This is a genomic window from Paenibacillus wulumuqiensis (assembly GCF_000971965.1).
Classification (GTDB): domain Bacteria; phylum Bacillota; class Bacilli; order Paenibacillales; family Paenibacillaceae; genus Saccharibacillus; species Saccharibacillus wulumuqiensis.
In genome coordinates this window covers 519,045-576,715 of sequence record NZ_KQ040792.1, presented here as the reverse complement: position 1 = coordinate 576,715, position 57,671 = coordinate 519,045, and the positions used below count along the sequence as shown (strand labels likewise).

Annotated in this window: 51 protein-coding genes (1 of these 51 only partly in view); 22 read left to right on the top strand and 29 right to left on the bottom strand. The window is 49.7% G+C overall.

Translation table 11 applies throughout. From position 1 onward, the window contains the following. The 8 genes from WH45_RS02500 to WH45_RS02465 form a co-directional block, all read right to left on the bottom strand. Window positions 1–303: the 5' portion of a methyl-accepting chemotaxis protein gene (locus WH45_RS02500; protein ID WP_046212787.1), read on the bottom strand. The gene continues 1,677 nt to the left of window position 1, outside the view; 303 of the gene's 1,980 nt are visible here — the first part of the coding sequence; it begins with the start codon at window positions 301–303; its stop codon lies off the left edge, out of view. 310 nt (window positions 304–613) lie between these two features. Further along, window positions 614–1,039 (bottom strand): DoxX family protein, encoded by a 426-nt coding sequence (locus tag WH45_RS02495; protein ID WP_052723585.1) that lies wholly within the window; start codon window positions 1,037–1,039, stop codon window positions 614–616. 105 nt (window positions 1,040–1,144) lie between these two features. Continuing rightward, window positions 1,145–2,029, bottom strand: a complete 885-nt coding sequence (locus tag WH45_RS02490) for a M56 family metallopeptidase (RefSeq protein WP_046212786.1) — start codon at window positions 2,027–2,029, stop codon at window positions 1,145–1,147. After that, window positions 2,011–2,427, bottom strand: coding sequence for a BlaI/MecI/CopY family transcriptional regulator (locus tag WH45_RS02485; protein ID WP_046212785.1), 417 nt, complete (start codon window positions 2,425–2,427; stop codon window positions 2,011–2,013). The genes WH45_RS02490 and WH45_RS02485 overlap by 19 nt, the downstream gene beginning before the upstream one ends. A gap of 372 nt (window positions 2,428–2,799) precedes the next feature. After that, window positions 2,800–3,237, bottom strand: a complete 438-nt coding sequence (locus tag WH45_RS02480; protein WP_046212784.1) for a hypothetical protein — start codon at window positions 3,235–3,237, stop codon at window positions 2,800–2,802. 465 nt (window positions 3,238–3,702) lie between these two features. Then, window positions 3,703–5,163 carry a catalase gene (locus WH45_RS02475; RefSeq protein ID WP_046212783.1) on the bottom strand — a complete coding sequence of 487 codons (1,461 nt, stop codon included), beginning with the start codon at window positions 5,161–5,163 and terminating at the stop codon, window positions 3,703–3,705. Between the two features lie 318 nt (window positions 5,164–5,481). Then, window positions 5,482–6,297 carry a winged helix-turn-helix transcriptional regulator gene (locus WH45_RS02470; protein ID WP_046212782.1) on the bottom strand — a complete coding sequence of 272 codons (816 nt, stop codon included), beginning with the start codon at window positions 6,295–6,297 and terminating at the stop codon, window positions 5,482–5,484. Continuing rightward, window positions 6,273–6,668, bottom strand: coding sequence for a Fur family transcriptional regulator (locus WH45_RS02465; RefSeq protein ID WP_046212781.1), 396 nt, complete (start codon window positions 6,666–6,668; stop codon window positions 6,273–6,275). The genes WH45_RS02470 and WH45_RS02465 overlap by 25 nt, the downstream gene beginning before the upstream one ends. 528 nt (window positions 6,669–7,196) lie before the next feature. Here WH45_RS02465 and WH45_RS02460 point away from each other — a divergent pair. Then, the gene (locus tag WH45_RS02460; protein WP_046212780.1) at window positions 7,197–8,564 is read left to right on the top strand and encodes a hypothetical protein; all 1,368 of its coding nucleotides are present in this window, start codon (window positions 7,197–7,199) and stop codon (window positions 8,562–8,564) included. A 393-nt stretch (window positions 8,565–8,957) separates the two neighbouring features. Here the strand turns inward: WH45_RS02460 and WH45_RS02455 are convergent, their stop codons facing one another. Both WH45_RS02455 and WH45_RS02450 read right to left on the bottom strand, forming a co-directional pair. Further along, the gene (locus WH45_RS02455) at window positions 8,958–9,248 is read right to left on the bottom strand and encodes a hypothetical protein (protein ID WP_046212779.1); all 291 of its coding nucleotides are present in this window, start codon (window positions 9,246–9,248) and stop codon (window positions 8,958–8,960) included. A gap of 254 nt (window positions 9,249–9,502) precedes the next feature. After that, complete coding sequence (locus WH45_RS02450; RefSeq protein WP_046212940.1) at window positions 9,503–10,441, bottom strand: aldo/keto reductase family protein; 939 nt, start codon at window positions 10,439–10,441, stop codon at window positions 9,503–9,505. A gap of 345 nt (window positions 10,442–10,786) precedes the next feature. Here WH45_RS02450 and WH45_RS02445 point away from each other — a divergent pair, with 345 nt between their 5' ends. From WH45_RS02445 to WH45_RS22700, 9 genes are all read left to right on the top strand, one after another. After that, window positions 10,787–11,881, top strand: a complete 1,095-nt coding sequence (locus WH45_RS02445; protein WP_046212778.1) for an AI-2E family transporter — start codon at window positions 10,787–10,789, stop codon at window positions 11,879–11,881. Window positions 11,882–12,290: 409 nt separating this feature from the next. Next, a complete protein-coding gene (locus WH45_RS02440; protein WP_046212777.1) occupies window positions 12,291–13,145 on the top strand; it encodes a manganese catalase in 855 nt (284 codons plus the stop codon). 246 nt (window positions 13,146–13,391) lie between these two features. Next, complete coding sequence (locus WH45_RS02435; RefSeq protein ID WP_046212776.1) at window positions 13,392–13,733, top strand: YtxH domain-containing protein; 342 nt, start codon at window positions 13,392–13,394, stop codon at window positions 13,731–13,733. A gap of 343 nt (window positions 13,734–14,076) precedes the next feature. Next, window positions 14,077–15,015 (top strand): phosphate ABC transporter substrate-binding protein, encoded by a 939-nt coding sequence (locus WH45_RS02430; protein WP_046212775.1) that lies wholly within the window; start codon window positions 14,077–14,079, stop codon window positions 15,013–15,015. 186 nt (window positions 15,016–15,201) lie between these two features. Next, the gene (gene pstC / locus WH45_RS02425; RefSeq protein ID WP_046212774.1) at window positions 15,202–16,128 is read left to right on the top strand and encodes a phosphate ABC transporter permease subunit PstC; all 927 of its coding nucleotides are present in this window, start codon (window positions 15,202–15,204) and stop codon (window positions 16,126–16,128) included. Continuing rightward, window positions 16,125–17,054, top strand: a complete 930-nt coding sequence (gene pstA / locus WH45_RS02420) for a phosphate ABC transporter permease PstA (RefSeq protein ID WP_046212773.1) — start codon at window positions 16,125–16,127, stop codon at window positions 17,052–17,054. Before pstC ends, pstA begins: the two co-directional genes overlap by 4 nt. A gap of 73 nt (window positions 17,055–17,127) precedes the next feature. Continuing rightward, window positions 17,128–17,883, top strand: a complete 756-nt coding sequence (gene pstB / locus WH45_RS02415) for a phosphate ABC transporter ATP-binding protein PstB (RefSeq protein WP_046212772.1) — start codon at window positions 17,128–17,130, stop codon at window positions 17,881–17,883. 202 nt (window positions 17,884–18,085) lie between these two features. Further along, entirely contained in the window at window positions 18,086–19,048 is a 963-nt protein-coding gene (locus WH45_RS02410; RefSeq protein WP_046212771.1) for a DUF418 domain-containing protein, read from the top strand. Window positions 19,049–19,208: 160 nt separating this feature from the next. Next, entirely contained in the window at window positions 19,209–19,472 is a 264-nt protein-coding gene (locus tag WH45_RS22700) for a hypothetical protein (RefSeq protein ID WP_052723584.1), read from the top strand. A 73-nt stretch (window positions 19,473–19,545) separates the two neighbouring features. Here WH45_RS22700 and WH45_RS02400 read toward each other — a convergent pair whose 3' ends face one another. The 13 genes from WH45_RS02400 to WH45_RS02340 form a co-directional block, all read right to left on the bottom strand. Continuing rightward, window positions 19,546–22,458, bottom strand: coding sequence for a glycoside hydrolase family 3 C-terminal domain-containing protein (locus WH45_RS02400; protein WP_046212770.1), 2,913 nt, complete (start codon window positions 22,456–22,458; stop codon window positions 19,546–19,548). 366 nt (window positions 22,459–22,824) lie between these two features. Next, window positions 22,825–23,952 carry a toxic anion resistance protein gene (locus WH45_RS02395; protein ID WP_046212769.1) on the bottom strand — a complete coding sequence of 376 codons (1,128 nt, stop codon included), beginning with the start codon at window positions 23,950–23,952 and terminating at the stop codon, window positions 22,825–22,827. Between the two features lie 76 nt (window positions 23,953–24,028). Next, a complete protein-coding gene (locus WH45_RS02390; protein WP_046212768.1) occupies window positions 24,029–24,754 on the bottom strand; it encodes a hypothetical protein in 726 nt (241 codons plus the stop codon). A gap of 31 nt (window positions 24,755–24,785) precedes the next feature. Beyond that, window positions 24,786–25,826 carry an ATP-grasp domain-containing protein gene (locus WH45_RS02385; RefSeq protein ID WP_046212767.1) on the bottom strand — a complete coding sequence of 347 codons (1,041 nt, stop codon included), beginning with the start codon at window positions 25,824–25,826 and terminating at the stop codon, window positions 24,786–24,788. Further along, window positions 25,807–26,649, bottom strand: a complete 843-nt coding sequence (locus WH45_RS02380; RefSeq protein ID WP_052723583.1) for an HAD family hydrolase — start codon at window positions 26,647–26,649, stop codon at window positions 25,807–25,809. Before WH45_RS02380 ends, WH45_RS02385 begins: the two co-directional genes overlap by 20 nt. After that, window positions 26,649–27,797, bottom strand: a complete 1,149-nt coding sequence (locus WH45_RS02375) for a cysteine protease StiP family protein (RefSeq protein WP_046212766.1) — start codon at window positions 27,795–27,797, stop codon at window positions 26,649–26,651. Before WH45_RS02375 ends, WH45_RS02380 begins: the two co-directional genes overlap by 1 nt. 1 nt (window position 27,798) lies before the next feature. Further along, complete coding sequence (locus WH45_RS02370) at window positions 27,799–29,220, bottom strand: phosphoribosyltransferase family protein (RefSeq protein ID WP_235338222.1); 1,422 nt, start codon at window positions 29,218–29,220, stop codon at window positions 27,799–27,801. After that, on the bottom strand, window positions 29,162–30,370 hold the full coding sequence (locus WH45_RS02365) for an HpcH/HpaI aldolase/citrate lyase family protein (RefSeq protein ID WP_046212765.1): 1,209 nt from the start codon (window positions 30,368–30,370) through the stop codon (window positions 29,162–29,164). The genes WH45_RS02370 and WH45_RS02365 overlap by 59 nt, the downstream gene beginning before the upstream one ends. A 159-nt stretch (window positions 30,371–30,529) precedes the next feature. Next, window positions 30,530–31,822, bottom strand: a complete 1,293-nt coding sequence (locus tag WH45_RS02360) for a TerD family protein (RefSeq protein ID WP_046212764.1) — start codon at window positions 31,820–31,822, stop codon at window positions 30,530–30,532. A gap of 139 nt (window positions 31,823–31,961) precedes the next feature. Beyond that, complete coding sequence (locus WH45_RS02355; protein ID WP_046212763.1) at window positions 31,962–32,540, bottom strand: TerD family protein; 579 nt, start codon at window positions 32,538–32,540, stop codon at window positions 31,962–31,964. 54 nt (window positions 32,541–32,594) lie between these two features. After that, window positions 32,595–33,173 (bottom strand): TerD family protein, encoded by a 579-nt coding sequence (locus WH45_RS02350; protein ID WP_046212762.1) that lies wholly within the window; start codon window positions 33,171–33,173, stop codon window positions 32,595–32,597. Between the two features lie 86 nt (window positions 33,174–33,259). Then, on the bottom strand, window positions 33,260–33,859 hold the full coding sequence (locus WH45_RS02345) for a TerD family protein (protein WP_046212761.1): 600 nt from the start codon (window positions 33,857–33,859) through the stop codon (window positions 33,260–33,262). Window positions 33,860–34,115: 256 nt separating this feature from the next. After that, window positions 34,116–35,000, bottom strand: coding sequence for a LysR family transcriptional regulator (locus WH45_RS02340; RefSeq protein WP_046212760.1), 885 nt, complete (start codon window positions 34,998–35,000; stop codon window positions 34,116–34,118). Window positions 35,001–35,186: 186 nt separating this feature from the next. On the opposite strand from WH45_RS02340, the gene WH45_RS02335 reads away from it, so the two are divergent. From WH45_RS02335 to WH45_RS02325, 3 genes are all read left to right on the top strand, one after another. After that, on the top strand, window positions 35,187–35,786 hold the full coding sequence (locus WH45_RS02335) for a non-oxidative hydroxyarylic acid decarboxylases subunit B (protein WP_407667995.1): 600 nt from the start codon (window positions 35,187–35,189) through the stop codon (window positions 35,784–35,786). 86 nt (window positions 35,787–35,872) lie between these two features. Then, a complete protein-coding gene (locus WH45_RS02330; protein WP_046212758.1) occupies window positions 35,873–37,309 on the top strand; it encodes a non-oxidative hydroxyarylic acid decarboxylases subunit C in 1,437 nt (478 codons plus the stop codon). A 42-nt stretch (window positions 37,310–37,351) separates the two neighbouring features. Further along, entirely contained in the window at window positions 37,352–37,579 is a 228-nt protein-coding gene (locus tag WH45_RS02325; protein ID WP_046212757.1) for a non-oxidative hydroxyarylic acid decarboxylases subunit D, read from the top strand. A gap of 237 nt (window positions 37,580–37,816) precedes the next feature. On the opposite strand, the gene WH45_RS02320 is transcribed toward WH45_RS02325, so the two are convergent. Then, on the bottom strand, window positions 37,817–38,041 hold the full coding sequence (locus WH45_RS02320) for a hypothetical protein (protein ID WP_046212756.1): 225 nt from the start codon (window positions 38,039–38,041) through the stop codon (window positions 37,817–37,819). 1,531 nt (window positions 38,042–39,572) lie between these two features. Here WH45_RS02320 and WH45_RS02315 point away from each other — a divergent pair. The 5 genes from WH45_RS02315 (at window position 39,573) to WH45_RS02295 (ending at window position 46,854) form a co-directional block, all read left to right on the top strand. Beyond that, a complete protein-coding gene (locus WH45_RS02315) occupies window positions 39,573–40,919 on the top strand; it encodes a hypothetical protein (RefSeq protein WP_046212755.1) in 1,347 nt (448 codons plus the stop codon). A 47-nt stretch (window positions 40,920–40,966) separates the two neighbouring features. Beyond that, on the top strand, window positions 40,967–42,319 hold the full coding sequence (locus WH45_RS02310) for a hypothetical protein (protein ID WP_052723582.1): 1,353 nt from the start codon (window positions 40,967–40,969) through the stop codon (window positions 42,317–42,319). A gap of 164 nt (window positions 42,320–42,483) precedes the next feature. Continuing rightward, window positions 42,484–43,857 carry a hypothetical protein gene (locus WH45_RS02305; RefSeq protein WP_052723581.1) on the top strand — a complete coding sequence of 458 codons (1,374 nt, stop codon included), beginning with the start codon at window positions 42,484–42,486 and terminating at the stop codon, window positions 43,855–43,857. Window positions 43,858–43,898: 41 nt separating this feature from the next. Further along, window positions 43,899–45,248, top strand: a complete 1,350-nt coding sequence (locus WH45_RS02300; RefSeq protein WP_052723580.1) for a hypothetical protein — start codon at window positions 43,899–43,901, stop codon at window positions 45,246–45,248. Window positions 45,249–45,441: 193 nt separating this feature from the next. Then, entirely contained in the window at window positions 45,442–46,854 is a 1,413-nt protein-coding gene (locus WH45_RS02295; RefSeq protein ID WP_046212754.1) for a helix-turn-helix transcriptional regulator, read from the top strand. 126 nt (window positions 46,855–46,980) lie between these two features. On the opposite strand, the gene abc-f is transcribed toward WH45_RS02295, so the two are convergent. From abc-f to WH45_RS02285, 3 genes are all read right to left on the bottom strand, one after another. Beyond that, a complete protein-coding gene (gene abc-f / locus WH45_RS02290; RefSeq protein WP_046212753.1) occupies window positions 46,981–48,603 on the bottom strand; it encodes a ribosomal protection-like ABC-F family protein in 1,623 nt (540 codons plus the stop codon). Window positions 48,604–48,995: 392 nt separating this feature from the next. Further along, window positions 48,996–49,160 carry a hypothetical protein gene (locus WH45_RS23525; RefSeq protein ID WP_156075144.1) on the bottom strand — a complete coding sequence of 55 codons (165 nt, stop codon included), beginning with the start codon at window positions 49,158–49,160 and terminating at the stop codon, window positions 48,996–48,998. Between the two features lie 84 nt (window positions 49,161–49,244). Continuing rightward, entirely contained in the window at window positions 49,245–49,832 is a 588-nt protein-coding gene (locus tag WH45_RS02285) for a VanZ family protein (RefSeq protein WP_046212752.1), read from the bottom strand. A 184-nt stretch (window positions 49,833–50,016) separates the two neighbouring features. On the opposite strand from WH45_RS02285, the gene WH45_RS02280 reads away from it, so the two are divergent. Together WH45_RS02280 and WH45_RS02275 are read left to right on the top strand one after the other, a co-directional pair. Then, window positions 50,017–50,478 (top strand): pyridoxamine 5'-phosphate oxidase family protein, encoded by a 462-nt coding sequence (locus tag WH45_RS02280; protein ID WP_046212751.1) that lies wholly within the window; start codon window positions 50,017–50,019, stop codon window positions 50,476–50,478. 100 nt (window positions 50,479–50,578) lie between these two features. Next, window positions 50,579–52,147 carry an FAD-dependent oxidoreductase gene (locus tag WH45_RS02275; protein WP_046212750.1) on the top strand — a complete coding sequence of 523 codons (1,569 nt, stop codon included), beginning with the start codon at window positions 50,579–50,581 and terminating at the stop codon, window positions 52,145–52,147. Window positions 52,148–52,460: 313 nt separating this feature from the next. Here WH45_RS02275 and WH45_RS02270 read toward each other — a convergent pair whose 3' ends face one another. Beyond that, window positions 52,461–52,796: a YrhK family protein gene (locus WH45_RS02270; protein WP_052723579.1), complete on the bottom strand. Its 336-nt coding sequence runs from the start codon at window positions 52,794–52,796 to the stop codon at window positions 52,461–52,463. A gap of 199 nt (window positions 52,797–52,995) precedes the next feature. Here WH45_RS02270 and WH45_RS02265 point away from each other — a divergent pair, with 199 nt between their 5' ends. Beyond that, on the top strand, window positions 52,996–55,275 hold the full coding sequence (locus tag WH45_RS02265) for a hypothetical protein (RefSeq protein ID WP_046212749.1): 2,280 nt from the start codon (window positions 52,996–52,998) through the stop codon (window positions 55,273–55,275). Between the two features lie 224 nt (window positions 55,276–55,499). Further along, entirely contained in the window at window positions 55,500–56,792 is a 1,293-nt protein-coding gene (locus WH45_RS02260) for a homocysteine synthase (RefSeq protein ID WP_046212748.1), read from the top strand. A 259-nt stretch (window positions 56,793–57,051) separates the two neighbouring features. On the opposite strand, the gene WH45_RS02255 is transcribed toward WH45_RS02260, so the two are convergent. Continuing rightward, the gene (locus tag WH45_RS02255; protein ID WP_046212932.1) at window positions 57,052–57,513 is read right to left on the bottom strand and encodes an NUDIX hydrolase; all 462 of its coding nucleotides are present in this window, start codon (window positions 57,511–57,513) and stop codon (window positions 57,052–57,054) included. Window positions 57,514–57,671: the final 158 nt, after the last annotated feature.

Here is a 57,671-nt window from a genome sequence, read left to right as displayed (position 1 = left end):
CTGCGTTAGCCGGGGAAGGATCTGCGGGCTCAGCCGTCCTTCGATCATGGACTCGTTAAATAAACCCGACAGCACTTCCGCATCATGGAACTTGGCATCCAGCGCGCTGCTCACAAAATTATTCGCCGTCTTCACCGTCTCATTCGCACTGGTAATCAGCTGGCTGGCTACCTGTGTTTTGGCATTGTTGTACATGGTGATACTGATCACAAGACTCGGGGCGAGCAGCACAATTGCAAATGCCACAATCAGCTGGTTGCGGATTGACCAGCGCAGCTTACGTCCATTTAATTTCTTCCCCATTTATTTCACACTCTTTCCCTTAATTAATTTCCATTGCTCTTCCATAAATAGAGCTGACAATACCCATAATATTGTATATATCGCCCAATCGATGTTAATTATTTAGATAATCATCGAAACGAACCGAAATTTGCTGAATGTTCGACACATGCATGACACTTACGTACCCGTATGGATTGCATCATGTTCCTGTTGCGTTGCCAGATGAGTTTAGGCATGCCAAAAAGGACACGGCTAGCCGTGTCCTCCAGATAGGGAATGATGCCTTCCCCGGATTATTCTTGCCGGAATCAACCGGCCGCCATAGTTCTCAGTTCTCCGCCAATCGGCGGTTCTGACTGCGTTCCCTGCCCCAGAACATACCGTCCAGAGACAGCAGTGCGCTGCCGCTGATCGCCATCTGTAGACTGGTAATCAGCAGCAGATAATTGAACTCGGTACCCATCAGGAACGGGTCCCCTTTGTGAGCGGTAACCAGCGTACCTACAATGATACAGGCAGTTACGACTCCGGCGATCCGGGTGAACAGCCCCAAGATAAGTGCAATTCCTCCGGCAATTTCCAGTACGGCTACAACCGGCGCCAGCCAGCCCGGCAATCCCATTCCCTGAAAGAACCCCATCGCGCCCCCAATCCCGCCCTGGAACTTGGACAGGCCATGCAGCAGGAAGATCAATCCTGTCAGCACTCTCGTAATCAGTATCCCCAATTCTACATTCCTTCTTGCCATATTCATTTGAACGCCTCCTTGATGGTTTACACTACACGTTGTAGTGTTATGATTTAAAAATAAAGCCGCTGTGCCGGACATGCTGTAAATTCGGCATATCCGGCCTGCATCTTACTCAATCAGCGACCATAATAACAAAATGCTCAACAGCACCAATATCGGCAGAGATACGAGAATCGACCACCATGGTAATCGGGGCGATATTCCGCTCTGCGGATCGATAATCCGTTGTATCCGGTAGTTCAGTGATGTGTCCGCAAAGGACGAATAAATCATTCGTGCCGACACTTCCATCCGGGAACCGGAACGCTTGACCAGCTTCAGCAGCGCACCTCCGATACCGATTGGTGTACCCAGCCGCTCAATCGCATAATTGTCTGCCAGAATCTCGCGTGAGATTTTGTAATGCTGGGCCAATGTACGGACAATCGGCAAAAACCACAGCGCACATGCCGCCTGTCTCAATAAGAACGTCGTCAGCGGATCACGCTTATGATAATGAAACAGCTCATGATGAAGCACCGCCTGCTGTTCGTCCTCATTTAACAGAGCTAGCAGTCCTTCGGACAGGACGATACGTCGGTTCACAATACCTATTGTCAGCGCCAGCGGCTGCTCGCAGGAGACAATCAGGAATATTTCCCGCCCATTCGGACTGTACCGCTCATTGTAAAGAGCGGACAGCCTGTGGTTCTCCAGCTGAAGGAAGCGCCGCATCGCACGAAATGACCCGTACCACTGATCCAGCCCATAACCGATATACAGTACAAAGGTACAAAGAACCAGCATCTCCAGCAGATGACTGACCGACAGCCAGCCATGTGCCTTCATCCACTGATTACAGATGCGCAGTAAGTCAAACGGAATATTCCAACCGAAAAATACATGCAGCGCATACATCACCATCAGACCCATCGTAAACAAAGTGATGAACAGCCCTGTCTTCAGCAGTCTTTCGGAACGACGTTGCCACCATTCTACGCGTTGTTTTTCCATTGTCTGATCTTTTCCTCCAAGGCTTGAATAAGTTGAGGATCCACCTCTTCAAGTACATCCACCATGTGGTTTACAGCGAGTGATCCAAACTCTTCCATTAATTCATGAGTTAATTCCCTGGATTGATGGTTCAAAAAATCTGCGCGACTCTCCGACGGGATGTAATGAAAGCTTCTGCCTTCGCTTTGTTTGAGCAGGGCGCCCTTGTCGACGAGACGGTTCATGACAGTCATCACCGTATTGAAGCTAAGCGGCTTGGCCGGCTTGAGTGATGTCTGCACTTCCTTGATCGTCATCGGATGATCCATGTCCCACAGCACATTCATAACCTGTGCTTCCAATGGGCCAAAAAAACGATCCATCCCTGTAGCCCCTACTTTGAAATTTTGTATTTTCATTTTGATCTACGCCACCTCACACTACATATTGTAGTGTAGTCATTCAAAACAAGTCAAATTTCAGTACTTAATTGTATATTATCATATTATGTGTATCAGTCCATCCTTTTTTAACAGTTATTTGTCGGCATGTTGTATAAAAATAACGAATATTCTTCCTCCCAACATTCCATTATTCATTGTTAGACGCAGAAAATGCTTTAAAACCAATTTATATTTTTTACCATATCATCCATATGACCATAAGTATTTATTTATAAAAAACGCGAAGACCCCAATATTCGGTCTTCGCGTCCGTATCGTCTCCAGTCCTGCACACGGTATCCAATTCACTGTACACCGGTCTGACATTACATCGTACTATTCTTCCATTCAGCGCTCATCGGTCCAGACAACGGTCAGTTCCACCTGTCCATCTGCGGATGCCGCAGGCACGGCGGTTAGAATCCAGTTCTGCCGGGCCGCTTCATTGGTTCCCTGAATGACCATCTTGCGTTCGCTTATCGTCTCAATCGCATCCTGCATATCATGCTCGCGGAAGTACTCGCTGTAGGTCTTGGCCAGTGTCTCCATACTGAGCCGGGTCTGGAACGTGAACAGAACAAACTTCTCTTCATCAGTACTATTCTGCACCGCTGTAACGGTCTGCGCATCATCGGGAACAGGGAAGCTGGCAGGCAAATTAAGAGGCCGCTGCTGAATGGGCTTCACAGTCGAATCCGCCGCTGCATAACCTGCCGTACTCCATAAACCGATCATCATGAACACTACAACCATACCGCATATCTTCAGGCTCCATGATTTCCTCATGATATACCTCTCCTTTGCTGTTGCAATCATAATCTCGGGCTTACAGCATTCCGGCAAAGTATGGCTTTTACCACAGTGTCCTTACCTACAATGTATCTCTCTGGATGGAATAGATCCCGGCAGGCAGCAGGGATGATAAAAGGAGAAGAAGACAGAAGGAAGCCCACACTATATCCTGCTCATAGTATTGCTTCCTTCTGCTGTATATATGATGGCCAGATCGGCCTTGTCCGCTGCGGCTTACGGGTTCAGGCAGCATGTACGGGGTTCGTCATCCTGCATTATTTCCCGGCTGAGTACGCCGCAGACAGTGAAAAGTATGAGCTTGTTGAACAGCTCCGTATCCTCTGCTTCCGGGAGAGCGATTCAACAGGCTGTATATAAAAGCATCCTGCCTTTCGGGTGATGATAACACCATACCCCTTCTTATGATCAAAGCAGGCTGCTGGATAACGTTACTACAAATCAAGAACGCATCTGGGACATGAATTCACTGATATCCACATTCAGTCCCTGAGCGAGACGCATGCCGTATTCACGGTCCGCACGGATAAAGTTACAGATCGCGCGCAGCTGGATATCCTTTTTCACTCCCTGTAAATCATTAACCAAATTTTGAAGTAAATTATCTCTTTGTTCGGCTGTATAGGAACGATATTGTTCACCGGCCTGGGTGAAATCATCGGTTTTCTCAATTTTCTGACGGGTTACCTTGCCTTCGATCTCTACTTCGCTGTCACGATAGGCTGGATCTTCAACAGGTCCATCCGTATAGCTGTTTGGTTCATAGTTGAAACGGGAATTATCCTGGTTCACATTCATCAGTCCATCACGCTGGTGATTGCGCACCGGTGCGTACGGGCAGTTGATCGGAATCTGCAGATAATTCGGTCCCAGGCGGTGGCGCTGTGTATCCGGATAGGAGAACAGACGACCCTGCAGCAGCTTGTCTTCCGACGGCTCAATACCGGGTACGAGCGCGCTTGGAGAGAATGCGGACTGCTCCACTTCGGCAAAGAAGTTGTCCGGGTTCTGGTTCAGTGTCATCGTGCCGACCAGATGGAACGGGAACTGCTCTTCCGGCCATACTTTGGTAGGGTCCAGCGGATCAAAGGAATAGCTGTCGATATCCTCCGGCTTGATGAACTGTACTTTCAGTTCCCACTCCGGGAACTTGCCCTGTTCAATATGGTCAAACAGATCGCGGGTCGCATGGTTAAAGTCTCTGCCCTGCTGCTCACGCACTTCATCAGCGGAGAAAGTACGTACGCCCTGCTTGGATTCCCATTTGTATTTGATATAAGTCACTTTGCCCTCGGCATTGATCCACTTGAAGGCATGAACGCTGAATCCGTCCATCTCGCGGTAATTGGCCGGGGTGCCGTGATCCGAGAACAGCCAGGTCATCATATGTGTCGATTCCGGCGTCAGAGTCATAAAGTCCCAGTAGCGGCCCGGATTCTGAATATTGGTCTGTGGGTCCGGCTTGAGAGAATGTACCATATCCGGGAATTTGATCGCATCGCGGATAAAGAATACCGGCAGATGGTTGCCTACGATATCATAGTTGCCTTCCTGGGTGTAGAACTTAACGGCAAAACCGCGCGGATCGCGTGCCGTCTCCGGAGAACCGACTCCGTGGATAACGGTGGAAAAACGTACAAACACCGGTGTCTCCAGTCCTGCTTCCTGCAGAAAAGCGGCCCGGGTGTATTCCTTCATGCTGTTGGCCACGCGGAATACGCCATGGGCTCCGGCACCGCGGGCATGTACGACACGCTCGGGAATACGTTCACGGTCAAAATGGGCAATCTTCTCGATAAGGTGGTAATCCTCCAGCAGTGCAGGTCCTCTGCGGCCGGCTGTTCTGGAATTCTGGTTATCTCCTACAGGAGCACCCTGGTTGGTGGTTAGACGGTTATCCATCGTTAGAATCATCCTTTCAAATCGGACAGAATCAAGTCTGCTGTCTTACCGGTCTATTCCTGATCTATTGTCCATCAATGAATTAGACTTGCAATTAGACTTAATTCAAAATCCGTAAGTTTAGAATCATTCTAACATCGCCAACCGTGCGATTCATGAGGTACACATGAGCCTTGGGTGAGCCTTAAATGAAGAAGTGGTGAATATTCTTTCATCCGTCTCATTATCCTGTTATTTCTCAATAAATCCATTCACCTGTTAAAAGCGGAATTTCAACCACAAAACTTCCGGCTAACATATATAGCAAGCTTAATCCCATTAATCTGCGAGACGGTAACCGACACCGCGCACAGTAGCAATATACTGAGGTGCGGACGCGTTGTCGCCGATTTTCTTGCGCAGACTCTTCACATGCACATCGACCACATTGCTGCCGCCAAAAAACTGGGTGCCCCAGATTTCGCTCATCAGCTGTTCACGGGACAATACACTGCCTTCCCCTTCGATCAGCATGAGCAGCAGATCATACTCCGTCTTGGTCAGCTCGACACGCTGCTGTCCGCGGTGTACCGTCATTTTCTTGCGATCGATCCACAGATCCTTGAATACCGTACGATGCTGGGTATCATCCGCAGCAGGCGCAGCGGGACGGCTTGCATTGGAGCGAATGACACGTTCCACATGATACAGTCCTTCCTGCGGACGCATCGGCCAGACAAGCAGTTCTTCCTCGGTCCATTCCTTCATACCCAGGGCCAGCATCTCCTCACGAACGAGGAAAATGGATGGTACATGAGAATTATTATCATTTACGCGCAGCTTGGCGAGCTCAATGTCGCTGCTTCCTGCAGAAGTAATCATATCAAAAATGTACAGATCCGCACCGATTGCACCAGCGCCGTTATTTTCCCAGCGGTGGAATACCATCACATCAAAGCAGCTGTCGGACAGCATGCGTGTCAGTTCATGAATACGGCTCGGAGCCGGACTGATAATAACGACGCGGCGTGTTACCGGGCAAGCCTGAATCCCTATCTCCATGTCTCCGTAGCTGTTGTCCGGAGCCCAGTTGACGCTGGATCTTGAATCAGAAAGATAATCATTCTCAATTACTTTTTCGATTTGTTTTTGCATTCGGTACACACTCCTTTAAATACAACATGTGCATGATGGACATCGTACCCGGTTTCCTCCGCTACATCAGCGTACCATTGCAGCGGTGCATCGGTCATGACTTCATCCACACGTCCGCAGGTTTCACATACAATATGCTGGTGATCGTCCATTTTGCCATCATAGCGGCTGGCCGTCTCACCAAGCTTAAGTTCACGGATCAAGCCGTTATCTGTCAGGTATCTAAGCGAGTTATATACAGTACCATAAGCGAAATTATGACCACGCTCTACCAACCGGTTCATTACGTCAGCGGCAGTCGGGTGATCCTCGGCGTTGCAGACGATTTCGTAGACAGCTTTGCGCTGCGTCGTCAGATTGATAGTTTTCACATGGATCATTCCCTTAATTTGATTTTAGAATAAGTATAAATCCATTTCAAATGTCGGTCAATAGGTTTGCGAATAATACGAGAATCATTCTCATAGATTTTAATTATTTACTATATAATATTCATTAAACGGTTCTTTTGTCCGTGAATAGTTATTCCGCAGTGTCGTATAATGTAGAATAAGCGACATATAGATCAAGTCCCTTCAGGCAATTCCTGCGCTGTATGCGATATGCGTAATGACTCGCAGACCCGCATAACCAGTACGTTAAAAAAGCTTACCTCATAACAATTATCTTGCATGCATAATGTCAGCATTCGTAGTTTCCCCTTACAGTTATTTGTAAAATGGATTGCTCACTGCGCTTTCATCCGCTATATTTTATTTAAAAACCTTATAACCTTTTGAGCTTTTGAAACATCATTCTCATGAACCTTACACGAAACGATTCGACTATATTTTCAAATCCAGCTATACCTTTACTTACTAGTTGCCTAATCAAGTAATTACACAAAGGAGGTGTGCCCTTTGGATAATCTGCTGCTAATCCGGGACAGACTGGAAAAACGTATTCAGCAAGAAGAGATTTCCATGAGCCGTTTTGCCAAGAAACATAGTATCAATGTGGGAATCATCAGCTCCATCCTTAATGGCAACCGTGTACTCAGCATCGAGCAGCTCGACAAGATCACCGAGATTCTGGAGTTGGAGAAGGGCGCGCTGTATGACCAGTACATTAATGAATATCTGAACGATGCCACACCGGATTGGCGGCGGATCAAGCCGTTTTTGTACCGGTGTGTCGAGCTGGACAAGCTGGATTGTATCCAGAAGATTGTCAGTATGCTCGCAGGCAAGTCACAGTATCCGGGATTCCTGTTCGAGACAGCCGAGGACTTTTTCCGGGAAGACAAAAAGGAAGCTGCCAGCATGCTGTATGAAAGCGTAGCCGAGAGCGAAAACAAGCAGCATTCCGAGCGGCTGGCGATCTGCCATTATCGTCTGTTCATGGCGAGACAGGGAGATGACCAGGAGGAGAACTATCAGCTGGCGATCCGGTTCGAGCCATTTGTGGAACGATTGAATGAAGTGGAACAGCTGGATGCGTATACCGATCTCGCCAATACGTACCGCTCCCTGCGCAACTGGAAAAAGGTCGAGAAGATCGCCGAGATTCTGCTGGACAAAGCTAAAGTGCTCTACGATCGTAAACAGGCCGGCGAGCTGCCCACTGACCGCCAGCCGCAAAAGCCGTGGTTCTTTTACATATCGTATGCGTATCTGCTGCGCGCTCATGCGAATGAGGAATACAAGGATTACGAACAGGTCGCCCATTATCTCAAGCTGACCACCGAGCTGGACTGGGTGCAGGAAGAGGACGAAGAGACTTTATTATGGAAAAACCGGTTTGAAGAATGGGCACGGGCCAACAGCTATGCAGCACGGTTGTATGCCGGTGAGCCGGATGTGCTGGAAGAGTATGTGCAGTATGTGGAGCAGCGACCGGAAGAACTGCTCGTGTTCCTGCTGAATGTAGTGACTGCGGCCAATCGCCATCGGCTGGACCTGAGTACGGTACTGCCGAAGTTCAAGCATGAGATCGACGATCTGGAAGCGCAGACACTGGATGATGAGCTGTATACGCTGCAGCTCAACCTGGAACGTTATGCCCGGCTGCTGTACGAGCTGGCGACGTATTATCTGGAGCATGGGCAGTACGGGCAGGGATTTGGGTATTTGCTGGAGTGTATGCAGCAGTCCCAGCAGTGGAATTACAGCCTGCTGCTGCTCAAGTGTACGAATCTGTTCGAGCGGTTCCGAGGCAATGCGATGGAGGATGTAGTGGCAAGGTATGAGGAGCTGTATATGTATACGCAGCGGCTGCTGCATCTTTGAGGTTAGTGTGACGGGTTGAGATTGTAGCAAGTTTCTTTTTTGAATTTATCCATAGCTAAAAGACCTTGAGGAATATCCTCAAAGTCTTTTTTTATTGGAAAACAATATGACACAAAAATGCTTTTTGACTATCCATGGCGGAAAGCAAGTAATATGTACAATAATTCTTTTCATCTTCTCTTACATAGAATGTCGACGAGTATTCTATAAATCGTACCAATGAAGTGAATAGACTCCTGGCTTTATTTATATTGAATACGTTCAGTTTAATCATGATATTATATTGGCCGTCTTCATAATGAATAGAAGAATCCGAAATACTTTTCTGTCTTTCCAAACTCCCAGCAGGATTGATTTTTTTGGAAGTCTCTATGTACCATCAACTTTCTTTATTCACAACTTCTTGTTTACCATTCGTACTATTTTTTTAAAATACCATGGGCTATATATTTCACTACTAGGTATACCAGGCCATTCTCCGCTGCCGGTATCCCACTTTCTCAGCAACTCGGCATACTTTGGATCTTTTACTAAGGTTTTAGTCTGTATCGTATATGCATAATATATATTACAAGAGAAACATTTAAGCTTATCCGATATACTTCCGAAACCAACAACATACAATTCTTGATTACACTCCGTACAAACTACCTTATGTTTTCTTAAATAATCGGATAATGACATGAAGCTTCCTCCCTTCTATTAGTAAAAGAAACTCAGGTATGATTTCACACATTATGCTCTGGCAATTCTTCCTGGCGGTTCCCGAACGTGATCTTTAAATTGAGCCTTGTACACACCAATCTGCTTATATTTCTCTCGGGCATCGTTTATTCTCCTTTTATTCATTTACGCTCCATCTGCATTCCAACTAAACCCATAAATCCCTTCTGTACCGCTATACTACAGAAGGGATTTTTAGTTAGGGCTTTATTTCTTTACTTTAACACTTCTTCAATCGCAGTCACTACATCCTCGCTCAGCTTCACACCTGCAGCTCCCGCATTCTGCTGAATCTGCTCCGGACGGCTCGCTCCAACCAGGGCGCTGGAGACGTTATCCTGGCGCAGAATCCAGGCCAGTGCCAGATGGGTCAAAGACAATCCGGCTTCGTCGGCGATACGCTGCAGCTGCTGTACCTGACTCAGGCGCTGCTCATCCAGCTTTTTCTCGTCCCATCCGAGCTTGGCGGCACGGCTGTCGGACGGGATTTGGCCGCCGGAGGTGTATTTGCCGGTCAGCAGTCCCTGAGCCAGTGGCGAGTAAACAACCTGGCCGATGCCGTATTTCTTGCCGAGCGGGATCACTTCTTCTTCTATATAACGTTCAAACATATTATAGATTGGCTGATTCACGACGATCCGGTCGAGCAGATATCGGTCGGCTACCCCGACAGCCGCCTGCATCTGTGCAGCGGTCCACTGGCTCACGCCGACGTACAGAATCTTGCCCTGGCGCACCAGATCGTCGAGCGCACGCAGCGTCTCTTCGATCGGCGTCTCCGGGGAGAAGCGGTGGCAGTAGTACAGGTCGATATAATCATGGCCGAGACGCTTCAGGCTGGCATGGCACTGCTCCATAATATGCTTGCGTGACAGGCCTTTATCATTCGGACCGTCTCCCATATTGCCAAACACCTTGGTCGCCAGTACATAGGATTCACGTGGATACGACTTCAGCGTCTCGCCGACTACCTTTTCCGCTTCTCCGCGTTCATACACGTTGGCGGTATCGAAGAAATTAATGCCCAGATCATACGCGGCACGGATCGAATTGACCGCATTCTCCCGTTCCACATATCCTCCATACGTCAGCCAGCTTCCCAGACTAATCTCACTAACCTTGAGCCCACTTCCGCCCAGTCTGCGGTAATTCATCGTCATCGGTTACAGCCTCCTCGTTAATATGTATCATGCGTCTGTTCCCTCCAGCGGATATACCGGAATTGTACAGCCATCCCTATCGGAATAGGCGCATCTGTGTTCTATTATATCGCCAGAAGAATCCGCTTCCAAATGTTTATCCCGAAAATGATCCGACATCCTCCTCCCCTGACGCCTGTCGGGAATCCGTATGAAAAATCCGGCATCGCGATTGAGCAGACTATAATAGCGTTTATATACAGTTATCAGCTCTTTTAAATAGCGAAGTTACTTGGGCTACCATACATATAAGCAACTAAGCCGCATAGAGTTGGACTATTTTCCGGGAGGAACCTGTCTATGATACAAAACCGCTTTTTTCGTATTGGCGCGGGCATTGCGCTGATACTGCTGATCATCTATCTCGGGACGCTGGTTGATTTTATCTTTGTGCCGATCCGCTCGCTGATCAGTCTTACGATTGTACCTCTACTCATTACCGCATTTATCTACTATCCGCTGCGTCCTCTGGTAAATTGGCTGGAGCGCAAGCGCAAAGTCAAGCGTTCCATGTCCATACTTATGATCTATGTGGTGATCATTCTGGCTCTGGTCATTTTCTCCATGATCGGCTGGCCGACACTGCGTGATCAGGTGACCAGCTTCGTACAGAATACGCCTGAGTTCACCAACAGCATTATTCGACAGGTCGAAGCGCTGCAGCATAACTCGTTTATCCAGCAGTATTTGCCGGATCGGGGAGGCAGCGACGATATGCTGTCCCGGCTTACCGAATATCTGAATACGGTATTCACCTGGCTGTCGGATCATATTTCCAGCATGTTCTCCTTTGTATCCAATATTGTGCTGGTTATTGCTACCGTGCCGATCATGCTGTACTACCTGCTCAAGGACGACAAAAAACTGTCCGAGCGTCTGGTACTGCTGTTTCCGCAGAAATTCCGTGAAGACGGCAAGCTGATGCTGGCCGAGATTGATGATTCCCTGAGCAGCTTTATCGCCGGACGCGTACTCGTCAATTTCGCGCTGTGTATACTGCTTTATATAGGGTTTCTGATTATTGATCTGCCCTATTCGCTGCTGCTCGTGTTCCTGGCCTTTTTCCTGAATTTCATCCCGTATATCGGAGCGATTCTGTCTGCTGTACCTGTGGCGATTGTCGGCTTTATAGACTCTCCGATGATGGGGATCTGGGCGATCGTAATTGTAATTGTAGCCCAATTGATTCAGAACAATCTGCTGGAGCCGATCATCTTTGGTAATCAGCTGGATATTCATCCATTCACCATTATCGTACTCCTGCTCGTCGGGGGAGATATGGGCGGCATCCTCGGTATGCTGCTGGTTATTCCGATCTATATGGCCGTCAAGATTACGATTGTGCATATTTACCGGATGTATCTGAAGGAGAAGATCGGCAATGACTTTCAGTAGGGTGTGCTCCTTTATCAAATCTTCATGTTAGTAAAACAAGCAATGTTCGTTAATATTATAGCGTGCGGCAGATCAGGGATATGCGAAGCCGGCATACTCTGATCTGCTTTTTATTTCCAGATAAAGGATTGCTTTTTTCACTTTTTTTTGCTTGATAAATAACAATTTTGTAATTTCTCCGTCCAAAAACAGGTTATATCCAATATGAATTGGTTAATAGTTGTTTGCGATGGCCATCGTATCATTGGGGACACTTTTCATAATTGGGCTGCTGATGCAGACTGCGGATTCACCTTTTTGATGAATCATATGCAAAGTGTGATTACTTAACTTGAAGTGAATATGTACAGCGTTACGAATCCCTATGCATCCCAGTTCTAGTTTTATACAACAAAGGAGGAGTTACATTATGTTCTTTCACATTAAAGAGTTACAGTATACTGCCAAGCCAGACAAGCCGGATCCGATTTATGCCAAAAAGCTGCAAGAAGTACTAGGCGGACAATATGGTGAAATGTCCGTTATGATGCAGTACCTGTTCCAAGGCTGGAATAGCCGCGCTGAGAGCAAGTACAAAGATATGCTGCTGGATATCGGTACCGAGGAGATCGGTCACGTGGAAATGCTGGCAACAATGATTGCTCAGCTGCTCGACGATGCACCGCTGGATCAGGTAGAGCAAATGGCCAAAGACCCTGCGATCGGCGCTGTGCTGGGCGGTATGAATCCGCAGCACGCGATTGTATCCAGTCTGGGCGCACTGCCATCCGACAGCGTAGGTTATCCGTGGAACTCCCGCTATATCGTAGCGAGCGGCGATCTGCTGGCTGATTTCCGTGCCAACCTGAATGCCGAATCCCAGGGACGTCTGCAGGTTATCCGCCTGTATGAGCAAACAACCGATCCTGGTATCCGCGACATGTTGTCCTTTATGATCGCTCGCGATACCATGCACCAGAATCAGTGGCTGGCCGCTATCGCCGAAATCGAGGCGAAGCAGGGTCCAATTACACCGGCTTCCTTCCCTCCAGAGCTGGAGAAACGTGAAGTGGTTCACCAGTTCATGAACTTCTCCCAAGGTGAAGAAAGTGCAGCCGGACGCTGGGCCAGCGGTCCTGCAATGGACGGTACAGGCGACTTTGAATACGTTCAACAGCCAAAAGCCTATGGTCAGGCTCCGATCCTGAAGCCAGCTCCGGACTTTATGCATTCCCGTGCTGATCAGGCGCCAAGCATCGTCAATGTAGGTACCTTGAATAAATAAGAATCTGCTGCTTTGGCAGATCCGACAATACCATAACAAAGCCCTGCTCCTCTCAAGCAGGGCTTTGTTATCATCATTGCATACCGTCTTCCGAATAAGCGGGCAGACGCTCTCCAGCCAGGCCTTTATCCGTCAAATGGAACAGGCAGGATAAAATAAATAGCCTGGTTGTCAACATAACTTGGGATAAATCCGCAAATGTGGGTAATAATAAACAAGCACTTCACTACGAAGGGAGTAATGAACATGAATACAGAGACAACAAAAACACTAGCCATTGGTGCAGTAACAGGTGCGCTGGTAGGTGCAGGTGTAGCTGTTCTGGTCGCCCCGCAGCAAGGTGCGAAAGCACGTGCCAAACTGGCTCAGGTTACCGAACTGGTCAGAGAAAAAGGGCCGATGATTAATGAAAAAGGTCATGAAATCGCTGAGAAAGGCCAGGAAGTTGTCGGCGTTCTCAAGGAATCCCTGAGCACTGCCAAGGACTTCAAAACCGAAGCACAATCGGCAGTAGGCGAAGTGAAATCCGAGATTCAGGACTTCAAGCAATCCCATAACAGCACAGGCAGTGGCCCAGCCACGATGTAAGAGGCCTGATGTCATTGGCTGCCAGGCAGCCTGTGACAGTATACATTTCATTTCAATGATGCCCCGATTCCGGCGTTCCGGAGACGGGGCATTTTTGTTGTGTTTATATCTCTGCTTTTTCATTTTCTTATATTATATAAAAGAACATCCGGAACATAACTGTTCTTCCTCTTTCATCCTCTCTCGCTGCCCCGCTTACATTTCTCAAACAATTTCGCGAAATTTTAATACAGAGTTTACAAAACTAAGACTTAACTCTAACACTGCCCCCCTAGAATAAGTCATGTAAGAACAAAACACATAAGAGTATTGCGCCTTTAATTAGGGGGAGGAGACTTTACAAATGTTTAAAAAACTGCCAATCATGCTTCTTACGCTGACAATGGTCCTCGTGCTTGCTGCCTGCGGATCAAACGGCGGAACTACTTCGGGATCGGGTGCTGGTGGAGATACCGGCAGCACAGGAGAAACTGGTTCTTCTGAGCTTAGCGGTTCTATTCTGGCTGTAGGTTCCACAGCATTGCAACCACTGGTTGAACAAGTGTCACAAAAGTTTATGGCAGATTCAAAATATGCTAACGTATCCGTTCAAGTACAGGGCGGCGGTAGTGGTACGGGTCTGACTCAGGTGTCTGAAGGTCAAGCCAACATCGGTAACTCCGACGTATTCGCTGAAGAAAAGCTGGATGCTGACAAAGCAGCCGAGCTGAAAGATCACCAGGTAGCGGTTGTGGCTATGGCTGCTGTTGCCAATCCGGGTGCTAACGTAAAAGACCTGAAAAAACAACAACTGGTCGACATCTTCACTGGTAAAGTAACGAACTGGAAAGAAGTTGGCGGCGCGGATCAAAAGATCGTGGTCATCAACCGTCCAAGCAGCTCCGGTACACGTGCTACTTTTGAGAAGTACGCACTGGGCGAGAAAACGGAAGATCCAGCCGGTTCCATCCAGCAGGATTCCTCAGGTACAGTGAAAAAGCTGATCGCTGAGACTCCGGGCGCTATCGGTTACCTGGCACTGTCTTACCTGGATGACAGCGTAGCTCCACTGAGCTATGACGGTGTAGAGCCTACGGTTGAGAACGTTGAAGCTGGTAAATACCCAATCTGGGCTTACGAGCACATGTACACCAAAGGTGAGCCGGATGCTGCTACCAAAGCATTCCTGGATTACATGCTGAGCGAAGACGTTCAACAAAGCGATGTAACTGAACTGGGCTACATTCCAATGTCCGGTATGCAGGTACAACGCGATGCGGAAGGTAAAGTTAGCCAAAAGTAAGCTTTCAATCGAATATAACGGATGAAAAGATGCAGCTGCTGGCTCGAACGCCATGGCTCGAAGAGGCGGGGACCCCGCCTCTCTTTTCACGTTTTTATACAGAACGCATATCATCATTCTCCCTTGAATTGTTGAGATACCGGCAAGACATTTATTTCAAAGCATGAAGAAAAGAGGTTATTACTTATGGAGCATTCCAAAGTTACTCCACGGGAAGCACAGCGTCGCAGGCTGCCGCTTGAGAAGCACCGTTTGGAAGACTGGATCGGCAGAATTTATACGTCTATCTGTGTCGTATTTCTGATCGCAGTCATCGTATCCATCGTATATTTTGTTACATCCAAAGGTGTCGCTACCTTTGCTGTGAACGGCGTCAGCCTGACCGAGTTCTTTTTCGGTACACACTGGGCGCCGGATGCGGCTGAGCCTTCGTTTGGTGCACTTCCGGCCATCTCGGGTTCCTTTATGGTTACCCTGCTGGCTGCGCTTCTCGCCAGTCCGCTCAGTATTGCAGCTGCACTGTTCATGACCGAGATCGTGCCGACATTCGGTAAACGTATCCTGCAGCCGGCGATTGAGCTGCTGTCCGGTATTCCATCCGTTGTCTACGGCTTTATCGGTCTGACCCTGATTGTTCCGTTCCTGCGCGACAATGTTGGCGGGCAGGGGATTGGTGTGGGTGCCGGTGCACTCGTACTGTCGATTATGATTCTGCCTACTATCACAAGCGTAGCCGCCGATGCGCTGGCTTCCCTGCCGCGCGGTCTGCGCGAAGCTTCCTATGCACTGGGCGCTACACGCTGGCAGACGATTTACCGTGTCGTGCTGCCAACGGTTCTGCCTGCGCTGCTGACCGGTATCGTACTCGGTATGGCCCGCGCATTCGGTGAAGCACTCGCGGTACAGATGGTTATCGGTAACGCCCCTTACATCCCGACTTCCCTGCTGGAGTCCGCTTCCACACTGACCAGTGTAATTACACTTGGTATGGGTAACACAGCAATGGGCTCTATTCAGAATAATGCATTGTGGAGTATGGCACTCGTGCTGATGCTGATGACATTCGTGTTCATCCTCATCATACGCCTGCTCGAAAGGAGAAACCGGATATGACCACGAAAACCGTAAACACCAAAGCCAGAACACGGGCCAGAAATGCAGACAAAATAGCTACGGTTATCATTGTTGCGCTTGCTCTCTCCATTGTGTTGATTCTGCTGGGACTGCTCGGATTTATCCTGTTCCGCGGACTGGGACATATCAGCTGGGACTTCCTGACATCCAAACCGCAGACGATCCGCGAGGGCGGAGGTATTGGACCACCACTATTTAACTCCCTGTACCTGCTGATCATGACGATGATCATTACCATCCCGCTCGGTCTGGGCGGCGGTATCTATATGTCCGAATATGCCAAACCGGGCAAGATTACCAGCTTTATCCGACTGGTCGTAGAGGTATTGTCCTCTTTCCCGTCGATCGTTATCGGTCTGTTCGGTTTGCTCGTCTTTGTTAATACATTCAATATGGGCTTCTCCCTGCTGGCAGGTGCACTGGCTCTGACCATTTTCAACCTGCCGCTGATGGTACGGATTACGGAACAGGCCTTCACCGCTGTACCCCGTGAACAAAAAGAAGCCGGTCTGGCACTGGGATTATCCAAATGGAAAATCATCACTTCCATCATGCTGCCGGTCGCGATTCCTTCGCTCGTTACCGGTACGATTCTGGCAGCCGGACGTGTATTCGGTGAAGCGGCAGCCCTGCTGTTTACTTCCGGGATGACCACACCTCCACTGAACTTCTCGGACTGGAATCCTCTGCATCCGCGTTCACCGCTGAACCCGCTGCGTCCGGCCGAGACACTGGCGACCCATATCTGGAAAGTCAACAGTGAAGGACTGGCACCGGATGCAATTCAGGTTGCAGCTGGCGCCTCGGCGGTACTCGTCATTATGGTACTGATCTTCAACCTGCTGGCACGCTGGTTCGGACGTACGCTGTATCGTTACATGACGGCTTCCAAACGCATGAACTAGATTTCCAGGATTATTATCGGGGCAGACCGTTTCTGCCCCTCCATGGCAGTCCACTCAAGGAGGATTTTATATTATGGCAATGCCTTTCAGTACTGAAGATCTAAGTGTCTATTATGGCGAGTATCAGGCCATCAAAAATATAAGTCTTGGTTTTCCGGCCAAAACCGTTACCGCGCTGATCGGTCCTTCCGGCTGCGGCAAATCCACTTTCCTGCGCTCGCTGAACCGGATGAATGACGAGATCGCCGGAGCACGCAGTACCGGTCATATCTGGATGGACGGCATCGATCTCGCTGCTCCAACCACCGATGTGATCAAGCTGCGTCAGCGGATTGGCATGGTGTGGCAGCGTCCGAACCCGTTTTACAAGTCCATCTATGAGAATATCGCATTTGGACCGCGCTACTACGGGATCAAAAACCGCAAAAAGCTCGATGAGATCGTAGAGACCAGCCTGCGCCGCGCCGCACTCTGGGATGAAGTCAAAGACCGCCTGAAAGAGTCGGCACTGTCCCTCTCCGGCGGTCAGCAGCAGCGTCTGTGCATCGCCCGCGCATTGTCGGTCAATCCGCAGATTCTGCTGCTGGACGAGCCGGCTTCTGCACTGGACCCGGTATCCACCGGCAAAGTCGAAGAACTCATTTCCGAGCTAAAAAGCGATCTGCGGATCGTTATCGTTACACACAATATGCAGCAGGCGGCACGGGTATCCGATTATACCGCTTATTTCTACCTTGGTAATCTGGTCGAACATGGGGAGACGGACAAGATTTTCACCAATCCCGAGAAAAACTCCACACAGGAATACATTATGGGACGCTTCGGATGAAGCGTCTTTTTTTATGCGTGAATACCTGCTCCGTTCTTACCTTTCAATGCTGTAAGCTTTCCGTAAGGTGAATCGATAGTACCCGGTGGGATCTTCTTTTATGCTGAAGGCATGGAGCGACTGTATATGATAGAGGATCAGGAAACATATTCTCCCTCTATGCTGTCTTACGTACAGAGATTCGCATGAAGGAGGAGTTAGATTGAGACGTTTGGCCAACCTGGATATTCTGCGGGGATTTGCACTGTGCGGGATTATCCTGATCAATATTATGCAGCTGGTGAATTACAATCTGGACAAGACCCCGCTGGATGAAAACATTCAGAAGTTTTTGTATTTTGCTGTGGAACAGCGGTTTTATGTTATTTTTGCTTTTTTGTTTGGGGTAGGATTTCATATTTTTATAACCCGTGCGGAGGCTCGCGGGGATCGGCCGCTGATCCGGTTTACCCGCAGGCTGGTCATTCTGCTGTTGATCGGTATTATTCATCACTACTTTCAGCCTGGTGAAGCACTGCTCGTGTATGCGATACTCGGTTTCTTCCTGATTCCGGTTCACCGGGCCAAGCCCTGGGTGAGTCTGCTGCTGGCATTGATCATTATTGGGGGGAGTGCCTTCTGGCTCGGAATTGCCCAGCTGGAGACACTCGGTATGTTCTTCCTGGGGAAATGGACTGGACAGATCGGACTATTCGCCGAGCCGAAGCGCTATCGCAAAGGGCTGCGGATTACGCAGGTTACCTCGCTGCTGCTGATCTGGCCGCTGCATCTGCTCGGTAATCGGATTCTGGATCAGACCGGGCTGGTTGATACAGCCTCTACCCTGAGCGGATTACCGGTAAGCGTTTTTTATGTAACGACACTGACGCTGCTGCTTCGCCACCAGCGGATAGAACGCCTGCTGACACCGCTTGGCAATCTTGGCCGCATGGCCCTGACCAACTATTTATCCCAGACTGCGATGATTCTGCTGCTGTCGTATCTGCTGCACTGGCCATCCCAGGTGCATATTACAGTGCTGATGATATCAGCTGTATTCATTCTGATCATTCAGATGATTATCAGCAGCTGGTGGCTGAGTCGATTCAGCATGGGACCGGTCGAATATGTATGGCGCCTCGCCACTTATGGCAAAAAGCAGCGCCAGACCGCAGCCCAGTCCTGAAGAAAGGAGTGACCCGGCATGATCCGCAAAGCTCTGTGTATAGGAATAATTGCCGCGCTGTTGATCCTTGCTTTCTTCGTTGCTGTTCAGCTGCCTATTCACCAGTTCAACCAGGGCTGAGCGCGAGTCCATCCTGCTTTTATCGTATATGAAGAATCTGATGGCATCAGGCCCGGAAATAGTAACAATCTCTGCCTCGTGCCCGGCAAAACTGGCCGGATGTAAAGACAACGGTATATCCAGCAAAAATAAGCGGCAGCTCTCCCTTGGGAAAGATACCGCTTATTTGCTGTTGCTGTTGCTGTTGCTGTTGCTTTTGCTGTTGCTGTTGCTGTTGCTGTTGCTGTTGCTGTTGCTGTTGCTGTTGCTGTTGCTGTTGCTGTTGCTGTTGCTGTTGCTGTTGCTGTTGCTGTTGCTTGTTTAATTATGCTTTGTACGGCTTCACAATCAAGCAATCGTTTCCCGATCGTTAATCCATCGCATCCAATGCCTGCCTGCTATGGCCGAGCGCCAAACTGAAATTCCCGAATACGAGTTCCCTGGCTGAGTACCAGATATACATCATGACGCCCTGTAATGTGCTGCACGTCGATCCCTGCATCCTGCCAGTTCTGTGCTCCGGCAGCTAATGCATCCAGTATCAGCGTCCCCACCAGTACTCCATCCGGTGCATCCAGACGAACCTGGATCTCTCCCTGCTGTCCGGCAAAGGCTGCCCGCGCCTGAAAGTGCCCTGCACCTGCTGCGCCGAATTCCGCATCGCTGAACAGAACCCATGCTCCGTCTTCCCGGGCTTCCACCGCAGCTCCGCCTTCTTTGGATTCGACCAGATGGACGTGACGGTAATCATCATAGTTCTCTGCCAGCACGGTCTTGTTCAGGTCCTGCGGCGGAATCACTTCTCCATTTACCCCGACTTCGGCCTGCAGCTGGATGTCTGCTGAGGAACGTCCGATCATGAATGTGTAGCTGCCGGGCTCTACGCAATACCGGCTGCGGGTTACATCCCAGATGGCCAGTTCTGCAGCCGCCAGCTGGAATGTTACTGTCTGTGATTGCCCGGCTGCCAGATGAATACGCTGGAAAGCCTGCAATGTACGCAGCGGCCGCTGTATACGTGACTGCTCCAGCCTCGTATACAGCTGCACCACTTCATCACTGTCGATATCACCGGTATTGCTGACCCGGACAGACAGACGGACCATGGCCTGAGCATCCACTTCTGCCGTATCCAGTTTCAGATCGCTGTACTGTATCGGTGCATAGGTCAGACCATGACCGAACGGATACAACGCCTTTCCGTCAAAATACTGATACGTCCGCTGTGAACGGATAATATCGTAGTCTCTCAGATCCCCGAGCTGCTCCTCCGAGCGGTACCAGGTCATATTTAGACGTCCTGCCGGAGCATAATCGCCATACAGCACATCCGCTACGGCGCTGCCCAGTTCCGGACCCGCATGGGACAGATAGAGAATTGCCGGAATATGCTCTTCCACCCATTCCATTGCAAATGGATAGCTCCCCACGACAACAACCACGGTACGCGGATTGGCTGCATATACTTCCTGGATCAGCTTCAGCTGCGAAGCAGGCAGTTCCAGACCCGGACGGTCATTCTCTTCCTTGCCGTTGATCAGCGGATTGTTGCCTACAAATACAACAGCCGTCTCGGCTGCCTTAGCCGCAGCTACTGCTTGCTCCAATCCATTTTCCAGTACGTTCTTGTCAAAATATATCTCTTCGGCAAGTGCATCTTTCTCATCCGCAATGATCAGCTGGCCCTCGTCTCCGCCAGCATGCACAGTGCGTCCGTTCCATGTGCTGATAGCCACCCGTCCGTCTTCCTGCTGATCCAGACCGAATACTTCTTTGACGAACCAGCCATAGGCCTCGTCGGCGGAAGCGGTAATCTGCTGGCTATCATCATCGGCCGTCCAGTACTTGCCATTTGCGGCCGAACGAATCGTGTAACTGCCAAATCCCCAGTCGGATACGGTGAATATACTGTTGTCCTCTTCACTGGATAATCCTGCCGCTGCACCGTCTGCCGATTGTGCAGCAGATGAAGAGACAGTCATACCTGCCCGAACGGCTGGCTTTTCCTCTGCGGAGGCAGGCTGCTGAACGGATAACAATTTTCCGTTTCCCGAGGAAGTGAAGCTCACCCGGTCATTCCCGTCATGATAATGCACATTGCCCTGTGCCTTGGAGCGAATACCCTGCAGGCCGGTAACTGCATAAGGCAGGGTGCCGGAGTACCAGTCCCGATAGACGATATCACCGAGTTCGCCGATCACGGCTATATCGCCGGTGCTTTGACCGGACAATGGCAGGGTGCCGTTATCATTTTTGAGCAGGACGATTGATTTGCGTACAGCTTCTGCTGCAATCACTTTGGCTTCATCAGTCATCATGGATTCTTCCCCGATCGCAGCATACGGGTTCAACTCCTCTGGATCAAATTCGCCGAGCCGGAAGCGCACCCGGAATGTGTTGAACAGCGCACGATCAATATCTTCCCAGCTCAGCAGCCCCTGCTCCAGCGCTTCACGCAGTGCCGCTTTGGAGAGATCGGCATCATCGGTAATACTGTCGATACCGGCTTTGACCGATTCCGCGACGCCTGGCGTATGCGAATCATAATATCCGTGATCATTCATAATGCCCATTACATCACCGGCATCGCTGACGATAAATCCGTCCATGCCCCATTCGCCTTTGACCACTTCATGGACGAGCGGATGCAGCAGTGCGGGTGTACCATTGATGGAATTGTAAGCTGTCATCATCGATTGGGCTTTGCCCTCGGTAAATGGCTGTTCAAACGCCTTGAGGTAATATTCCCGCATATTGCGCGGATCGATACTGGATGAGCCGCTGCCCCGATCCACTTCATTATTGTTGCCCAGAAAATGCTTCAACGTCGCTACAGCCTTGAGATATGTAGGATGATCCCCCTGAATGCCCTCTACCAGACGGGTTGCCAGCTCACCGGTCAGCCGCGGATCTTCACCATAGGCTTCTTCATTGCGTCCCCAGCGCGGATCACGCTCCATATCGACTGTAGGCGCCCAGAGTGTCAGCCCGTTCACGGCCGGATTGCGCTTGTACATCACCCGCGCTTCATCCGAGATTACTTTACCGATTCTGCGCATCAGATCGCTATCCCATGTACATGCCAGTCCGACCGGCTGCGGGAAAAAGGTCGCTTCGCCCAGCCAGGCAATCCCGTGCGCCGCCTCGGTACCGTGCTTGTAAGCTCCTATACCGAGCCGCTCGATCGCAGGCTGATACTGCAGCATGGATTCGATCTTCTCCTCATCAGTCAGGCGGGATACCAGATCATGAACACGCTGATCGAGCTCCTGGGTATGATCCTGAAACAGATACTTGGTTGTTTGTTCCATATTGTTATATCTCCTTTAAATTTAGTGTCTGTAAGGGTGCATTATACCGAATAATGTTTTTCTGCTTTCGTTTTCCGTGCTGCTACATTTTTATGGTAATGCAATCATTTACCAAAAGAAAGCCCTTACAAGCTAAATTGTCAGGTCATAATTAGCGTAATAATTAGTGGAGATTTCTATGGCTCCTATGGTCGCTGCTGTCACTCCAACATGCTCTGATTCCAGACAAGCCAGCGTGCCTGTTCCCTGCTCTCTATTCTCTGCTCTCTGCTCCCATGAAAAAAAGCCCTCTGCATCGGCAGAAGGGCTTTATATATCGGATGTTATTCCTGCTTCCGGCTTGTCTACCGCTTTCTCGCCCTGCGATTACCGTAACAGATCAGCCAGCGGATCGCGGGCGGCTGCAGAACCGGCAGTACCGCCATTTAGCGCTGCCGATGATCCGGCAGAAGTCTCTGCCTTTTCCAGACCAAGGCGGCGGGTCATCTGTTCGTTGATGGTGGACAGCTTGGCCGTGTAATCCTGGCAGCTGTTAATAATCTCGCGGTTGGAACGTTCGGATGTATCCAGCGCAGACATCAGATCGGAAATCGCCTGATTGACCGATTCGAGCGACATGGTCGGCTTTTTGAGCAGCTCGGCAGAGCGTTCGCTGTTCGTTTTCAGCATCTCGGCATTGCGTTTGAACTGATCTTCGATCGTCTGGTTGACGCTCTCGACCGCATCGGCTACCCGCTCCTGATCTTCGATCGCCAGCGCGATCATGGCGGAGATTTTGATCAGGTTGGCGGCTTTGTACACCGAGTCATTAACCGAATCAATCAGCTTGTCATTCGTATCGTTGACAATATCGGTGGCGGCAATCGCCTGATTGAACAGCATAATATTTTCGGTCATCGACTGGGTCCGGGTCATTACCTTGCGCAAGCCCCGTTCCAGATAGACTTTGCGATGTTCATTTTCCGGCTTTTGAATTTCGGCTTCGAACAGCTTTTTCAGCTCGCCGCCCATGGCGATTTTGTACTGGAGATTATAGATCTCCTGCAGGGAATTGCGCTTGAGGGTACGCATGCTGATCATATTCTCTTCCAGTGTATCCTTGCCGTCGCGCAGACCCTGCACGATGGCATCGACGTTTTTGCTGACAGACTGGTATTTGTAGACGTAATTTTTGATTGGGGATTTGCGCAGCAGTTTGCCAAACAGGCTGACATTTTTGCTCTGCTGCAGCGCTTCGCATTCATCGCGCAGGGACAGGATCAGATTGGAGACCTGCTTGGACTTGCCTGACATCAGATCGTTGACCGGACGGTCCAGCATCTGCAGGGTCTGGGTAGCCCGCTCCTGCGTCTGCATGCCGAGCTTGCCGACTTCATCCATCAGCATATCGAGGCTCATGCTGTCTGCCTGAGCCACCTTCTGGATGATGACAGTAGCTTCCTGGGTAACCTTTTGTTCATCTTCTTTTTTTAAATTTAACGGTGGAGTTGCCATCGCACTCTCCCCTTTCATCTATTTCAGCGGTTGTCGGGCGGAGCAGGGCAGCTGCACCGCACCTTTATTTCAGGCATCAGGAGTAACGCTGATGAATGATTTCCGCTCTGGATTGCAGTTCGATCAGGTCTTTATGTTCAATCGTTTTGACGATATGGGTAATGCGGTTGTTAACGTCCCGCAGCCCATCGAGCAGGATGCGGCGATTTTTCGTTTTGGCTTCGCCGCTCAGACGCAGGAACGGGTTGATCACGCTGTTCAGGTCTTTCAGCACCAGCCGTTTGACCGTATGGTTGATATCGTCATTATGCATCTCGGCCAGCATTGGGATTACGCGCTGCAGACGCAGGAACAACGAGCAGGATTTCTCCACGATTTCGTTATCGAGATTATTCTTCTGGCCTTCGGAAATGATCATCTCTTCCAGCACGCTCAAATATTCCATTACCGGTTGAAATACCGGCGGAATCTCCTGGAGTTCCTGAGCCGGCACACCGGCGGCGGAAGCTGCTGCAGCAGGCTGAGGGTTTGGTGGAGCAGCAGCTCGGGCAGAGCGTTCAGGCGCATTTCTCTCGGATGAAGGCAGCTGGTTACTGCCTCCTCTTGGAAGCTCCGGCTCAGGCTGTGTAAATTCCAGCGATGGACGTGCTTTGCGTTCAGCCCGTGTAATGCCATAGATGGAGCCCGCCAGCGGAAACAGAAGAGCGATATAGCCAGGCACCCATATATCCAGCACACAACCGACGAGGTACCCTGCACCTCCGGCCAGTAACGTTCTGCCTATCATTCTGCTTTTACTCATCCATATTCACCTGCCTTTTCAGCTGATCTATTTATTGCGCAGGCTGTCCCTGCATCAGAACAGGCTGCTCTACGTAACTGGTTAACAATCCATACTCCGGCGTTTGCGGATCGACTTTATAACCAAGAGCCATTTTAACGGCCAGATAAGGGAAATTAACACCGCTCAGGCAGGTCATATGCAGACCGCCGGACATGCGCGGGTTAATCTCCAGCGCTTTAGGGACATTGCCCTGATAAATCAATTGTAGATTATAATTATACGGAATCTTGTAAAACTGCGCCACTTTTCGGGCGATTTCCAGTAATTCAGGCACTTCTTCCAGAAGACGGGAGCGTCCGCCGGCTTTGCGCCTTGGGACAGCAGCCAGCAGTTCACCTTGCGGAGAAGCCAGACAGTCGATGCTGTATTCATGACCTTCGAGCAGCTCCATCACCATCAGTTCCGGAAAAGACTCCGCCTGGGACAGTGCCGCATAGGCTTGCTCATAAGATATTCTTGGACTCACCGTATCGAACAGCGCGCCCAGTGCATCATAATCCGGGTCGATGATCCGGAAGCCTACCCCGCCTTCCATACGTGTCGGTTTGAAGCAGACGCTTAGACCCAGTTCATGCAGTTCTTCATACGCCTGTCTGAACTGGTCGGCTGTATTCACCAGCCGATATTCCGGCACGACCATCAGCTGATTCTGCTCTGCCGACAGGAAAAAGTTGCCCTTGTCCTCGATCTCATCGAGCAGCTCCATATCCGTACAGCAGACCAGCTTCACACCCATTTCGGCAAAGGAAGCTGCTGCCGCGACCACATAACGCATCCCCCAGCGCGGAACGAACACCTCAATCTGGTGACGCCGGCAAAAGTCCAGGCAGTACGCTGCATAGGCTTCACCTGTTAATACGGGCTCTACCTCCGTATGGTCGCAGGCACGCAGTGATACATGCTCGGGATCGCGGTGTGTGCCATAAATCTCAAATGCCATGCCGTCTTCATTGTGACGTACCGCATTCATATAATGATATCCTACCGCAAAGCTGCGATTGAACCAGATTCTAACTTTCCGTCCGCTCATAGTTCATGATTCCTTCCCTGTTCATGATGTCCAGCACAAACTGCAGAATATCCTCTGCCGCCCGAATGCCGGAACGTGCGGTAAATCTGTATTTACCCTGCAGCTCACCATTCCGGAAGCCGCGGTAGAGCTCGCCGTGCGCAGGAGCAATCGCTTCATCCGCGTAATCCAGCAGTCCGCGGTCCAGCAGGGAATCCCCGGAAGCAATGACCCGATCCGCACCCGCCATGCATTTTACATGCTCGATCGCCCGATTTTTGCTGACCGGGAAAGGAACCAGATATACCTTTCTCCCCTGAATGGAGAGACCCCAGCCCAGCTGCGCCAGTTCCGGCAGAATCGCCATCACCTGCTCATCCGGCATCATCTCCCGGTCGACCAGTACGGAGAAGAACGTCTCTTCCCAGTAGCTCTCCCGGATAATCCATGATGGATCGGATACCCGGTGGAAGACGGAAATGGCTTCGGCAGGCGGCGCTGACTGACGACGTACGTCCAGCATAATCTGCTCATGCCATTCCCGGTCCACCTGACCGTTGATCAGAATATGAGCGCCATTGCTCGTAATCGCATACTTCGGCACAACCTGTTCCCGGAAAATATGAATGCGATGATATAGTTCCAGCACCCGCGTCGTCACCGGTACAAACGGAATACTCCCGGCAATCTCTCTCAGCTGTTCCAGCGCCCGGATCGAAATATGGGAGATGACACGTCCGTCCACCATTTCAGCCGGTATCATCACACGATCGTCCACATCCATCCCGCGGGAGCGTTCCGAATAAATCAGTGTCTGGTCCAGATCACTAGCATACAGCAGCATCAGGATGGCTCCTCTCTTGGCTTGATAATCCCGCAGCAGGAATAGGTTAGCTGCGGGCAGACTTCAATCTGTGCCTGACGCTCACGAGCCAGCAGCAGAATATGGCGCAGATTCGGATTGTCTTCCCGGTCGATGAGGATTTTCCAGGGAACCCGGCGCAGCAGGACACGCGTCGTCTCACCGACACCCGGCTTAATCAGATTAATATCCCCGATCTGATACTCCTGCTGAATCCAGCGAATATCTTCGATCCCCTGCCAGTTCGCCGGTACAGGATGATCCAGCAGCTCCCCGGCCTGCTGCTCCGCCAGCTGCTGTACAGCAGAGAAGTATTCGCTGATATGATCGACAAATGTATTGGACAGATCCTGATCCAGCCATTGTCTGTAAAATTTGGACCCGTGAAAATCATTTTCTCCGATCAGATCATCCCGCAGAACGGTCCGGCTCATCAGCCCGGATACCGTCGAGTTCAAGCACGCACTCGGAATGAGGAAATCTTCCCTCGTCCCGTACGTATCCGAAGAACCGCCGGGATCGGCCAGTACCGCCAGATCATCATTCAGCGTAACACCGTATCGCTCCTCAAACTCGCGACAGGATTGTATAAGCACGTTACGGATCGCGCCCTTGCCGGTCCATCCGTCGACAAACTGAATCTGCTTGTCGACTCCGTGTTTTTGCAAAATATATTTAAGGGCATTCATATCGATGCCTTTGCCCCGGATAATCGAAACGCTGTAATGCGGCAGATCCAGATTGTACTTGTACAGCAAATAGCGCTTGATCAGGATGCCTACCGGCGTACCTGCCCGGGCGAGAGAGACAAGCACTGTCTGAGGTCCACGCTTGTGCAGAATCAGCTCGCTGACCACACCGGCAGCCAGCGCCACCTTCTCTGCCGAATCGGCCAGTGTGCGCTGGAACAGCTCCACATACTCATCGGTCGGCTGGTATTCCTGCGGAAGCATCTCCGAATAGTGGGTACCCGTCTGGATCGCCTCTTCCCGTTCCTCGGTACCACGCTCCAGATTCACATCGCTCAGATCCTTCAGCAGAAATACCACATCAGCAGGCGAGTAGCTGCCCAGCTGTGCAGGATCGGCCAGCTGCGGCTCGTTCCATGCGTTATGCGTCTCGATCGTCATGTTATTGACCTCCCTGGTTCAGCTGGGTACTGCCGCAGATCACAATATGAATCTGCCGGAACATGCCGCCTTGCAGACTGTCGATCAGTGTATCCAGATTTCCTTCCGGCACCTGCCGCTCCAGAAATACGAATACTTCGTCATACACATCCGGGATAAGATTATAGACATAATTGGTGACACTGCTGTCTTCAGGCGAAGTGAATGTATGCCCTGTCCGGATCGGATAGCCAGAGTCGACCGCCCGGTATACCGGACTGCGTGTCGTCGAATGATAGGAGATCCCTTCCCCCATCTCTGCGCTGATCATCATCGGGATGTACATGAATTCTTCGGTGCCTAGACATAAGGTACGCCGGCCCTTCCGCTGTCTGCGAAGTATATCAGCCGCCAACCGGATACCGGCAGCTGTCCGCCGGTTGTTCTGCTCATCAATACCAAATCTGCCGGTTCCCATCATAAATGGCCCGTTATGCAGTACCCCTGCGCCATCGACAGACTGTGTGTTTTCCAGCAGTTCGAACACATTTTCCAGTTCGATCCTGTTTACTGGCGCCGGGGATGCCGTCCCACCAGGTACATAGGCCGGATGTGAGAGATCCGGTTTGCCTTCCACTTCAATTTGGCCTTTGACGAGTGAAATAGGTGTAATCGCGATACCCAGCTCCCGCTCCAGTTCGGCGTATCGTCGTACATTATCCTCGCTTCGCCAGTCCAGCAGAGAAGCGACATAGTAGGCTTTACGTGGATGCTGTTCATGAATCGCCCGGATAATATTCAGCGCCGTCTTGCCGGTTGTGATCTCATCATCGACCAGTACGATCGGATGATCGCCGGCGATCATGCGCGCTTCACGTGCATAGCAGCGGTGGGATACTGCATGGGAATGCTCTTCTTCAAACTGGATAAATGGCTGCTGACCTACAATCTGATGGCGGGTTGTATGTACATAGGTCGCTCCCTCGCTAAATGCATGGTACATGCTGTGTCCAAGCGCAGTCGCCGTCTCCGCAAACCCGATAAAAGCCACCGGCTCCGGCAGCTTCAGCTTTAGCCGCATCAGCTGTTCGTATGCCCCGGCCACTCCTACACCGGAGGACATCGCCTCGATCAGACCGGGCAGCAACTGTTCGACCTCCGAGTCCATCTCTGTGTTCATTTCACGGTACAACAGCAGTGACAGAGCTGCTCCGCTCAACAGGGACTGGTACGGATTCACCGCCAGATGCTTGCCCAGCACCTTGCTGACAAACAGAAAGGACCGCTTGGGATTGACCCGGGCAGCCATTTCAAACAGCTGCTCCAGCGGAAGCTGGAACGGATTGTGCTCGACCGCTACATGCACTGCCAATCCATCCAGAATATTATACGTAGACGTGCCGTTCTTGCTCTGAGAGTAAAGAGATGAAATGTTGTTGTTCATGCAGCACCCCGTATATTTGTGATCGGGCCATAATCCGTCTGGCCCAGTTAAGATGTGGTTTGATCTCGTTCATTTTGTTGGCATATCCGCTTTTGAAGACGCCGAGCTTGCCTGTATTGTTGGCGATAATCCCCTGTGCATCTTCGTATTCTTCTTGTCTGACCGTGTAGAGGGACTGCACCAGTCCGATATGGGAAGGGTGAATAATCGTCTTGCCGATCATTCCGTTCTCCTTATCCATAATCACTTCCCGGATCAGTCCATCGACATGGTGGTTGATATATTCATTGCGCAGCTTGCGCCCGTCCGCCCCGAGTGCCTCCTCAAAGGGAGACTGGCGAATCTGCGGCTTCAGTACCCGCTCCCCACTGGAAAAGTATTCCCATACCGGTCCCGAGATGACATACCCGGTATCCATCCGGCCGAACAGGTTGATAATATCCGAAATGCAGTCCCGGATCGTCGTAATATCATAGATGGTCATCTCCGAACTGCGCCGCAGTCCGAACAGACTGGAGAAGTCTGTGGCTCCAATGCGCACGTTCAGCACATATTCCCTGTAAGTATCCAGCACCTGCTTGATCGCGATCAATTCGTCCATCCGGCTCTCCCGGTAGATGACCGCTGCCGTCTCCAGGATCGGCAGACCATACAGCACCGGAGCACCTTCACGTCTGAAATCATTATACTCTGCAATGACCTCAAAATACTGCTGACCGACCGGAGCGCTGAACTTGGGCAGCATAATGCCGGTAATACGCTCCATACCGCCTGCCATATGGCGGATAATCCGCTGCAGCTGCTGCACACTTCGCACCCGGATAAACAGAAGCGGGATAATCGGCCGGACCGAAGGGTCGGTCGCCATGACTTCCTGCAAATAATGGACCTGCTCCACCAGCGAACGTTCAGCCGCCTCCACCTGCTGATCTCCGATCGCATCTTCCAGATCGAACACCCATGAAGTCAATCCGCGGTGCTTCTGGGTCAGGATGTCCCGGGCGATCGTCGGCCGGGTTGCCGGACAGTACAGCGCCGGTCCGATCGCATAAGCGAGCAGATCCCGCTCGGAAGAGTTATCATAGTGAACCGGTACGGAGTAGAACAGCTCCTGCTCTTCCGCCTGTGACAAATAATTAAAGTAACGCATAACACCCCTCCTGAATGGGCCCCGCCCTGGTTGCCATGATGCTGTCATCCGGCTAACCTTACAGATAAAATAAGCCCCTCCTGTATAGCCAGCAGGAGGGACGACAGTAGTGCTCTACAACCGCACACAACAACAGAGGTGAATCACAAGCTTTTCGGTTTATTTTCTTCCGGCTGTCCAGCGCATGCCCCAGCGGAACGCTTCATCCATCTGGCGATGGCCCGGGAAATACTGTACGACCCGCTCAATACTGAACGTCTCGTTGCCCACATTCTGGATCAGCGCGATCGCACACATCGGCTTGCCGTTATCATGTTCATCCAGACGCACGATAATATCGGGACCGTCCTTCTGGTAAATGGTGACGACGCCATCTGCTTCTGTCCAGCGCGAAATGCCCTCATAGATAAAGGAAAAGACCAGAATGCGCTTGATCTGGGCAATCTTGTTGCCGTTGATGCGCATATTCTCACCGCCCGCACGGGCACCGGTACGATCATCCGCATCGAGCGCGATATAAGGATCGAATTCCATATGACCAAAGCTGTTGCCCAGCGCCTGCACGACGCCCTTGCTGCCATTCTGGAGCTCATACAGACAGCCCAGATCGAGATCCGTCCCTCCGCTTCCGCGGCTGAACAGCCCTTTCTTTTGCACACGGTTCCAGTTGAGGTTAATCAGCAGTTCGCCGAGTGTACCGCTGGCCTTTTTCTGGAGGTTGATTACATCGCCCTTTTTCTTGAGCTCGATCTTGCGCAGATTCAGCGGCGCTGCCTGCGGAGCGGGAGCCGGTGGTGCGGCTGGCGGTGGTACCTGTCGCTGTACAGGCGCTGGTGGTGCCGGAGTCGGCGGTACAGGCGCTGGCGGTACTGGAGTTGGTGGTGAAGGTGCAGCCGGAGGCGTATCTTCCACCTCGACCCCGTAGCTGCCGCACAGCTCTTTCAATCCGCCAAAATAACCCGCACCCACAGCGGAGAACTTCCACTCCGACTGGTATCTATACAACTCTCCGATGACAATAGCCGTCTCGTTGGAGAAATGATTTTCAAGATCATAACGGAAAATCTCTGCTCCGGTGCGTCCATCCGTACAGCGCAGATACATCCCGCTGGCCTGGCTAAACGTATAATGACCGGCGCCACTGTTATAAATGGTGAGCGTCACCGCTATTTTTTGAACATTGTGTGGAACCGCATTCATCATAAGCTGAAATTGACGCTGATCACTACCGGCAGGATTCTCCTGATATGTAATAAAGGAATTGCCGGGATTGCCATAAAAAATCAGATCGTTGTCACTGCTGACACGTCCATCCTGCTGCAGCAGAAATGCCGAAGTATCCAGTTCCAGCGCTGCAGGCGCCTGCCAGCCCAGCATCATATTCAGCTGGCTGAGCCCCGGATTGGTTTTGGTTACATCTGTTTTCTGTCCTTTGACGATGGATACACTCATCCGTAGACCTCTTCTCTGGAGTCTGACATGGGATTTACTTCATCCTTACCGGCAGATTGTAAAATGGAATACAAGGCTGTTATGCACCCTGTATTCCATTGCATGATTCTATTTGGTCTTTGTAAATGCTTTGCTTGAATTAAACGTCCAATCCATAATTACGGCACAATGCCGCCAGGCCGCCCGTAAAGCCGCTGCCTATCGCCTGGAATTTCCAGTCGCTGCCGTGCCGGTAAAATTCACAAAATACAACTGCCGTCTCCGTAGAGAAGTCTTCGCCCAGATCAAAGCGCAGTAGCTCGCTGCCACCCGCTTCGTTCGCAACCCGAACAAATGCGGAGCTCACCTGACCAAAGTTCTGGCCGCGGTTGTCTCCATCGTGAATGGTCACCGTAATGCCCACACGCGAAATGTTTGGCGGTATCAGGCTGAAATCAACGACGATCTGCTCATCATCGCCTTCGCCTTCACCGGTACGGTTATCACCGGTATGCGCAACAGCTCCGCCATAGGCAACCAGATGATTGTAAAACACAAAGTCTTCTTCGGATTTGGCTTTGCCATCCTCATGCAGCAGGAAGGCACAGGCATCCAGATCAAAGTCGGTGCCGCCGCTGTATTTGTTAATATCCCAGCCCAGACCGACTACTACCTTGGTCAGCCCGGGATTGGTTTTGGTCAGATCAATACGCTGTCCCTTAGCCAGGTTGATCGTCATATGAAGTTCGCCCCCTGCTCAGAAAAGTTACCATAAGATAGCCGTTTGGGCTGCTTAAGCCTGCAGACCGTAGTCGCGGACCAGACCTGCCAGGCCATCTTTGTAGCCGTTACCGATTGCGCTGAATTTCCATTCGCCGGAATGACGATACAGTTCGCCGACAACTACACCTGTCTCGATGGAGAAGTCTTCGCCCAGATCAAAGCGGATCAGTTCTTCGCCGCTCTGTTCGCTCAGAATACGCACATAGGCATTGGATACCTGACCGAAGTTCTGGTTACGCGTGTCTGCTTCATAGATAGTAATGGTAAATGCGATTTTCTCCACTTCTGCAGGTACGGCTGGCAGATCCACTTTGACTTGCTCGTCATCGCCTTCACCTGCGCCTGTACGGTTGTCACCGCTGTGTACAACAGAACCGTTGGCATTTTGAGGGTTGTTGAAATAAATGAAGTCTTTATCACTTGCTACTTTACCAGCAGCATTGGCACAGAAAATGGACACGTCGAGGTCAAAATCTCCGCCGCCATCGTATTTGTTGGTATCCCAGCCCAGACCGACGATTACTTTGGTCAGCCCCGGATTTGTTTTCGTCAGATCTACTTTTTGACCTTTGCTCAAGTTAATTGCCATTGTGAATTCCCTCTTTCATTTAAGTATAGGTTTAAAGTTATCTATCGACTCCCGAAAACTGAACATCCCGTTTTCAAAGGGCCGGCTTATACATATTGATTCGCGAGGATATCAACATGGGCTGCCTGTTTGCCTTGTCCAATCGCATTAAACTTCCATTCGGAACCGTTACGGTAAATTTCACCGGTAATCAGTGCAGTCATGCCGGAATAATTATCCGTCAGATTGAAGCGGACCAGCTCTTCACCACTTTGTGCATTGGCTACCCGGATATACGCGGAAGCGATCATGCCAAAATCCTGTTTGCGCTGCTCGGCCTGATAAATGTTGACGACTACTAATACTTTATGAACATCTGCCGGTATTCTGGACAGATCGATAGAGATTTGTTCATCGTCGCCATCACCTTCACCTGTCAGATTGTCACCGCTGTGCTCTACCGATCCGCACTCACTGCGCAGATTGTAGAAACAGACGAGATTGCCTTTTTTCGTCAGTTTGTCATTCTCATTCAGCATCAGGGCGGAAGCGTCACAGTCAACAGCAGCTTTGGCTTTTTTCATACCGAACAATCCACGGGACTGCGTCTGTACAGGGTCCCAGCCCAGACCGACAGTCAGCCTGGTGAGACCACTTCTGCCTTTTGTCAGATCGATTTTCTGTCCTTTGACCAGATTAATACTCATAAATGGATTAGAGCCTCCTCTTCGTTGTTTCTATGTAATACTATTCCTGCGCACGTAACGTTTCATCATTTTTAAATTTTATACTTTTTTTGACGTTAATCCCTGCCTTGGTGGCAATTTACACCAGGACCCGATAGATGGAAACAAATCTATTTATTAGGTCATTCGTATTATAACGTCATGGGTATTACCAAGTCCATTTTCACATACGTTAGTAAAAAGAAGATCATCGTCTTTTGAGTACACAGCATATGGTTTAGCTGGTAATTATACGTTTAATCAGCTGCTTCGCCGCCTTGCTCATATAGCGATTTTTCAGCCAGACGAGTGCAGGCCGGGTGCGAATCGCCGCTTGCTCCAGCGGAATCACGCACAGCCGGTCGGCGTACACCTGCTGGATCTCCGATTCCGGGATCAGGGTCAGCCCCATTCCGGCAGCGGCAAAAGAAAACAGGGCCGAGATATCCGGACAATCCAGAATCACCCGCGGCTGAAGCTGACGCTGCTCAAACTCCCCGATAATATTCTCATACGTGCCTTCACCGGACATCCGGCGAGCCAGCAGCAGCGGATAATCGGCAATCTGCTCCAGTGTCAGTGACTTCGCCTGACACAGCTCCGTCCACTCCCTCGGAATAACAGCGACAAACGGATCATCGCTCAGCGGCATCATTTCATAGACCAGCTCATTGTCCACCGGCAGCAGCAGGAGGGCAAAGTCGATCTTGTGCTGCTGCAGCAGTTCTTCCAGATGGGATGTATCCCCGTACAGAATCTTGTGGTAGATCGCCGGGTAGTCCCGATGAAATTCGCTGATATGTCTGGATACACGCGAGATACAGATCGAGGACGTGCCTATCGTAATCGAACCGGTCAGCCCCTCGTCCACATCGCTGATTTCCTGCTGTATATTATCCATCTCCCGCAGTACATTCCGGGCGCGTTCATACAATCGCTGCCCGGCCTGGGTAACTTCCCAGCGCTTGCCCTCCCGGTGAATCAGCGTTACGCCCAACTCCTCTTCCAGCTGTCGGAGCTGCTGACTCAGTGGCGGCTGGGCCATATGCAGCATTCTGGCAGCCCGCGTAATCTGTCCTTCTTCTACGATTGTGCAGTAATAATGCAGCTGACGAATATCCATCTCTCCGCCCACTTCCCTTAAAATGTTTATTTAACCATTAAATAGTTGATTATAACTAGGTTAGCGCATTTAATGTATGAATGATCTTCAGTATAGCTTTGCTATATGAACAGACTGTACATACGCCAAAAGTATGCAATTTATACTATATATATATTTTACGTATATCCATTATGAACGCACACTATGTATATGACAACAATGACACAAGGAGATGCAAAAATGAAGATTATTGTAGGCATTACCGGTGCGACCGGTGCAATCTTCGGTGTGCGCATCCTGCAGATGCTCAGGGAAGCCGGTGTGGAGACCCATTTAGTAATGTCTTCCTGGGCAGCTGCCACGATTCAACTGGAGACTCCTTATTCGGTCAAAGACGTGGAGCAAATGGCGGATTACCATTATTCCTACAAAGATCAGGCGGCACGAATCTCCAGCGGTTCCTTCCGTACGGATGGAATGATCGTCGCTCCCTGCAGCATGAAATCGCTGGCTTCGATCCGGATGGGACTGGCCGACAATCTGCTCACCCGTTCCGCTGACGTCGTGCTCAAGGAACGCAAAAAGCTTCTGCTGCTCACCCGCGAGACACCGCTAAACAATATCCATCTGGAGAATATGCTGAAACTGTCGCGCATGGGCACGATCATCATGCCGCCAATGCCGGCCTTTTACAATCTGCCGGCCAGCATCGATGAGATGGTCGATCATATCGTCTATCGGGCGCTGGATCAGTTCGGTATTCACCGGGATGAAGCCAAACGCTGGGATGGCATCGGCAAATAAACTGTTCTTATCCCAAAAATGTATTTCATCCTCATCTAATGCGATATATCTGCAACACATACTATCTGTCAAAGGAGCAATGCATGATGGCTTATCAGGATTTTCGTGACTTTCTGAACACACTGGAAAAGGAAGGCCAGCTGCTGAAGGTCGAGGAACAGGTCAATCTGGAACCCGACATCTCCGCAGCGACAAGAGCGCTGAACAATCTGGGCGACAAATCACCGGCACTGCTGTTCAACAACATTAACGGCTATGAGAAAGACCAGGCACGTATCGCCATGAACGTGATCGGCTCCTGGCCGAACCATGCACTCATGATGGGCATGCCCAAAAACACACCGCTAAAAGAGCAATTTTTCGAATTTGCCCACCGGTACGATCAATTCCCGATGCCTGTACAGCGCGAGGAGACCGCACCGTTTCATGAAGTGGAGCTGACCGAGAATATCAATCTGTTTGAACTGCTGCCCCTGTTCCGTCTTAATCAGGGCGATGGTGGCTTTTATATCGATAAAGCCTGCGTCATCTCCCGTGATCAGGACGATCCGGAGCATTTTGGCAAGCAAAATGTCGGCATCTACCGCCTGCAGGTCAAAGGCAAAGACCGTCTCGGTATCCAGCCGGTACCGCAGCATGATATCGCTGTTCATCTGCGTCAGGCTGAAGAGCGCGGCCAGAACCTGCCGGTCGTAATCGCACTCGGCTGCGAGCCGGTTATCACTACGGCAGCTGCTACACCGCTCAAATACGATCAATCCGAATATGAAATGGCCGGCGCGATCCAGGGACAACCTTACCGCATCGTCAAAGCCAAAGATGCCGACCTGGACATTCCATGGGGTGCCGAAGTGGTACTGGAAGGCGAGATCCTGTGCGGTGAACGCGAATTTGAAGGTCCATTCGGTGAATTCACCGGACACTATTCCGGCGGCCGCAGCATGCCGGTCATCCAGATCAACCGTGTCTACCATCGCCAGAACCCGATCTTCGAACATCTGTATATCGGAATGCCATGGACCGAGACCGACTATATGATCGGAGTCAATACGAGCGTGCCGCTGTACCAGCAGCTCAAGGAAGCTTTCCCGAATGAAGTGGTCGCTGTCAACGCCATGTACACCCACGGCCTGGTCGCCATCATCTCGACCAAACGCCGGTACGGCGGCTTCGCCAAAGCCGTCGGTATGCGCGCTCTCACGACACCGCATGGTCTTGGTTACTGCAAGGTCGTTATCGTCGTGGATGAAGATGTCGATCCGTTCAACCTGCCTCAGGTGATGTGGGCGATCTCTACCAAATTGCATCCGAAGCACGATGCGGTTATTATCCCGGATCTGTCCGTCCTGCCGCTTGATCCCGGCTCCGACCCGGCCGGTATTACGCACAAAATGATTCTTGATGCGACCACACCGCTCGCGCCGGAACAGCGCGGTCACTACTCCCAGCCGCTCGATTCCCCTCCAGGTGTCGACCAGTGGGAAAAGAAAATCATCAATCTGCTGAATCGTCAGCAGTCCTGACGGCATCAACCCATCTTCTAATAGGATAAGGAGTGTTTTCACATGAATATCTGCCCTCGCTGCGGTTCGCAGCATACTGAACAGGTAGCCGCCTCTCCGGTAGCCGGCGTATGGACCGTGCATATGTGCTCGACCTGCATCTTCACCTGGCGTTCCACTGAACCGGAGCATATTACCAATCCGGACAAATATCTGCCTGCTTTCAAAGTCGATCAGGCGGACATTCCCAAAGCTGCTCATGTGCCACCTATTCCGGCACGCCGCGTCTGAGTATGAATTGGGATTCCTAACTATATGCCGATTAAGCATATTATCCGTATCATGCATATCACCTGTAACATGTACAACAAAAAGCACCTGTCCGTATGGAACAGGTGCTTTTTGTCTATATATGCCTGTATGGTAATCAGCCCGTGTGACTGATGACATTTGCTTGTCTGTTATCGCGTATGCTCTCCACTAATCATCTGCAGTTGGTGAGTATAATCGTAATTGACGATTCAGTGGTTAGCCTACATGCTTTTTATGTTTGGTTGAATTCTCGAAAAAGTACAGGGACACCATATCACCGATCGACAGCAGGATAAACGCGACGAGCGCTGTACCAATCGAATCTTCCATACTGGCCTGCAGTCCGTAGAACCAGAACAAAAGAATAACTACCGCCGGAATGACATTGCCAATCAGACGCTTTCTCAAAAATGCTACAAAGGCTACAAACAGCCTATTCATGGTGAACCCTCCATAAGATGTAATGTGCTCCCGAGTTCTCTTTTACCCCAGATAAAGGGCATATAAACAGTAAAATATGGTTTTTACAGGAAATCGAAAAAAAATTTTAATCTTCTTTTTACAATCGAATCAACATCTGTACGTACATTCATCATCACGATCCAGCGGACTTGAGTTCCTGATGCCAGACCGCAGCCTGCATATTTACCGGAGAATCTCATTATTATGTATTTCATATGGTAACACCAGTGCATAATTGACTAATCTGATTGCTGCCCTTCTGTCGAAACTTAGCCGTTTGCGTAGAAATACAGATCTACAACCCAAAACAGACCCTCTCCAGTCGTAAAAATACTGGCGACAGCCTGCTGGTACGGATCATACATCAATCATTTACAGGCACAGCTGTGCCAGAGAACGGACGTCATAACAACACAAATCCTGCTTGCTTACAGTGAACAAAAGCATGTGCACAGTTAAACTGGGGCGCGTAACCGGGCAGAGCCTTATTCCGTGGAATTACTCTTATAGAGAATTATGCCAGAGGTTTGCAAAAAACCGGGTTTTAAAATTTTATCAACAGCGACTATTTTTTTATATAACCTGCTATTATTTTCCGTTATACGGTGGTGCAGATTAGTCTGCCTACAGGCTGATATATAAAAAATGGAAAATAAATAGAACGCTTTGGGCTGCTTCTGCGTCTATATATAGGAGAACTGCTGTACGAACATTGCTATCAGTCATCCGTGGATACCTGCTGCAAAAAGAAAAGGCCTGATCGCTGGGATCAGGCTTCACTCGGTACTGCTCTATTATTCAGGGAATGTTATTGGTGTTCTATGATATAAACTGCTGTACTACTTATGTGATAAGGCTGCTTGTACTGCTTACTTGCTACACGAGCTATACTTGCTACGGTCTTGCTACGCTTGCTGAGTGCTGCTTTTAACCTGAATTTCACCGCTATATCAAAAAGCTGCGTTCTTGTGTAGTTCACCCTCTGCTGCCCCCGCGGATGAATCTGATGCGGTGAAATTATGGTGGCAGGTGAAACGTTACGACAAGCAGAGTGACAAGTCGAAGGCATCAGATTCTATCTGTCTGCTGCCTGATTACCATCGCCTGTATGTCTATTATTGCAGCAGTTTACAAAAAACCGACTTATTTTTTTTGTAATCACTCCCTTTTTTTTCATGTAATGATTCTATTCTGGGATAAACTTGCGCGATTATGTAAAGTTACCAAAAACGAGGTTTTACCCTTTTGAGTAACCTGTATAATAATAAAAATTATCTTTTTTTGGTAAAGTCAGGGGAGTTGGTTCGTCGGTATCTCCGCTAATAACGGGCCGGTACTCCAGATGAAGAACGGCAAACAACGCATGATATATATAAATTAACGGATTCGGCAAATCATTTACGAAACGTATTAGATAGGTCATTACGTAAAAGATGATATAGGCCGTACAATAAAGTGCAGCTTCGAATTTATAACATTTTATGCCAATTCAGGATAAGAGGTGATCCGCATGGATAATCTAATCACACTACGAACCGAACTGGAGCAGGAGATTGCCCGGCAGGGTTATTCTCTCAGCAGCTTCAGCAACGCCTCCGGCATTAACCGCGGCATTCTGAGCGCTACCCTGAACGGCAACCCGCCCAAGCCCATGTCCATCAACCAGCTGGACCGAATGGGAGCAGCTCTCGGCAAGCCGGAAGGCTGGCTATATGAGCAGTTTATTGAAGAAAGCTTCACCGAGGGCAAGGCGAACTGGCGCCGTATACGCCCGCTGCTGCTGCGCTGTATGGAGCTTCATCGAAACGATTTGATCGAGCGTACACTCTATCTGCTCATGGAAGACCCCAACCACATCGGACATGTCTTTGAACTGGCTGAGGAACAGGTTCAAGCTGGCTTTGCAGTGGAAACGGTTCCTCTGTATACATGTGTGGTTGAAAATGAACGCAATTACCAGTCCGAGCGGCTGGCGATCAGCCAGTACCGGATTTTCCGGGCATCGATTGGGCATAATATTGAGGATAATCTGAAGGCTGCATTAATCTTTGAGCCGTTTCGGAACCGGTTACCGGATTATTTGAAGATGGATGCGCTGCTGAAGCTGGCTATTATCAACTATACCATTCGAAACTGGGATTCTGTTATTCGATTGTCTCAAGAATTGTACCAGCTATCCAGCCGTGTTCACCAAGAAAAACTGCAGGCTAAAAGTAAAAAGAAAGAGTTTAGAATGCCGCCTACAGAACGTCCGCTTGTCGTCTATTACGGTCAAAGCCAGCTTATGCAGTTTGTTGCCAATGAATATCTGGAAGATTATGAAACAGCACGTATACATCTGGAGCAATTCTCTGACCTTCATTGGTTTGAAGATGACCATCCAGAAAACACAATGTATACTGAACGCTTTAAGTTTTTTGGCATGTTCAATGAATTGAATCTAGAGATACTTACAGGCGACGGAAGCAAATTAAAGGAGTACTTTGAGCTATTAAAAAAGTACCCTCAAGAGACTCTCCCTAGCCTCCTGATCATTATTAAAGCTGCCAATCATCATGGTTACGACATTGACCATTTTCTTACTTATTTTGATGATATTATCTATCCTGCGGATATTCTGGACTATTTGAGGAGTAATCAGAAGGATAGGAGACCTTATTATGATATTTCAGTAGATATCACTCGCTATGTAAATATTTATTATCAGCTGGCGATCTATCATTGTAATCGCAAAACATATGATAAAAAGCTTGAAAAGATTTTATACGCATTAGAATCCAGCGTAGAAAAATACAATCGTGGACGAATTATGGACTGTCTGAATCTCTTCAAAAAATTAAGAGAATTTACACAATAAACACATAATCTGAAGCTTTGAGTCTGCAACAAGTAAGAGGTGAGATCATGTCAGAATTACAAACCGTACGTCATGAACTGGAGAAAGAAATTGCTGTTCAAGGGCACAGCCTGAGCAGCTTTAGCCGGATCTCCGGTGTGAATCGTGGTGTCTTGAGCGCTACGCTCAACAGCAGCACTCCGAGGCCAATTTCTATTAACCAGCTGGATCAAATGAACACGGCTCTCGGCAAACCGGAAGGTTGGCTGTATGAATTATTTATTGAAGAATGTTTCTTTTCGGAAGAAAAGCCCAATTGGCGTCGTATTCGTTCACTAATTGTACGGTGTGTAGAATTACAGCGTGATGATCTGGTTAAACGTACTCTTTATTTGCTGCTGGAAGACCCATCGTATACGGATAACGTATTTCATCTGGCCGAGAATCTGACTCAACAAGAAGAACCTTTGGCGAATGTACTATACAGATATGTTATTAAATATGAACGCAATTCACACTCTGAACGTCTCGCGATTAGTCATTATCGGATCTTCCAATCTTCCATAGGAAATAACATCGAAAACAACTTGAAGGCTGCATTAACCTTTGCGCCTTTTCGTATTCTTGTTCCGGCTCCATTGCAACTGGATGCTCTACTCAAATTGGCTAATATTTATTATTCACTGCAAGACTGGGAACATACGAAAAAAATGGCGGATGAACTTTATCTACTCAGCTCTAAATTGTATAAGGAAAGGCTCCAGACCAAAAAAGCCGATAAAGAAGCGCCTTTGTTCACTTCAGAGCGCCCGCTCATTTTATATTATGGTCAAAGCTTTCTTCTCAAATGCGCAGCATATGAAGAAGAAGAGCAATTTGATGAAGCTCAGGTTTGTGTAGATTTATTTGCAGATTTGAAGTGGTTTGAGGATGATCACTCCGAGAATCCGTACTATGTTGAACGCTTCAAATTTTATGCCATGCTTCATACTCTAAATCTTAATTTGTTAAGAGGTAAGGAAAATGTACTTAAAAAGTATTTACAGATTCTCGAAAAACATCCTCAGGAAGTGTTACCTTCCGCAGTAGTGATTTTGAAAGCAGCAAATCAATATGGCTACAATATCGATCACTTTATTAGTCGCTATGAAAACATTATTTATCCGGCAGACATTCTAGCCTATCTGACCAAGGAAAGCAGCGCCAAATATAATTATAAGGACATTACGATTGGCATCAGCCGCTACGTAAATGTCTACTACCAATTAGCCATCTATCATTGTGATCGGCAAATATATGATGAGCGACTGGAAAAAATCCTGTATGCACTTGAATCCACTATTGAGAAATACAATCGCGGACGTATTATGGATTGCCTGAATCTTTTCAAAAAGCTGCGGAAATTAACCGGTTCCCTATAACAGTGAATTTTCGTATGTATATAAACTGACACTTTAGTGATTCAATACATGATTGAGATAAAATCTTCAATTACTGAGTTATTTCACCTATCGGTACCCTGGTTCTTTGCAGGGTACCACTCGCTTCAATCAGTCGTGTGTCTCCGCGGAGAGGAGGACCATCAGTGAACCATGTAATGACTATTCGTGAGATCGTAGAACAAGAAATTCAGGCAAAGAATTATACGATTAGCAGTTTCAGCAAATTATCCGGCATCAACCGTGGGGTATTGAGTTCTACTTTGCACGGCAGCTCCCCACGGCCCATTTCCATTAATCAACTCGACAAAATGGGTCAGGCCCTTGGCAAACCGGAAGGCTGGCTGTATGAACAATTTATTGAAGAATCCTGTTTGCAGCATACCAAAGTAAACTGGAGAAAAGTTCGTCCCTTATTACTTCGTTGTATCGAGCTGGATCGTACCCAGTCGGTAGATCAATTGATCACCTGGATACTGCAGGACAGCTTCTATCTTACCCATATTTTTGAGTTAGCGGAGCAATTGACAGCGGATGAACAGCTGCCCTCCGCACTGCCTCTGTACCGAAGCATCGTTCAATATGAACGAAATTATCAATCCGAACAACTGGCGATTAGTCAGTACCGCATTTTCCAGGCGGATACCGGAGAGATGATCGGGCAAAACTTCAAAGCTGCTCTGGTGTTCCAGCCTTTTTGCGCCAACCTGCCTGAGGACTTCATGCTGGATGCCCTGCTCAAACTTGCCAATATTTATTTTACCGTCAAGGAATGGAAGCACATGTCCGACTGTGCTGATCAATTAATGGAACTCAGTCACGCCATATACGCCCGTCAATGTGACAGTCAATCAGCTGAGAAATCTTCCTTATTCAGGGCAGCCCGGCCTCTTGTAGTCTATTATGGTCAAAGTTATCTGATGAAGTTCACTGTTGCCGAACTCACCCAGAATTATGAGGAAGCGGATTATTATCTCCCCCATTTTGCAGACCTGAGCTGGTTCCACGGTCTGGACGATGAAGGCCGATATGAAGTCGAAAAGTTTAAAATGTATGCTGCTTTTAACGCCCTGAATATGGAATTGCTTCGTGGGAACTGCTCTAGATTGCCTATTTACAAAGGCCTTTTGCAACAGCATCCCGGTGAGATCCTTGCCAGTATGAATGTCATTTTGCAATCAGCCAATATGTACGGCTACGACATTACCGAGATTCTCGAAGCATTTCACGATCAAATTTATTCGTTTGAGTCCGTCAATCTAATGAATCAACTCGAAGCTTGGCAGCACAATTACAAGGACCTCTCGATAGGCGTCAGTCGTTATATTGACCTTTATTACGAACTTGCTTTATACCATTTTAACCAGAAACTATATGATGAGAATTTGGCAGCGATTTTGAATATGTTTGAATGTGTTATTCAGCAGTATGGCCATGAGCATCTCTTGCATGCCCATACGCTGCTAAAGAAAATGAGAGAAATGAATCTGGATCTACTTCAAAACCAAGCCAATACATGATTGGCCACAATATGTAAAACCAGCCTATTGAGGTGATACCTGTGCAACCGTCTTACCGTCTGACTTCTATACTGGAACAGGAAATTCGGCAACAAGGCTTCTCTTCTCTCAGCCAATTCAGCAATGCTTCCGGAATCAACAGAGGTGTGCTCAGTGCTACGCTAAGCGACCAATCACCCAAATCCATGTCGATTCAGCAGCTCGACCAGATGACCCAAGCACTGCACAAGCCTCCCGGCTGGTTATATGATGAGTTTCTCAAAGAATACTTTTCAGCTGAAAACAAGCTGAATTGGCGCAAACTTAGACCCTTCCTGATCCGCTGCATCCAGTTGAACAGACTGGATAATATTCATTCTCTGCTGGAACGTCTGGCTCCTATTCCGGGACAGCTCCAGCATATTTTTGATCTGGCTGAGGAGCTTGTGCAGGAAGCGGATTATCCGGCTGTACGCTACCTGTATGAAGCGGTTATTCAGTATGAAAAAGATCATCATTCTGAGAAACTCGCAATCAGTCATTATCGTATATTTATGATGGAAATTGGACTCGATCTGGAGAAAAATTATCGGGCTGCCCTTAGCTTTGAGCCCTACTATTCCAAACTGCCTGATCACCTGAAGCTGGATTCACTGCTCAAGCTGGCTTTCCACTCGTATATACTGGAGGATTGGGAGCGTGTCAAACGGCTGTCCGTTGAGCTGAATCAAATATCGTCTTCCATTTACGATAGATGCTATGGTCAGCAGCCTCCTACTGAAACAGAAGTGATTTCCTTATTGCTTCGTCCTCTCGTCGTGTATTATGGACAAAGTTATTTACTGCGTTTTTGTACACTTGAACTCGAAGGAAAATATGAAGAAGCCAAAGAATACCTGGAACCGTTCAGGGACCTGAGCTGGTTCCGCGGGTTGGACGAAGCAGGCAAAAAAGAAGTCCAAAAATTCAGTATGTATGCCAAATTCAATGAGTATAATCTGGAACTGCTGCAGGGCAATGAGCAAGCTCTGCCCCAGTATCTGCAGCTTATGGAAGAACATCCTCTTGAGATTCTTCCCAGTCTATTCATCCTGCTAAAAGCAAGCAATATCCATGACTGGGATATCGACTACGTACTGGCACGTTATGACGATGTGATCTTTCCGGCAGATATGCTGGAAAATATCAATATGCGGCGATCCTATTCGGCACAGGCTGACCTGAATCGTCACGTGCGCATCTACTACCAGCTGGCTTTGTATCACCTGAATCGCAGCAAGCCTTTGGAGCAGCTGGATGTCATTTTATCGGCGATGGAGACGACAATCGAGAACTTCAATAACTCCAGAATGGTCGATTGTCTGGCACTGCTGCACAAGCTGCGGACGATTCCTAAAATGGAAACCAAATAACCACTTTGATGAGAGCTGTCTATCCTCCGCGATAAGACAGCTTTCTATTTATGATACCTAAATTTGGCTCAATCCATTAAAAGTAATTGACCGCAGTTCAAACCCTAATATATAATGTAATAAATTTGAAGATCATGGGTTTACTGGGGCGCAACAAACGGGAAACTTTCGGAACAAAGGGGTGTGTTCGGTTATGATTACCAACACCACAACCATACGACTTGAGATTGAAAAAGGTATTCGACAAAAAGGCCATTCACTCAGCAGTTTTGGTAAGCTGGCTGGAATTAACCGCGGTATCATCAGCGGCATTTTGAATGGTAATCCGCCCAAATCGATTTCCATCCGCCAACTGGATCTGATGGCCGAAGCACTGGGCCACCCGGAAGGCTGGATGTATGAGTATTATGTGGATGAATGCTTTATCAACGAAAAGGCTGACTGGCGGCGGATTAAAGCATTTTTATTAAGGTGTACAGAGATTGGAAGATATGACTGCATTCAGGCGGTATTGGATCGCTTGATGGAGGATCTGTCGAATACGGTTTCTGTATTTGGTTTGGCTGAGGAGCTGTATGAAGAAGGCAAAGTGAAAGAATCTCTGCCTTTTTATGAATGCGTTATCGAGAATGAGAAGCATCAGCATTCAGAGAGACTGGCGATTGCCCACTACCGTGTATTTAGAGCATCTATTGGGGAAAATACCGAGGAAACTTTCAGAGCAGCAGTACGTTTTGAACCATTCCGAGATCGCCTCCCTGAACATTTTATGTTAGATGGATTATTTTATCTCGCTAATATTTATTATCTATTACAGAATTGGGATACTGTAGAGAGGTATGCAGATGAATTATCTAATTTAGTTACAATGGTTTATACTATTGAGTCAAAAAAAATAGATAATGACACTTGTTACTTACCTATAAAAACTGAAAGACCTTTAGTTTTTTATTATGGTCAATCTTCGCTTATTAAAGGTGTAGCTCTAGAACATAAAGGCCATTATGAAGAAGCCAAAAAATACATTCTTCAATATATGGATTTAAGTTGGTTTAAAGGTTTGGATGAGGATGGCGAAAAAGAGGTTCATAAGCTTACTTACTTTGCAACAGCTAATATGTATCTTATGGACGTAATGATGGGGAATACTAATGTTCTACCTCAGTATATAGAATTTTTAGAAAATCATCCTGAGGAGATTCTTCCTGCGATATCTAATGTTTTAAAAGCCGCTAATGAATACGAATTTGATGTAGATGAAATATTATCTAAATTTTCCAATGTTATTAAAAATAATGTTGTACACAGCAAATCACAAAGCAAAATTAGTCTTATAAGTCGTTACATTAACTTACATTATCAACTTGCCATTTATAATTTAAGAAAACAATCTAACAATGAAGGTATTAGTAATTTAATTGAAAGCTTAAAGCTATCAATTAAAATATATAATAAAAATAAAATATTAGATATTATAGCATTAATGCAACAAATAAAGTCTATGGCAACTTCCGAACAATTAGCTGAATATGAGAATTTGTTGAAAGGAGTGGGCTCAGATGAAAAGATTAACAATTTCGTTTATTCTTTTTTTAGGTCTAATTAGCATTTTACCTGTTTCTCCTCTTACCAATATGAACTCAGAGATAAATACTACTGACCATGGTATGGGATTTTAAAAAAACAAAGTCCTTTAAATAACTTTTAAAGGACTTTGTTTTTTTGTAATTATTTATTTTTTATAATCCTCATAATTCCCCAACGTCACCTTCAATTCCCCATCTTCCAGACTCCAGATCTGTCCCGCAATCCGGTTAATAAAATACCGATCATGCGACACCGTCAATATCGTCCCTGGAAACTCTTCCAACGCTTCTTCCAACGCTTCCCTTGAGGAAATATCCAGATGGTTCGTCGGTTCGTCCAGGATCAGCAGATTGGGACGCTGGTGCATCAGGATCGCCAGACGCAGGCGGCTCCATTCACCGCCGGACAGTCCGGAGACTTTCTTGAATACATCGGGTCCATAAAATAAAAACTTCGCCAGTTGACCACGGGCCTGGCCTTCTTCCATCCTCGCTTCCAGCTTGAACCATTCCAGTACGGTCTCGCCTCTGTCCGGCGGAGCTGCTTCCTGGGCAAGGTAGCCGACATCTGTGCGGGAACCGAGAGTCAGGCTGCCGGCATCGGGTTCTTCCTGGCCGAGGATCATACGCAGCAGGGTGGTCTTGCCTGCTCCGTTACCGCCGATGATCGCGGCGTTCTCGCCATAGCGCAGCAGTGCCGATGCTTCCTGCAGCAGGATTCGGTCTCCGTATGCTTTCCATACCTGATCCAGCACTAGTACACGTTCGCCGGAACGTTCGCGCTGGCGCAAGTCCAACTCCATCTGGGCGCGATCCATGACCGGGCGCTTGACCTTTTGCATACGGTCGAGCGCTTTTTGCATGGAAGCGGCCCGGCGGTGGAAGGCGGGACTGGGTGGATTGGAGCGGTTGCCCCATTCGATCAGGCGCTTGATCGATTCCTGGATGCGTTTGATTTCCTTTTGCTGGTCCTGATAATCTTCGAATTGGCGGACGAGCCGCCGCTGCTTCTCCTCCCGGTAGGCGGAGTAGTTCATCGGGTAACTGGTCGCTTCACCGTCCTCCAGCTCGATGATCTCCTGCACGACTTTGTCCAGGAAATAACGGTCGTGGGAGATAATGACTACCGTAGCAGACGAGCCGGTGATAAACTGCTCCAGCCAGACGACGGCGTCCATATCGAGATGATTCGTCGGCTCATCCAGCAGCAGAATCTCCGGACGGGTGAGCAGCAGTGCTGCCAGACAGACTTTGGTCTTCTCTCCGCCGGATAGGGCATGGAAGCGCTCCTGGTGGCGCTCCGGGCTGATGCCGAGGCCATTCGATACGGCATCGATACGGGCGGACATCTCATAGCCTCCCTCCTGCTCGAATCGATCCAGCGCTTCGCCATATTGCTTGAGCACTCTCTCCAGCTGCGGGGCGGACAGGCTGCTGTCTCCCATCTGTACGGTGAGCTGCTCCATATGCTGCTGCAGATCCAATAGCTCCCGGAAGCTGCCGCGCAGTACATCCAGGATGGTCGTGTCCCCGGTATATTCGGGTACCTGGGCCAGATAGCCGATACGGGCGCCTTTCTGGATATGAAGGCTGCCCTGATAAGGGCGCTCCAGTCCGGACAGCATCCGGAACAGGGTCGTTTTGCCGGCGCCATTAAGGCCGATCAGGCCGATTTTGCGGCCGCTGTGGATTTCGAGAGTGACACTGGACAGAACCTGCTCGGCTCCGTAATATTGTTGAACCTGCTGACAGGCGATCATGATAGACATATTATATATTCTCCTCTACAGGCTGCAGCGAAGAGACCGAGATAACGGAATGCGCCGTCTCTGTTCACTGTGCAGCTGTTTGTATTTTTTTGAGGGGAAATGCGCTGCTGCCTGTCAGCCCGGCGGGATCACCGGAATTTCGCCTGTACCTGCCGCTGTGAGCCTGTCACAGATCAATGGGTACACGAAAAAGCCGCAGGGAAATGTCCCTGCGGCTGTACTCTGTGAGTCAAGTCCCCTGATGAACAGAGGAGTCTCCGAGTGCAGACGCTTCATGCGCCGGCGGATCTCAGAGATACGATATAGACCGGATCGGAAGACGTACAGGAAATAGATGCAGGGAGACACCGAAGTGTGGTTCTGCATACCAATTCTGTACGGTTCCTGATCCGCTATACTGCAAATCCGACCGAGGCTGAAGGCAGGAGCGGCATTTCGCCATTGTACGAGTATTCATTTTTGGACAGACTTCTCCCGTCTTTGCCAAATGAATGTACAATACTACAGCTGCCCAGCGGTCTGCGCTCCAGCGTAATAAATAATGGGAATGTTAACATCCTGCCTCACCTCCTTGGTTGGAACGAATCCGGAATAGCCCATGCTCCTTCCCGGGAGCGGTGGATTCATGGATTCGTTCTTAATTATTTCCTTTTTAACACATCCGGCAGCCAGCTGGCAAGGCTTTTCTGGCCAAACGAAGTCCGCAGCAGCAGACTCACCAGCCCCCAGCCGATCATGGCACCGGTAAAATTAAAGATAATATCGTTGATATCGACCGTCCGGTACGTATAGCCAAGCAGCAGATTCAGTATCCCCTGCAGCGTCTCAACGGCTACCCCGATGCCCAGTCCGAGCCAGACCATGCGGAGCCGATGGTACTGCACCGGTACGAGGAATGGCAGCAGCAGACCGTAGGGGATGGTCATCAGAATATTGAGATAGTTGGACTTGTCGTCCAGGATGGAATCATAGAACTGGGAGTGAAACGGTATTATGTTGAACCGCACCATCCCCGGCTCGCTGCCGGCTATGCGCATCAGCGTGAGCAGCTGCGGGTCGATCGGGAACGGGAAGAACGTATACCGGATCACATTTAACATATAAACGCCGAAAATGCCTGCGATCAGCAGGTAGATCCCGCGGCGGCGGTATACTCGCCACAGGATCAGCAGAATCAGGCCAATCAGGATCATTCCGATGATCCATAGTCTCGTATCAAATAGCAGCATGGGTGTACTCCTGTTCCAGTAAGAATGCGTACGATGCAATCAGTGGTATGATCAATACATACGGGTATTATGATTTTACCTGTTCCACCTGCTTCTATGCAAAATGCCATATCGGCTGCGGGGCGGGACACTTTATGCTATAACAGACGCGAAATTACAAGAACAAGAAATGGAGTGAATTACCATGGAACATACTACACTTACCCCTTCCCTGATGCAGCTGCTGAATGGACAGGACCTGCAGCACAAGCAGCATCTGGCCATGCCGCTGCTCACGATTGGCGAAGATGGCTATCCCCATCAGGCGATGGTCAGTGCCGGCGAAATGCTGATGCTCGATGAGCGGCATGTACGGCTGGCTCTCTGGCAGGGTACGACGACGACAGGCAATCTGCAGCGCAGCGGCAAGGCACTGCTAACCTTTGTCTGGGAAGGAGTATCCTACGCGCTGCGGCTGTCCTGTACACCGCTGCCGGAGCTGGAGGAGGCTGTCTATCCGCGGGCACGATTCGAAGCCGTGATCGAGCATGTACGCGAGGATACGGCCAAGTATGCGGAGCTGACCTCCGGCATCACTATTCGGCTGCATCAGCCGGACGACGTGCTATCCCGCTGGCAGGAGACGCTGGATGAACTGCGGCGATAAGACGATACTTTGTACACTCTTCGATTAACCCCCTGCTGACAGTGGTAATGAAAGGATATGCTTAGTTACCTATCGCTTACGATCTGACAGGAGGGACATAATGAAAGAGGATACGAACAAGGACATTACCCGCAAAGCTGCCGAAACGGAACTACCGGATCATCCCTACTCCTTCTGGCGCGCCACGACCGAACTGCCTTCTTTTCCCCCGCTGCGTGAAGAACTGGATGTAGAGATTGCTGTCGTCGGTGCCGGCATTACCGGGATCACGGCGGCCTATCTGCTGGCCAAGGAAGGCAAGCAGGTCGCCCTGTTCGATGCCGGCAAGGTACTCAACGGCACGACCGGCTATACAACAGCCAAAGTCACTTCCCAGCACGGCATGATCTACGACCATCTGCGCAAGCATGTGGATAACGAGAGTGCCATTCTGTACTATGAAGCGGCCGAAGAAGCCAAACGGTTCATGCAGCAGCTGGTGAAGGACAACGTGATCGACTGTGACTGGCAGGAAGAGACGGCCTATCTCTATGTCGAATCGGACGATGACGAACTCAAAAATCTGGAAAAGGAAATGGATGCATACCGCGAGCTCGGTATTCCCGGAGAATGGGTAGATACGCTGCCGATCCCGCTGCGGGTCAAAGGTGCAATTGCCCTGCCGGGCCAGGCTCGCTTCCATCCGCTCCAGTATCTGAAATTCCTGTTGATGGAGTTCCGGGTGATGGGCGGTCAGGTATATGAGGACACGATGATCGAGGAAGTGGAAGACGGCGACCGTCCGCGGCTGCTTGTGCAGGATCAGGAATTTGGCGTGACCTGTGACAAGGTCGTATCCGGCTCGCATTATCCGGTGACCGACCAGAACGGGTTTTACTTTGCCCGGCTGCAGCCGCAGCGTTCGTATTCACTGGCGATTCGTGCAGAGACGCCTTTTGAAGGCGGCATGTATCTCAGTGCGGATGAGCCCAAGCATTCGCTGCGCTCCGCTACCTTTGACGGGCAGCAGTACGTTATTGTCGGCGGCAAAGGACACCGTACCGGCCAGGAAGAAGAGACAACGATGCATTATGCGGATCTGGAGACCTTTTCCGGTATGCTGCTCGGGATCAAGGATATTCCGTACCGCTGGTCGGCGCAGGATCTGTATTCCCTCGACCGGATGCCATGCATCGGCTATGTGACCAGCGACAAGCCGAATATTCTCGTCGGTACCGCTTATGCCAAATGGGGGATGACCTCGGGCACGCTCGCGGCCATGATGATCACCGATCTGATCATGGGCCGGGATAACCGGTACACCGATCTGTTCTCTCCTTCCCGTAAAATGCCGCTGCTGGAGCGGATCAAGACCGCTGTCAGCCATAACGCGACAGTCGCCAAAGAGCTGGTCACCGGCAAGCTCGACTTTAACCGCCGCAAAGCGGAAGACCTGGAGCCGGACCAGGGCGCGGTCATCTGGCATCATGGCAAACGTACCGGCGCCTACCGCGATCCGGAAGGCAAGCTGCATGTGGTCGATACGACATGTACCCATATGGGCTGCGAAGTAGGCTGGAATGAAGCGGAACGTTCATGGGACTGCCCTTGTCACGGCGGACGCTTCAGCTATACGGGCGAAGTGCTCGAAGGCCCGCCAACCGAACCGCTGAAGCAGATCAAGTCTTGATCGGCCACAGCGGCTGAATTCGGATGATGATTGTTTCAGTCCTGCGCACTCCTGCTGCCGCCGAATGCAGGCCGCAGTATACAGGGTCGAATAACATGGCAAACCACGGCACTTGCCAAGATCTTCTTTTCGTTCCCATAAAAATGAAACCCCTGGCTGGGATAGCCGGGGTTTTTTGCATCATAACAGGACCAGGGAAGCTGGCGTATCCCTGCGCAATATTGTCTAGGCAACTTGGCTGACCTGTTTCGGTGCAACCTATATCATTTGGATAGCTTGATGATCCTGTTATTTCCCGCTGCTCCCAGGCTACCTATTTCTCGCTCGTCTGCCCTTGTTCTGTCATCCATTCCACATGGAATTTGCGTATTAATGAAAGGATGGCTCTAAATAATGTATTCGCATTGCCGATAACAAACATGACGGTTCCGGTCTTGGTCTGACTGGTAAAGAAAAAATAGCTGCCGACCAAAAAGCAGACGGTTGTAATCATATCGTTCAGCAGACTAATTAGCTCATAGCGGTTCTCGGCTACCAGTCGGCGTTTTTTGAATTCGACTGCCAGTTTGTAGTCATCCGGCTTGCGTATACGCATGCGGCGGCTTTTGACGGCCGGCTGCAAGGATCGGGCTGTCCGACGTTTTCTCATAATGTATCGCCTCCCTCTGTTGCACTTACCCGGTATGATTCCACTGACAACAAAAGTGGAGAAATTGAACGAAATTTGTAAGATTTATCCGAATTCGCTCAGACTTTTATGTAAGGTAATGGTTTTGCTGATATATTATGGTTTCTTTGTGGTACTGTATGGATACAGGTATTTCTATTCTGATGTAAAGGATGACTCTATGCGATCCCGAAAAAGAACAAATCAACGCTTAAACCGTCCACTGATCATCACTGTCGTAGCTGCGGTTGTCGTCATCGCCGCCTTTTCCTTTTGGCTGCTGCGCGGCAATCCTGCAGACGAATCTGCTGGTAGCACGCCTTCCGTTCCTGGGGACAATGCCTATACCGTGCCTGTCGTCGACAAGGGCGGAGTGAAGCGTACCTCCACTGTAGTGGGTGAGCAGCTCGCTGTGTATGACGGCAGTACCTGGCAGCCTTCCTTCTGGGCAGGCATTAACCTTGGTGCGACAACGCCCGGCCATTATCCCGGAGAACTGAGTCCGACCAAGGAAGACTATCTGCGCTGGTTCCCGGAAATGAAAGCGATGAATATTCGGGTACTGCGGATCTATACGATCCTGCCTCCTTTTTTCTATGAAGCGCTCAAGGAGTACAACGAGACGCAAAAGGAACCTCTGTACCTGATGCAGGGGGTCTGGTCACCGGAAGAAGAGCTGATCGGGGAAGACTCCAGAGGCCGCGATGCCTATACGCCGGAGATCACCCAGACATTTACCAAGGAAATTCAGGAAGCGGTAGGAGCGATCCACGGACGGATTACGATTGCCGAGAGTCCCGGTCATGCGCATGGGCAGTATACGGCGGATGTCTCCCCTTATCTGCTCGGCTGGATCATTGGGACAGAGTGGTTCCCGTATACGGTCGATGTCACCGACAAGGCCCACCCGGATCAACCGCCGTACAAAGGCAAGTACTTCAGCGCAGACGCGGACGCTACTGCCTTTGAGAGCTGGTTGGCCAGCATGCTCGATGTAGCGGCGGAAGCAGATATGAAATACGGATGGCAGCATCCGATGTCCTTTACCAACTGGGTAACGACAGATCCCCTGGAGCATCCGAACGAACCGCTGGCACAGGAAGATCTGGTATCGGTCGACCCGATGAATATCAAGCCGGTGGCGAATAACTGGCAGGCCGGCTACTTTTCCTCCTATCATATTTATCCGTATTATCCGGATCTGCTGCGCCAGCAGCCGGAGTACCGGAAATACAAAAAAGCCGATGGTACGGTCAATCCGTATGCCGGTTATCTGCATGATATGCGGAAGCATCACCAGGGCATCCCGCTTATCGTCGCCGAGTTCGGGATGCCCAGCTCACGCGGGATGGCTCACTATGGACCGCTCGGACGGAACCAGGGGATGCATACCGAAGAGGAGCAGGGCAAGCTGAATGCCGGAATGGTCAAGGATATTTATGATGAGAGTCTGGATGGTGCTCTGCTGTTCGAATGGCAGGATGAATGGTTCAAGTTCACGTGGAATACAATTGATCTGGAACCGGCCGATCGCCGGGCCATGTGGCGCAGCCGTCTGACCAATGAAGAGCATTTTGGCGTGATCGCTGTGGAACCGGGCGCCAGTGCGGATGATATGATCCATCTGGATGGCAAGACCGAAGACTGGAACAAAAACCAGACGGCGGTCACCCATGATTATCCGGATATGACGATGCAGATGACCCATGATGCCGCCAATCTGTATATCAAACTGGAGAAAAAACAGGGCAATTGGGATTTCAGCCAGAACAACCTGTATATCGGCTTCAATACGAATGGCGAAGGCAGCCTCAAGTCCGACAAGGCGCCTGGCGTGACCTTTGACCAGCCGATCGAGTTCCTGCTGAGCCTTCAAGGCAATACGGATAAGGACGGTCATCTCTATATCAACAGCGCCTACGACCAGCATACGTATCTGTATGGCGCTTCCCGCAAGGAAATCCCGTATGATCCGAAATATGCCAATGGAGCGGCCGGTTACTTCCTGCCGTGGAAGCTCGCGCTGAACCGGGAGCTGTATCTGCCGCAGACTAAAGTCACCATGCCGTTTGAGGAACTGGAGGTCGGTAGACTGCACCACGGTATCAACGATCCGGCCAGCCCGGAATTCAACAACCTGTCCGACTGGTATGCGAAGGACAATGTGATCGAATTCGCGATCCCGTGGATGCTGCTTGGCTTTATGGACCCGAGCTCTCTGACAGTCTGGGAGAATCCGTATCAGGCCAAAGGCATCGCCCCGCAGAAGACCGATGGTGTCAAAGCCTCACCGCTGCTGGTGCCAAAAAACAGCCAGACTGCTGTTAATGCGCCGGAATTTGGCAGTTATACCTGGGAGCCATGGAACGAACCGGTCGCCCATGAGCGTCCGAAAAAGAGCTATCCGATTCTGCAGGAAGCCTATGCCAAGTATGCCAAGCCTGCCAAAAAAGAACAATGATTCATGCCCAACAGCCGCAGCGACGTCACGCTGCGGCTGTTCTTTATATTCAACTTTCCAATAGAAGATGGAATATTCCAAAATTGATATTTGCCGCTTGAATATTGAACAGCCCCGTGCGAGAATAGTACAAATCAATTTCTCACACACTATGGCACTGCCGACATCATGATGAATGGAACAATCGCTGTACCGCACCTCATCTTGTTCAAAGGAGACTGACCATGACTGAACCTAATCCTTATTTATTGGAAACGCTTGCGATTCACGCCGGACAGGAAATCGATCCGACGACATTTTCCCGGGCTGTACCGCTGTACCAGACTTCCTCCTACGGATTCCGTGACAGCGAACACGCTGCGAATCTGTTTGCGCTCAAGGAATTCGGCAATATTTATACCCGTCTGATGAACCCGACGACCGATGTATTCGAAAAGCGCATTGCGGCGCTGGAAGGTGGCGTCGGTGCACTGGCAACGGCATCGGGGCAGGCTGCGATTACCTTTTCCATTCTGAATATCGCCGGTGCGGGAGACCATATCGTCTCGGCGGCCAGTCTGTATGGCGGTACATATAATCTGTTTGCCAATACGCTGCCCAAGCTGGGGATTGAGGTACAATTCGTCAATTCCGATGATCCGGAGAACTTCCGTGCCGCGATCAATGAGCGAACCAAAGCGCTGTATGCCGAGACTGTCGGCAATCCGCTCGGCAATGTGCTGGACATCGAAGCGGTCGCTGCGATTGCCCATGAGCATGGCATTCCGCTGATCGTGGACAATACGTTCCCGAGTCCGTATCTGCTGCGTCCGATTGAGCATGGCGCCGATGTGGTCGTTCATTCCGCCACCAAATTCATCGGCGGACATGGTACATCGATCGGCGGCGTGATCGTGGACAGCGGCAAGTTCGACTGGAAAGTAAATGACAAGTTCCCCGGCCTCACCCAGCCGGACCCGAGCTATCACGGACTGGTGTACAGTGATGCGGTAGGACCGCATGCGTATATTATCAAAGCCAGAGTGCAGCTGATGCGCGATCTGGGCGCTCCCATCTCTCCGTTCAACGCGTGGCTGCTGCTGCAGGGGCTGGAGACGCTGCATCTGCGGATAGAACGTCACAGCGAGAACGCTCAGCAGGTCGCCGAATATCTGGAGCAGCACCCGGATGTGGAGTGGGTCAGCTATCCGGGACTGAGCAGCCATGCCTCCCATGAGCTGGCGCAAAAGTACCTGCCCAACGGCAAAGGCGCCATCCTGACATTCGGCATCCGCGGCGGAGCGGCTGCCGGACAGAAACTGATCGGCAATGTAAAGCTGTTCTCCCACCTGGCAAATGTCGGTGATTCCAAGTCGCTCATCATCCACCCGGCCAGCACCACCCACCAGCAGTTGAATGAAGACCAGCAGCTGGCAGCCGGTGTGAATCCCGAGCTGATCCGTCTCTCGGTCGGTACGGAGAATATCCGCGATCTGATCCAGGATCTGGAGCAGGCGATTGTCGCCAGTCAGGCCTGATTCGGAAAAAAGGTGGTTGAAGTAGGATATTGCTTTGGCAGCTGTGTTATAAGATGATATGAGTACTCCATATGACACGACTATTAGTAGTATGTAGGTGGAAGCAGAACATAAAGAACGAGGGCATTCCCGGCTAAAAGGAATGCCCTCTTTTCTTATAAAACAGCTGTATATCAAAAACTATACTGATGAGCACCAATCTGGCTATCCGATTGCTGGAAAGCATTCGACTGCGCAGTGCATACACACCTAGTCATAGTTACCGATACACACCTTTGCGACCTTCGCGGAAATCAGCCAGCATGTCCACATTCTGCCGGTTGAACAGCGGCGGGGCCGACTCCGGTGCAAAAAAGCGCAGCTCCCTCGTCTCTTCATTCTCCGTCAGCGGCTCGCCGCCGGTGATCCGGCAGACAAAGGCCGTCAGCATCGTCTGAGCGCTGTCTCCGTTCGGATACGTATAATCATACCGGGTGTAGACACCCTGAAGATAACGGATCTCTACCGCATAACCGGTCTCCTCCATCACTTCCCGTTTAACCGTGTCTTCTGCCGATTCACCGAGTTCCATCGCTCCACCGGGAAAGCCCCACTGGCCGTTATCCCGGCGCTTTTGCAGCAGAATCTCGCCCCGCTCGTTGGTAATAATCGCTCCGGCAAAGTTAGTGAAAATATGCTCCTTGCCTACTTTGGATCGAATCCAGCCGATATAGTTTGCCATCTGTGTAATCTCCCTCCGTGTCTGGTTCACCTGTGTCAGTTTGATATGGATATCATTTCCTTTTACCATACCTTATCCGGGATCATTCACCAAGCCCGAACCGGAAAAATGGCAAAATAAAAGACAGATCGCCGTATGATACACTCAGCAATCTGTCT

Coding starts and splice junctions, on each gene's coding strand:
- WH45_RS02495 (WP_052723585.1), bottom strand. CDS start 1,039: ATGAATATGGCAAGAAGGAATGTAGAATTGGGGATACTGATTACGAGA.
- WH45_RS02490 (WP_046212786.1), bottom strand. CDS start 2,029: ATGGAAAAACAACGCGTAGAATGGTGGCAACGTCGTTCCGAAAGACTG.
- WH45_RS02485 (WP_046212785.1), bottom strand. CDS start 2,427: ATGAAAATACAAAATTTCAAAGTAGGGGCTACAGGGATGGATCGTTTT.
- WH45_RS02480 (WP_046212784.1), bottom strand. CDS start 3,237: ATGAGGAAATCATGGAGCCTGAAGATATGCGGTATGGTTGTAGTGTTC.
- WH45_RS02475 (WP_046212783.1), bottom strand. CDS start 5,163: ATGGATAACCGTCTAACCACCAACCAGGGTGCTCCTGTAGGAGATAAC.
- WH45_RS02470 (WP_046212782.1), bottom strand. CDS start 6,297: ATGCAAAAACAAATCGAAAAAGTAATTGAGAATGATTATCTTTCTGAT.
- WH45_RS02455 (WP_046212779.1), bottom strand. CDS start 9,248: ATGTCATTATCCGATTATTTAAGAAAACATAAGGTAGTTTGTACGGAG.
- WH45_RS02450 (WP_046212940.1), bottom strand. CDS start 10,441: ATGAATTACCGCAGACTGGGCGGAAGTGGGCTCAAGGTTAGTGAGATT.
- WH45_RS02445 (WP_046212778.1), top strand. CDS start 10,787: ATGATACAAAACCGCTTTTTTCGTATTGGCGCGGGCATTGCGCTGATA.
- WH45_RS02440 (WP_046212777.1), top strand. CDS start 12,291: ATGTTCTTTCACATTAAAGAGTTACAGTATACTGCCAAGCCAGACAAG.
- WH45_RS02435 (WP_046212776.1), top strand. CDS start 13,392: ATGAATACAGAGACAACAAAAACACTAGCCATTGGTGCAGTAACAGGT.
- WH45_RS02430 (WP_046212775.1), top strand. CDS start 14,077: ATGTTTAAAAAACTGCCAATCATGCTTCTTACGCTGACAATGGTCCTC.
- pstC (WP_046212774.1), top strand. CDS start 15,202: ATGGAGCATTCCAAAGTTACTCCACGGGAAGCACAGCGTCGCAGGCTG.
- pstA (WP_046212773.1), top strand. CDS start 16,125: ATGACCACGAAAACCGTAAACACCAAAGCCAGAACACGGGCCAGAAAT.
- pstB (WP_046212772.1), top strand. CDS start 17,128: ATGGCAATGCCTTTCAGTACTGAAGATCTAAGTGTCTATTATGGCGAG.
- WH45_RS22700 (WP_052723584.1), top strand. CDS start 19,209: ATGGCATCAGGCCCGGAAATAGTAACAATCTCTGCCTCGTGCCCGGCA.
- WH45_RS02400 (WP_046212770.1), bottom strand. CDS start 22,458: ATGGAACAAACAACCAAGTATCTGTTTCAGGATCATACCCAGGAGCTC.
- WH45_RS02395 (WP_046212769.1), bottom strand. CDS start 23,952: ATGGCAACTCCACCGTTAAATTTAAAAAAAGAAGATGAACAAAAGGTT.
- WH45_RS02390 (WP_046212768.1), bottom strand. CDS start 24,754: ATGAGTAAAAGCAGAATGATAGGCAGAACGTTACTGGCCGGAGGTGCA.
- WH45_RS02385 (WP_046212767.1), bottom strand. CDS start 25,826: ATGAGCGGACGGAAAGTTAGAATCTGGTTCAATCGCAGCTTTGCGGTA.
- WH45_RS02380 (WP_052723583.1), bottom strand. CDS start 26,649: ATGCTGCTGTATGCTAGTGATCTGGACCAGACACTGATTTATTCGGAA.
- WH45_RS02375 (WP_046212766.1), bottom strand. CDS start 27,797: ATGACGATCGAGACGCATAACGCATGGAACGAGCCGCAGCTGGCCGAT.
- WH45_RS02370 (WP_235338222.1), bottom strand. CDS start 29,220: ATGAACAACAACATTTCATCTCTTTACTCTCAGAGCAAGAACGGCACG.
- WH45_RS02365 (WP_046212765.1), bottom strand. CDS start 30,370: ATGCGTTACTTTAATTATTTGTCACAGGCGGAAGAGCAGGAGCTGTTC.
- WH45_RS02360 (WP_046212764.1), bottom strand. CDS start 31,822: ATGAGTGTATCCATCGTCAAAGGACAGAAAACAGATGTAACCAAAACC.
- WH45_RS02355 (WP_046212763.1), bottom strand. CDS start 32,540: ATGACGATCAACCTGGCTAAGGGACAGCGTATTGATCTGACCAAAACC.
- WH45_RS02350 (WP_046212762.1), bottom strand. CDS start 33,173: ATGGCAATTAACTTGAGCAAAGGTCAAAAAGTAGATCTGACGAAAACA.
- WH45_RS02345 (WP_046212761.1), bottom strand. CDS start 33,859: ATGAGTATTAATCTGGTCAAAGGACAGAAAATCGATCTGACAAAAGGC.
- WH45_RS02340 (WP_046212760.1), bottom strand. CDS start 35,000: ATGGATATTCGTCAGCTGCATTATTACTGCACAATCGTAGAAGAAGGA.
- WH45_RS02335 (WP_407667995.1), top strand. CDS start 35,187: ATGTATATGACAACAATGACACAAGGAGATGCAAAAATGAAGATTATT.
- WH45_RS02330 (WP_046212758.1), top strand. CDS start 35,873: ATGGCTTATCAGGATTTTCGTGACTTTCTGAACACACTGGAAAAGGAA.
- WH45_RS02325 (WP_046212757.1), top strand. CDS start 37,352: ATGAATATCTGCCCTCGCTGCGGTTCGCAGCATACTGAACAGGTAGCC.
- WH45_RS02320 (WP_046212756.1), bottom strand. CDS start 38,041: ATGAATAGGCTGTTTGTAGCCTTTGTAGCATTTTTGAGAAAGCGTCTG.
- WH45_RS02315 (WP_046212755.1), top strand. CDS start 39,573: ATGGATAATCTAATCACACTACGAACCGAACTGGAGCAGGAGATTGCC.
- WH45_RS02310 (WP_052723582.1), top strand. CDS start 40,967: ATGTCAGAATTACAAACCGTACGTCATGAACTGGAGAAAGAAATTGCT.
- WH45_RS02295 (WP_046212754.1), top strand. CDS start 45,442: ATGATTACCAACACCACAACCATACGACTTGAGATTGAAAAAGGTATT.
- abc-f (WP_046212753.1), bottom strand. CDS start 48,603: ATGTCTATCATGATCGCCTGTCAGCAGGTTCAACAATATTACGGAGCC.
- WH45_RS23525 (WP_156075144.1), bottom strand. CDS start 49,160: ATGTTAACATTCCCATTATTTATTACGCTGGAGCGCAGACCGCTGGGC.
- WH45_RS02285 (WP_046212752.1), bottom strand. CDS start 49,832: ATGCTGCTATTTGATACGAGACTATGGATCATCGGAATGATCCTGATT.
- WH45_RS02280 (WP_046212751.1), top strand. CDS start 50,017: ATGGAACATACTACACTTACCCCTTCCCTGATGCAGCTGCTGAATGGA.
- WH45_RS02275 (WP_046212750.1), top strand. CDS start 50,579: ATGAAAGAGGATACGAACAAGGACATTACCCGCAAAGCTGCCGAAACG.
- WH45_RS02270 (WP_052723579.1), bottom strand. CDS start 52,796: ATGAGAAAACGTCGGACAGCCCGATCCTTGCAGCCGGCCGTCAAAAGC.
- WH45_RS02265 (WP_046212749.1), top strand. CDS start 52,996: ATGCGATCCCGAAAAAGAACAAATCAACGCTTAAACCGTCCACTGATC.
- WH45_RS02260 (WP_046212748.1), top strand. CDS start 55,500: ATGACTGAACCTAATCCTTATTTATTGGAAACGCTTGCGATTCACGCC.
- WH45_RS02255 (WP_046212932.1), bottom strand. CDS start 57,513: ATGGCAAACTATATCGGCTGGATTCGATCCAAAGTAGGCAAGGAGCAT.